Raw genomic sequence first — 57671 nt, 5'->3', positions numbered from 1 at the left:
GGTGGAAAGCACGCTGGCCTAAAGATGGCTCTGATCTTTCGTCAAAGTTAATTGAGATCTATCTGCCTTCTGCAACAAGCGGATACCCTGGATACTTTCCGTATTGGCTAGAAGTTCAAGGTATGGTTGGAAGTGCTAAGGTTAGAATTATCGATTCTGGAAGCGGATTGAGAAGTCCTAGACCCCCCCTGTAGTTATAAACAATTTTTCCTTTATGTATGGCATTTGCCCCCTTCTAAGCGGTATTACTTAAGATATTTAAAATAAACAACTTATGCTACTAAGCTTACTAGTGCCATATATTTATATCCTTAAGCTCTAAGGTTTTTCGACAAAATATCAACAGATGTTCCACCCTCTTTCCCCCTTTCATCACATTTAGGCGAACAAAATACGTACATCTTTTTTATTTGCCTTTTCTTTCCTAGAGGTTTATCTTAACTAATCCAATGTAAGGAAAATATTTATGCCGGAATGAAACATTTTCGTGTAAATAAGGCTCGTCAACTTCTGCAATCACTAGTGGACTGGTATCAAAAAAATAAAAAAACTCTTCCGGAATCGCGCCGAGAAACTCTCGCTCAGGACCTCAAATCCCTTGATACAGCAATCTTAGAAAAAGATCGTCCGAAAATAGACGAAGTAGCCAGCCGTTTGGACGAGTTCCAGAATGTACATGTAAAAAAACCTGCTTGGAAATATATCTTAGAATTGGTAGGTGCATTGATATTTGCACTATTCATAGCCACTATAGTCCGACAGGTATGGTTCGAATTTCATGAGATCCCTACTGGATCCATGCGGCCTACATACAAAGAACAAGACAAACTCATCGTTTCTAAAACAGCCTACGGAATTAACGTTCCCTTTTCCACCGCACATTTCCAATTTGATCCCTCATTGATCACTCGTACGGGAGTTTTCACATTCTCCGCCGATAATATCCCTATGTATGATTCTGATGGCTCTTATTTTGGCATATTTCCCTACAAAAAACGTCTAATTAAACGTGTGATGGGACTGCCTGGAGACACATTGTATTTCTATGGCGGTAAGGTTTATGGCATCGATCGAAATGGAATCAAAATAAATGAATACCATGATGCCCCCTGGATGCAAGGCTTAGAGTACATTCCTTTTATCACTTTCCTTGGTGAATTAGCCCCTTCAGGACAAAATACTGTGGTAGTTAAACAAATGAACACAGTACTCGGAAAAATCAGCTTTACACTAGGTAAGCCTGCACAAGGTCAAGTTTATGTAGATGGAAAATTCCTTCCTGACGATCCGGCTGCAGCTGAAAAACCTCACGACAAGATCACCACCTACAGCGATTTCTGGGGTATTGGCAACTACGCCATGGTGCAACTTTTGACCAAAGATCAAGTCGCTTCCAATGGAGATGTCGATGTAAACAGCTTGAAGGATGCAGAAGCCTACCTGGAAGTCAGACATAACCCCAGCTTATCTTACCCTTCTCCTTACGTGGCATCCACACCTTTCGGCATGGGAGTTGTCATCCCTGGGTACCGCTCCTACATTCCTTTGAAAAGCCGCCATCTTAATGCTCTTATGGATACACTTTATACCGCCAGGTTTGTAGTAGAGGGTGGCAAAGTGCGCAGGTACGATGCAGAAGGTAGATCAAGCCATGCTGCAGAAGTTACGCTTGAAGGCATTGAAGACGGCACTTATGAATTCTACCACGGTAAAGCCTATCAAATCGCCTGGGGTGGCGTCACAACTGAACTTCCTCCTGAACATCCATTATACGATCGTTCCCTAAAGAACATCCAAAATTTATTCAATTACGGCATCGATTTCTCCTCTTTACAAACTCCTAGAGGAAAAAATCAGTATAGCTTCCCCCACCGTTATGCCTATTTTAGAGATGGGGATTTCTATATTATGGGCGGTGTCATCATGCAGAAGAATGATACTGTTCTGAAGAAATTTATCGCGGATGAAAAAGTCCGAGAAGAAGCTTCCAAACCTAACGCACCTTATATCGCCTTCCTAGACCGCGGCCCGCCTGCAAATGACGAGATCATCAAAAAATTCGGCCTACATATCCCAGAAAAACATTACCTAGCTCTAGGTGACAACCATGCAATGAGTGGAGATAGCCGTGTTTGGGGTTATGTCCCGGAAGATAATATTCAAGGAGCGCCTAGCTATTTAATGTGGCCGGCCGGCTCTCGCTATGGATGGGCAAAAAACGAACCTGATCGTCCTTGGATCACTATTCCAAATCTTATTGTTTGGTCACTAGCTGCATTGGCCATAGGTACACTTTCAATTTGGACATATAAGAAACGCAGAGGATCTCAACTGCCCAGCGATTTCGACATCTAATTGATTTTTCCCCATTGAAACGTTTCCCTAGTATAAGGTTCAGCGACTTGTCGCAAAACCTTATACTAGGGAAAGTTAGCATGACAAAGGTTTTATTTATGTTTCACAACAGAAATAACCGTCTTCTCATCGTTAATCTCCCAACTTGTCCCCTCGGACGCTGAACCAAATTTCACTTCGGTAGCTAGAACTTCGTTGGTGATATATTCTTTGTATTTTTCAAAGCTTACCTGAATTTTAGGCGTTGTATCCATAACCACTTGAATGCGGTCTGTGACATCAAAACCTGCTTCACGGCGCATTGTATTGATTTTGTTTACGATTTCACGCGCAATCCCTTCTTGGATCAGCTCTTCTGTCAAGTGGGTATCCAATGCAACCGTAACAATACCATTTGTACTCGCGATCAGGCCTTCATGAACTTTGCGGGTAATCTCTGCATCTTCAGGTGTAACTTCGATCGTTTCACCTTCAATATGCAGTTGAATGCTCTTCCCTTCTAAAATTGTTTCTAGTGCGTGCTGATCCAATTTCTCAATCGCTTGCTGCACCTGACGCATCAACTTACCCACTTTTTTCCCTAGTACGCGGAAGTTAGGTTTGATGGAAAGTTCAACGAGTTTGCTGTCATCACCAATCAAATGTACCGCTTTCACGTTCAATTCATCAGCGATCAAACTTGTGTGATGCTCTAAGGCTGCCAACAAGTCTGCGTGGTGCGTTGCAATGTGAACTCCAGGCAACGGCTGTCGGACTTTAAGTTTATGCTCCTTACGCAAGGAATGTCCTAGATTGACCGCACTTTGCACTGCATCCATCGTTTTCACTAGCTCTTCATCATCAAATGTAGCATCCGGTGTGGGGTAGTCGCACAAATGCACAGATTCGGACATCGCATCAGTACGCAAGCTATTGAAGATTGCCTCTGCTATGAAAGGTGTAAATGGTGCTGCAACTTTAGAAAGCTGGACTAATACGTAGTAAAGTGTAGCAAAAGCTTCTGCCCTGTCGGGGGTATCCTCAGCTTCCCAAAAACGGCGTCTACTGCGACGGATATACCAGTTGGTCAATGAGTCAATAAAACCTACTAAGGGCTCGACTGCATCGCTCAGGACATAGTTATCCATGCCTTCACGCACTTGGCGAATCAGCAGGTTTAGTTTTGCTAGTATCCATCTGTCTATAACAGCAGCGGGTTTCGGAGGTGACCTATCCCCAGTCGAAGGCACCCACTTATTGATACGGGCATATGTAGAGAGGAAGCTATAAGCATTCCACCAAGGAATAAGCATTTGACGAAGCGTCAGTTCAACACCCGATTCCACAAAGCAAAGATTCTCTGCACGTACTGCCGGGCTGTGCATCATATATAGCCTGACCGAATCAGCGCCGTACTTTGAGATGACTTCTAATGGATCAGGATAGTTACGCAATCTTTTTGACATTTTGGCGCCATCTTCAGCCAAGATGATCCCGTTGACGATAATGTTTTTAAAAGCAGGTTTATTGTACAAAGCTGCTGCAAGTATCGTCAGAGTATAGAACCATCCCCGCGTTTGATCTAAGCCTTCCGCAATAAAGTCAGCCGGGAAATTCTGATCAAAAGATTCCTTATTCTCAAAAGGATAATGGCCTTGTCCATAGGGCATCGAACCTGATTCGAACCAGCAATCAAAAACTTCAGGGATGCGTCTATAGGTTTTTCCATCTTTCTGGATCGTCAGGTCATCGATGAAGTGGCGGTGCAGGTCATCTGCCTTATGTCCCGTCAATTTTTCCAGTTCTTCCAAACTGCCTATAGCAATAATATCACCCTCTTCACTTCTCCATAAAGGGATAGGAGTTCCCCAGTAACGGTTGCGGCTGATATTCCAATCTCTTGCACTTTCAAGCCACTTGCCGAAACGCCCTTCTTTTAGATGAGAGGGAACCCAATAGATTTGTTCATTCGCAGCAAGTAATTTGTCTTTGATTTTTTCTACTGCCACAAACCATGTCGCCATCGCCTTATAGATAAGTGGGGTATCGGACCTCCAGCAAAATGGATAACGGTGGTGTATGGTAGCTTGACGGAACAAGGAGCCTTGTTGTTTTAGGCGTTTGATCACATCCTTGTCTGCATCCTTCACAAAAAGTCCTTGGTGCTCTGGAATCTCATTTGTAAACTGACCGTTGGCATCTACAGGACAGACTAACTCGATCTTTTCCCTTTGGCATGCATAAAAGTCAACTTCGCCAAAGGCAGGTGCACATTGGACTAATCCTGTACCATCGTCCAATGTGACAGTAGGTTCAAGGATGACACGGAAAGCCCCCAATTTAGCTCTGTCTGCAAAATAGGAAAATGCAGGTTTATAGCGTTTACCGGCTAATTCGGAACCTTTATATTGGCCGACAATCTTATAATCTTCATGGCCGTGGAATGTATCTGCAACTCTCGATACAGCTACGATATAATGGTGGTCTGCTTTCGGGTCGTATACTTTGACGTAATCGATATCAGGACCCACCATAACGGCTAAATTGGAGATCATTGTCCAGGGAGTCGTCGTCCATACCAACAAAGATGTTTGTGGGTCTTCTTCTAAAACCAGCGCCACAGTGATCGCAGGATCATCGACATCCTTATAGTTCTCGCCTGCCTCGAAATTAGAAAGTGGTGTGCCGAGTTTTGCGGAATAAGGCATGACACGGTAGCCTTCATACACTAAACCTTGGTCATACAACTGCTTGAATACCCACCATACAGATTCCATAAAGGGCAGGTCCATCGTATGCCATGTTTGGGTAAAGTCAACCCAACGCCCTGTTCTTTCGACAGTGTATTTCCATTCCTGGGTATAGCGTTTAACTATGCTTCTGCATGCTTCATTAAAATTTGCGATACCAAACGCTTCGATAGAGGCTGCGCCTGATAAATTATGGGATTTCTCGACTTCGTTTTCAATGGGCAAACCATGACAGTCCCAACCAAAACGCCTTGGGACGTAATACCCTTCCATCGTTTTAAAACGGAGCACGACATCTTTAATCGTACCGGCTAATAAATGGCCATAATGGGGCAGGCCTGTCGCAAACGGGGGCCCGTCATAGGTGGAAAATAAGGGTTTTCGCTCTCTATCAGCAACGCTCCGTTCGAATATCTTATTCTCACGCCAGAACTGCAACATTCGCCTTTCGCGGGCATCAAACGTTTCATTAGGGATGATTTCAAACATTATTTCACTTTTGGTTTCGTATTTTGCGGTTATTTTACATATATTTTCTTATTGTGAATAGCGCTAAAATAACTCAGTTGTTATAATTAAAGTGTATCTAAGGGGGGTGTACTGGTTTCGACTAGGGAACAAAGCCTTAGACGCATGCGGAGGACGTCGGTTGGCCTCCTTAATCATCCGATACAAAATTAAGTGCCGAAAAAACCGTCACTGCTGACTTCTCACCAGTAATGGCTGAAGCAGCTGTTGCAGCTTAATCCTAACAGAGAAAGTTGCCCAGTAACCTGACGTTGGACCGAGGAGGTCAGGAGCTACTGTAACAATCTTGGTAAGGAGCAAAACCTCTGACAACTAGGGTCTGCTCCAAGATTATAGATGTCATTCTGCCACAGAGGCGCACTCTGCAGCGTGGCAGAAAATTTTCAGAGTGCTAAGCATGTAGTGTCTATTGTAGAGTTTGCTTAGGACGAGAGTTCGATTCTCTCCACCTCCAAAAGTAAAACTCTGAACTTTGAGTGATGAACTCTAAGTTCAGAGTTTTTTTATGCCTGTTATATCCGAATGTCAAGCATGCCCCATGACAGCCTTTTTATAGATAAGGACCCGAATGTCAGATAATCAGATCGAAAAGACACGCGAATATGCTGCAAAATATAACAAAAAAATGCGTCTCGCATTAGAGGCAAAATATACTAGACTTCAGTTCCCTCCGCAAGGAATCGAACTAATTCTAGCACAAACAGATCACTCTTTAGAATTTATCGATCTATATTTGAAATCTGAATATCCGAAGGATAGACTCTCTAAACTCACTGACGGGTTTCTCGACATTCAATTCCAGATCACCATGCTGAAGGAGTGCCACGTTGGATTGTACAATTCCCTCGTCCACCTTCCTCAAGGAGAAAGTCAAATAGCTAAGACTTGTCCCTACCTATTTCTTCGACAACTCAGTCTAGACCAAGGGTCTATATTTCAGAGTAGGGCATTGTGGGAAAAACTAATGAATTTTATCTATTTTCTAGAAGAAGGTCTAGAACTAGAAACTAAAAAGTCCAAAAAAACTAAATTTTTTGATTGGGTCTCTGAAAACCCAAAATGGAATTTTCTCAATCGCTATGAACATTGGATACAAAAGCTTGATAACATTTATCGAACTCCCGAGGCACATAAAAACTCTAGGCTACGAAAACACTTCATTGAAGGCTCCTCTCCATTCCCTGAAGATATGCTTCATACGTTGAATATTATCATGAATACCTTCTGGCCTAATCTTAAAAATATGTTACAAAGAGTCGTATCTCCTATCGTTTATGTCGAGAATCAGAGGTGACACTCGGACATTTCGAAATCAGTTCGCTGAGCATTGAAATGAAGTTCAGCGATGAACATTCAATCAATCTCCCTTCAAATAACTAGCAAACGCGCGATCGAAATCAGACAAATATTCACGATTCTGAAACACTCTGTATTTTTCATATTCCTCACTCAGAAGGGTCAGGCTTGGCCTGACCCTCGGCAGAATTTCAGGCATGACCCCCGCGCTATCGCCACCTATTCTACTTTTACGACTCAATCTTATAGCTCATCAACTAAAACGAGTTGAATGAGTCGTATTTTACATATTATTTGACTCAATCGACTCAAAATGCAATAATGAACTAAAAGTGAGTCATATATGAAATACCCGGAATCAGAATCCTCTACAATCGAATGGAAAGGCTCTTTTCCTGAAAAGGAACAAATCGTAAAAACTATTGTTGGCTTTTGCAATCGGTTTGGGGGAAAGCTCATAATTGGTGTGAGTAATAATGGGGACATTGTTGGGATTGATGAAAGCATGGCCGAGGAACAGATGGAACACCTCGACAAAATGATCTATGAATCCACTGCACCTCCCATCATTCCTCTAGTTCATACCCAAAGAATTGGGGATAAAGTAGTCCTACTTATTGAAGTCTCCTCTGGCATGAATAAACCTTATTACATCAAATCAATGGGAATGGAAAAAGGAGTTTTTGTCCGGCTGGGCAGAAGTACAATGAAAGCCAATGTGGATATGATAGAAGAATTAAAATGGAGTTCGAGGGGACTACACTTTGACTTATCTAGCCTATATCACTCCTCAGCAAATGATCTAGATATGGACGCTATCGAAAATTTTTTCTCGCTTCGTAAAGGTAAGAAAAAAAGTTTTATAGACACTATCCTTGTCTCCTTCAATATCATCAACGAAGAACATAAAAGTAAGTACCCAACTGTTACAGGAGTTCTTGTATTTGGTAAGCGACCTGAGAAGCACCTTCCTGAAGCATTTATCATATGCTCGCGATTCTCCGGTGTTTCAGGCAGAAATGCCATTGCCTCTCAGGACTGCGTAGGAACTCTTTTTGAACAATTTGAAATGGCCTTTGCTTTTATCTTAAAGCATCTTCATCACTCTTTTGTCATTAGAGAAAAAAAACGGGAAGAAAAACTTGAAATTCCAGAAGTTGCCATTCGAGAAACTCTCTTAAACGCAATTGTTCATCGAAATTATCATATTCGAGCCCCCATTAAAATTGCTATTTATGATAATCGTATAGAAATCTTCAGTCCTGGTGATTTTCCGGGTCCTATTAACACATCCAATCTACTCTCGGGACTAACTTATATTCGCAATCCGGGTATTAGCAAAATTTTTAGACAGGCAAAATATATTGAAAAATTAGGCTCCGGGTTTCATAACCTCTTCGACTCCTATGAAAATTGGGGACTCGTACCGCCCGAAGTTATCGAAGGTGAAAACTACATAAAATGCATTTTACCAAGAGAAAAACAGAAGGCCTTACACGGAAAAGATAGTATCAATGAAGAGGAAAAGATTCTTAACCTATTTAATCAAACTGAAGAAATCACCATCTCAGATGTGATTTCTTCACTAGGAATAGCAAGAGCGACTGCGGGAAGACGTCTTAACGGCTTAGTAAAGGCTTTCAAGCTAAAACAAATAGGATCTGGAAAATCGACGAGCTACAGAAAAGTAAATAAATAACTTGGATTAAAAGTTCTGAATGCATCTCTCCACCTCCAATCAAACAAAAGGCTTCAGTCCTGAAACTGAAGCCTTTTGTTTTTAGTGACATACAACAAAAACTTCACACCGAAAAATTCAGCTGCGTAAAATTCAATTACGCAGTATTTACGCACTAGACTGGATGAAACTAGATCAAAACGGATCCTTTTTCACTTTTTTTCTCTGAAGAAAAGTATTTCATTGAAAACTCAGTGTACCAATTTTCGAGTTCTTGTTTGATTTTCTCCATGATTGCATGGGTAAGAATAATTTGTTGACCGGGAGCAAAATCCGTTATCAACTTCGCCTTTTTAAGTTTATCGGTCCCCTTTGAATCACGGTGAGTAATAGATTGTCGAATCCACCCTAGCTCCCCCCAAATTTCGCTTTGAATCTCCTCCTCCACTAACTTCTGCAGTCTTGGTCTGTAAGTCGACTCCCAACTGTCATAAACAATTTTAACTGTATTCTTCGCTTGGAGATTCTCAAAAGAGCCAGGTTCCAAAATCTCTCTAATATTTTTTGTGGTTGTTTGAACACGGAACTCCTCAACAAAAAAGACATGATCCTGTTCGCCAAGACGTCTTTCTATTTCAATCTCCCCACGCCCTTCTTTCTTCAGATCATTTCTATAATTTTTCTCAAAATTTGCTAGATGCGGCCTCCAAGCACGAGGAGCAGCTAGAGAAATAAAATAGACAAGAAATGTTTCATCAATCATTTGATACAGTTCATGTATAACTTCATAAGCTTCCGTACTTTTATCTTTAACCTCAGCTTCAACTTTTGTAGTCATTTTTTCCTCCTTTTTAATATTCCGTATGATACGCGCAATGGACATGATCACTTTGTCGACCATAGACAAAAAATTGCGAAAATTATTAATTTGACTTATTCAACAATAGTCATCAAAAGTGTCGCCTCCTGTCCATTCTAATCCACGTGCAAGGCAGAATTGTTTTTCTGCGCCCTCCTTGGTAAAAAAGGTACCCAGGTTAGCATGTACATATAAGCCATCTTCAAAGGTAACTCTCGCAAGTGACACTGGCTTCATACCATCCCGTTCGCACAACACACAGATCGACTGGCCATCATTAGCCACCGCAGCTTCTAGAACCTTCGATGTAGATAAGTTGTTCCGACAGAATATAGCACCTACAGCTAATTTTGCCGCATAGGCTGTGATTGGATCTTCCTCCATTTTTTGTGGACAACAAGGAAATTCAGTTGGAGTACGCCATTCACGCTGCGCTGCGCCTGGCGTTTTTGCCATTACCAAGTTTAGTGCTTTCAATGGTATGTTTAGAGATGGTTTTTTGGTCAAAGAAGGTTTAAACACCCATTCTCCAAGAGAGCCACCACCAGAGGACGACTTATCGCTTTTTGCCCATTGATGCATACGTTCTCGACAAGCTTGAGCTTCTTGAGGAGTGACTTTTCGCATCCATTCGAAGTTGGGATCAAGCCTGCGGTGGCGTAATTTGGAAGGATCTTCAAGAAAAGCCTCAATGCTACCACACACTAATTCGATACGTTTCTTGGTGATAGGATTAAGAAGTGCGTTTTCCAGCCGCGTCAGCCACCGGAGGTTTTCGGGTCGGTTATTTCGGCGGTTCGTGTCGATATGGTCAACGATGTATTCTGGAGTAAGCGGTTCGCCATGGAACGCCGTTGCGACAATCCTGTGGATACGAACCGAACCTATGTATGCATAACCATTCTGGCTATTTGGCTTACCAAAAGTCCATTGATCGTCGGCTGAGCGCGAACGTTTGCCTATACGGGAGTAGCGCAATACTGAACCGTTATCTCGAACCGAATATCGCTCCTCGTCATAAATACAATTCACCTCACGATGAAAATCATCTAAGCCAGCTTCTGTCATGGCGTGTCCTTATGATTTATTGCTCAAGTAAGTGACGCCCCACTTGATGGGCAACGTTTTTATCAATCTGTTTGCCAAGTGTGTTGGCGAGTTCCTCTGCAAACCAGTCAGGTCGACCATAATGAGGGTTTATAATTGCTAAACAAATGGTAATAGCTTGAGAGCGCGGATAGATGGTAGTTTGAGAACGTGGAATATCATGATTATTCGCCAATGATCGTCCTACAAAGCGCAGCGCTTCCATTAAGGCTGCGGCCTGATCGGCTTCGTTACAAATTGATAGCCTTAATGCAGAGATTAAATGAGCTGCTAAAGCTTGTGCATTCTCGATTGCTGCTTTACTATCGCCAATATACTTAACAGGGTCAGACGCTGTCATAAGAGAGCTCCAGCCAGCATCCACGTCATTTTTAAGCTGATCAGCAGCAAAAAAAAGATCTGTGTGAAGTTGTTGAAGCGCTTGCTCTGCACGTTCATAATCTTTATCTGTCCAGCCAGAAGGAAGCTCAATAGCTTTGTCGAGAGAATGTTGAACGTCCTGAGGTGTTATTGATTTCCATTTACATGTCGATATTTTAAGTTGCCATTCACGAAAGATATTATTGCCACAGCGTTTAAGCTGTTCCTTTTTGCGAAAGCGAATCTGCTTCGCTGCATTTGATATTTGCGTCATAACGGAATCCTTATGGTTAAGTAACTTTATAAAAAAGAAACGTAACCAAAAAGACCGAAATTGTCAAGCTTCCGATGTCGCTGGAATATCAAAAACTTTGCAGACTCGTTTTTTTGGTTGTTTACAAGGGCTTATACCTGAAAAGTTGGAACGCTCAATAACCATGTATCTATAATGAAGCAGTATAAAGTTATTTGGTTTTTTCCCTTTCCCTGTCATATTCTTGTGGCATCTGTGACGCCTGTGGCTCATAGGGTTCATAGAGAAAGAGCGTCACATTTTGTCACAAACTATATATTTTTCCGAAAATACTACTAAGGCTGAGAAGATTTTTGAATGGTGGGCGGGTTTTGAGGTGGGATTGTAAGCTTACTTTTATCATCAATTGTGTCCTTGTAAAGGGCATTAATTGCGTGCATCTCAAGATTATACCTTTCACTCTGCAAACGTGAAGGATCAAGAATTGCAAAATATATAACCAATCCGCAATAAAAGACTAATAGAACGACTATGAGTGCCGCGCTAAAGATCTGAATCCAATGACTGGGACCTGCTACAACGCCGGTTCCAAACAAGGTCAGACAAAAGCTGACGACCCAATTTACTGAAACCATTACATTGCTTTTGCAAACGTCCCCAGCAACCTTTTTTCCTGTAAGTGTTGAAAAAAAGTTAGACATTTTTTTGACCTTTAAATACTGAAATTGTCAGACACAGACAGTCTGACCCCGAAGCTGCTCCATAAAATTGTAAAAAAAATTTATCGTCTCCAATACAAAATTCTAAAGGTTTTGACAGTGAAGCCCCTAGAGAGCTGAGAAAATTGGTCAGAGTGATGATTAACACCTCTCCTTCTTGAGAGGTTGCGCAGCCTTTTTTAGAGGGATCAGAATCTGATTCAAATCTAAAATGAAATTGAGCTATTTTTTCTGAAGTAACAGGAATGTGAACTTGGAGACCGTATTTTGGATTACAGCATACCGTTTCCGAAAGCACGAGCTCTAAGCTCCCATTAAATATCTCGGGTGTAATCTTATTCATGACAAGGAATCTAACTAAGTACCTGTATAAAGTCAATGTATTTCACAAAAACTACTATATTTTTGTGAAATACATACCTTTTCTATTGCGTTTTTCACAAAAACATGCTACTTTTTGTGAAAAGAGAGTGAGATAGTTATATGCGCGAAAGCATGGAAAACAAAATAAAAAATAGAATCATCAAGCAAGGCCCTGGTTGGTGTTTTACTCCTATGCATTTTGCAGATTTAGGTAGCGATGCTTCTATTAGAAAAGCCCTCTCTCAACTTCAGAAACAAAGCTTTATTAGAAGACTTGCGCAGGGTCTATATGACTATCCAAAAAAACATGATCTATTGGGCATTATCCCTCCAGATGTCAACGAGGTAGCTAAAGCAATTGCGGAAAAAGATAGTATATTAATTCAACCTGCAGGCGCTCATGCGGCAAATTTAGTAGGCTTTTCCACGCAAGTTCCAGGCCGAGTAATATTTCTTACCGAAGGAGCATCTAAGAAGGTAAAAGTTGGCAATCAAGAAATCATTTTCAAAAAAACCACAAGAAAAAACATGCTTTCTGCTGGAACTAGAGAGGGTCTTATAATACAGGCTCTAAAAAATATTGGAAAAGATCATATCGACAAAAAAATGCACATGCAAATTGCAAAACTACTCAAAGATTCGACTGAAGAAGAAATTAGAAAAAACATGAAGTTCGCTCCAGCCTGGATTAGAGTTCTTGTTTTTGAAGTCATAGGAATTAAACCATGACTGAGATTCATCTTTTACCTCAAAACGAACGAGAACTTTTTTTTAGAGCTGCCATTGATACAAAGGACATGCCTTTTGAAGTTATTGAAAAAGACTATTGGGTTGTATGGGTTTTGAAGAGGTTGTTTTCTCTAGAGAAGATGAAGCCTTATCTCACCTTTAAAGGAGGTACATCTCTTTCAAAAGTATATGGCTTGATTGATCGTTTTTCGGAAGATATCGATCTTTCAATCGAAAGAGAATTTTTTGGCTTTGGTGAACCTCATAATCCTGAAAATGCCCCTTCAAAGAAAAAACAAAATGCTATCATCGATAACCTTTCAAAAGCTTGCTCCAATTATGTACAAACTGAAATGTTAGCCAGCCTTAAAGAAACTTTTGCTGCAGAGCTCAGAACAACCGATGGGTGGCAGATTTTTTCTGATCCAGAAGATCCTGACGCCCAATCATTACTCTTTGAATATCCAACTAACAGCTCAAAAACAGGGTATATTCGTCCACTTGTAAAAATCGAAGTTGGAGCAAGGTCCGAACATTGGCCTGTCAGTGAACACAAAATAGAGAGCTATGTTAAAGAAGCGTTAAAAGAAAAAATTTATGAACCTGATACAGTTATTCGCGTACTGAATGCTGAGCGAACTTTTTGGGAAAAAGCAACTATTCTTCATCAATACACGCACCTGCCTGAAGATAAAAAGCTTCCACCATGCATCTCCAGACATTTTTATGATTTTTTTCGATTAATAAACTCTTCAATAAAGAAAAAAGCTCTTAAAGAAGTAGCTTTACTTGAAAGAGTAGCCAATCATAAAAGCATTTATTTTGCCTCAGGCTGGGCAAGCTATGGCACTGCCAGAAAAGGAAGCTTAAAGCTCGTTCCCCCATCTCGTGTCTTAAAAGAACTTCAAAAGGACTATGGTCTAATGAGATCTATGTTTTTTAGAGAGGTTCCTGCCTGGGAATTGATCTTAAAAACCGTTAGTGAATTTGAAAACGAGTTTAACAAAGAATAGCTTGTATAGGAAAACTAATGAAATTCCAAACACCTTTGCCATTAAAACCAGGCGATAAAGTCGCTATCGTATCTCCGTCTTCTGGAATGCCTTTTCTTTTTCCATGGGTATACAAACAAGGATTAAATCGAATTAAGGAAATTTTTAAGCTCATACCTGTAGAATTTCCTACTGCCCCTGCCAAAGTCCAGAATATCTCTCTCAAAATCCTGAAGCTCGCGCAAAAGACATTAACGAAGCTTTTTCAGACCCCTCTATTAAAGGCATCATTGCGACAATAGGTGGAATCGACCAAATCAGGATACTTCCTTACTTAGACAAAGAGCTTATTTCACGTAATCCCAAAATTTTTATGGGTTACAGCGACTGCACCAATCTACATCTGTTTTTATGGAATTTAGGAATTGTTTCTTATTACGGGGGTGCCGTGATGACCCAATTTGCAATGGGCGGTGGGATGCAAGATTATACAATTGACTCGATCAAAAAATCTCTTTTTCATCCTCCAATTGGTCATGTAAGCGCAGCCTCTGAATACAGTGATGCTGATCTAGATTGGGCAGATGAAAACAATTTAAATAAAAAACGCCCCATGTATCCAGCTGAAGGGTGGTATTGACATAATACCCAAGAACAAATAATAGAAGGAAGACTATGGGGAGGCTGCCTAGAAGTCCTCGATTTGCATTTGTCAGTTAGACGGTACTTACCAGCTTTTGAGAAATTGGATGGCACTATACTTTTCCTAGAGACTTCAGAAGAGATGCCTTCTGAAGGTTTGGTGTATTGCTTTATTGCTGCCCTTGCTGAAATAGGCTTGCTGCAAAGGTTTAAAGCTATCTTAGTTGCTTATCCAAAAGCACAGTTTTGCGAAAGACAACCTCCAGAGGGTCGTGATGCCTTTATCTTAAATCAACAAAATGCAGTAAAAAATGCTTTCAAGGATTACAACATCGCTCTTCCGGTTATCTTCAATATGAACTTTGGGCATACTGATCCGCAAATAATCATTCCAAATGGTGGTAATGTAAAGATTAATTGTGCCGCAAAGACGATCAAATTTAATTAAGTTCTTGTCAATTTCTCGTGCCTAAAATCAAGCTAAAAACGTCAAAATAATCCCCAATTGCGTTAAAATTGCGTAATTCACTCAAAATAGTCTCATTTTCCATTGATTTTAGGGGGGATTAATGTTTTTAGTGGGGAGACTAGTCGTCGCGACGACGGCAAACCTTTCGGTTTGCCTAGAAGCGGGAAGCAAAAAGATGGAAATTTTGGAAAGGTTTTTGTTTGTAAAAAAGAAACGCTGAGCTGGAAACCTCCATTTAGGAGGCTCTGCCCCCTAATTTAAGTCCATCAAACCTATCCCAATCAAAAATTGCAAGAAACGTTAAAAGTAATTACAATGTAATTACATAAGGAGGGTATATGGTTCATATTATTCACATAGGGAATTCATTTGGCGTACGAATTCCTAAAACAATCATTCAAGAATTAGGGTTCAAAGAAAATATGGATCTTGTTTTCAAAGTCACTGAAGATGGATTGTTGATCTCACCCGAAAAGAAAGCTAGGGAAGGCTGGGAACAAGAATTTAAATCCTCTAAGAAAAAGATCAAAAAACCTTCTTTATTAAGCGAGTTTCCCAATGAATTCGATAAGGACGAATGGAAATGGTAAAGCAGTTCGAAGTTTATCTGATAAACCTTGATCCAACAACCGGAAGCGAGATTAAAAAAACACGTCCCTGCGTAGTTATATCCCCAAATGAAATGCAAGGATTAAATACTGTTATCATAGCGCCTATGACTTCAACATGTAAGATATACCCAACGCGTATTCCTGTATTTTTTGAGAAAAAAGAAGGATATATTGTTTTGGATCAAATTCGAACAGTTGATAAATCGCGACTTGTAAAACTGCTCGGAAAAATTGAAAAAGAAACTGCTCACAATGTTCTCGCGACATTGCAAGAGATGTTTACCTGAAGATAGAGCTTAAAAAGAAGCACTTTTTTGGAGTCAAAAGTTCCCTTTGTACCATTCACGACGAACTTCTCTTAATGCTCAAGAGTTCGTGCCAATATATAAATCTAAAACGATATTTCTTTTTGCATCTTGCCTCTTTTTTGATTCATTTGGTACTTGAGGATCACAAACAGTGAGTCGAAAAAATGTAATTTTAATGATTTTCTATCGTTTTTATGGCTTTCTTTAATGCCATCTCATAGGCAATTTGAAGGGCCTTTTCTTTGGCAACGGAAACGTCCGGTTCAATGCCTAAACCATCCCAATTTGTCTGTGTTATCGGATTAATTGCTCGACCCGTGGGTAAAAATGCAGTAAAATGATTACCTAAATTAATTACTTGTCCAGGATTAGCCCCCCCATGGGTGACCTCACCAATGATCTTTGCTCGCTTCAGATTTTTTAGATTATAACAAAATTCTTCAGCTGCAGAAAAAGTATAGGAGCTTGTTAGAACATAAACATCTTTTTTATATTTTTTTCTCGCCACGGCAGGTTTTGTCCAAAACTCGTCAGTTTTATCTTCTTTTCGAAAATAAAGACTATTCAAATGAATAGGCTTATTTCCAAATAAATAAGAGGAAATCAATGCTACCATGCCTGGATTGCCACCTCCATTTTGTCTTAGATCGAAAATTAACGCCTCTGTATTCATAATGAATGTCATAGCGGCTCCAACAATCTTAGCTCCCGCCTCCGGATCATAAAATCCTCTCAAATTGATATAGCCAATATTCCCTGTTAGGCATTCAATTTTTTCAAAACCATAATTTATTTTCTCCATAAGTCTTATATCGTCAGCTTTATCATCCGAAACCTCAGATTTTTTCTTCGAGTTTAATCGCAATGAATACCTCACGCGTAGATGTTTGTCTTTGCTAATCCGTTGCAAATCTTTCGTTAGTTTTTCCGCAAACTTATTGCCATTAGTAAAACCATCGTACTCTTTGTTCTTGAGACGTTTACAAATATCTTTTTGCATTAAGTGTGCTTTTTCAACATATACATAGGAATCATTAAGCTCATTAATCAACTTTTTTATGACACTTGAATGCATTGTGGTTGTTATTATTAAATCGGAATTTCTGTCCATAACTCTACTTAACCTTGGCTGCGCTTTGCTGCATATTATGGATTTTGAAAAGATTTGAAAAGATTCAATTTAGACAAGTCAAAAGTTCTGAATGCGTCTCTCCACCTCCAATTCAAATTAAGGCTTCAGTTTCACGACTGAAGCTTTATTTTTACAACGCTAAATTCACACCGAAAAATTCAGCTGTGCAAACCTCAATTACGCAGTATTTACGCACTAGACTAAACAAAACTGCCGTAAAAACTACTTCGAAATGCTCAGAGTTGTACTGCGGTTGATAGAATTTCTTTAAACTTGTAAGCTTGGAAATTTCGATATCCTTTAGAAAAGCTTCTTTATCCAAAGCTCTCTTCAGAGGAAATAATAAAATTGGACGTTGCATCTTCTTATGTTTAATTGTACTGTGTTTCTTCTTTTCGTATTTCTGTTCACAGGGAACCATCCTTTACTATGTCAAGAATACCCTTCTTCAATCTTTGAACCTCAAAGGGTTAATGATAAACTTAGCATAAGCATAGAGGAGAATAATATGCCGTTTTCAGAAAAAGAAGCTTTGATTAAGGCTGCGAATCATTATATTGAAACACTTAACCGAATTGGAACATCGCAAACTGATTATCAGTCGAACGACATAGAACCTCTCTGTTCGATCAACTGCAAGAAAATACGTAATGGAAAAGTACTTTTTGAAGGGAAAGATCTTTTTGCAGCTCAGCTTGATGCTGGCAAAGAATGGCTCGGGACTTGGGCGATTGATGTGCAAGAAGTACTCACCTCAACAGACAATCGAACTGCGGTCATTCGTTATGAGCTTGCTACAGAAAAAGAAGACCATTTGGTAATCATTGCTATTCTTCGCTTTGATTCAAATTATCTAATTAGCGAGATAAACGAGGTTCATAACAAACTAGAAGAATAGAATTAATTTAAATGATTTCCCGTCTTTATTGATTCTTTCATAAATACTGTATGAAATACGCTTTGAGATGTTTACTTGAAGATAGAGTTTGAAAAGAGGCAATTTGTTGGAATCAAAAGTTCCCTTTGTGCCATTTCACGACGAACTTCTCCTAGTGCTCTAGCTTTTTATGACTAATTGTTTTGGCATCTTTCCTCTTCTTAGATTCATTTGATTTACTTTCTTATTTCGTAATCGCCTGGCATAACAGCCACCAACCGACCGTTCTTCCAAAGATCTATCAAAGTTTTATTGTTGAAGCGCCCCAAGGCTCTACAACCTATTGCAAACAAGTTCAATTCAACGTAAAAGAACAGAAAAAATCTTAGTAACCAGCCTGGAAATAGTTTTCCAAAAATAACAAACACAGGAATGCTATAGAAGGCCAATCCAATAATCAAAGCAGCCAAAATAGTAAAAAGACATATTGCTAAAGGCAGCTTAATGTTTTTTGATACCAGTTCTATAATTCGATGGAGAGGGCTTAGTATTTGTGATCCAAATTTTTCAACAAAACTTTTCTCATATGCATTATCGTAGCCTTCAGCTGAAAGTAATTTTCCTGCAAATGCAAAAACGATTCCCTCTCTCCAAGACAAGCTGTTCATTATACAACCAGCTTCTGATCATTATAGTGTTTCAATAGTTTTTGATTTGTGAAACGTCCAAATGCTCTGATCCCAATACCAAAAATTGTTACTTCAGAGATAAGCCACAAACAAAAGCGAACATGATCCCAATTGGTATAGTCATTAATCCATTGGAAGACTGTTGAAAGAATATGCCAAGTATTCACTGGATAGAATAGTAGTGAAGTGAGAATCATAAAAAATGCAGTAAGCCAAACTGTGACTACGCGAGGATCAAAAAGCATTTTAAAGAAAAATTCTTTGAAATCGTAAGCAAACCAACTGAGTGTGTCCCCTATTTTCTCAATTAAATTTGGAGGAGATAGTTCTCTTATTTCGGAAGTTTCCTTACGAAGAGCAAAGCGTAAATTATTTCGAAAATGGGATGCCATAGTTTAATTCTTGGAGGATTTAGTGCTAAAATAGCTGTTTCTATTTGAAGTCAAAATACTTTAGCATTCTTGTGAATGAATGAAAAGTTTATTTTTCCAGTTGAAGGATATGATATTGAAGACGATAAAGACCTTGAGAGGCGGTTAAAAAGGCGGTTTGAAAAATATAGTAGTGGGGGTCGGGCATTGCTTAATTATATGTACAAATATTTTCTTAATAAGGATGGTAAATAAATTAACACAACTAAGAAGAAACATGCTTAGTACGATTTTACTCATTATCCTTGATTTTGTTGCTCGTTGAAGCATTGCCCCGATGGAAGCATAGCTCCAAATGAGGATATACCCCTAGCGGTATCTTAGGTACACTATTAATCATTATTCTTATCTTATTGCTGTTAGGAAGGATTTAACTTACGCCACATAAGAAAAGAAACGCAGCTGATCCTAAGCCATTTAATTTTGATCAACCAAAAAATAATCAGAGGTAGATGATGGATATACTGATGGTGATAACTTCCCACGATCAACTAGGCAATACAGGCCATAAGACTGGCCTCTGGTTGGAAGAATTCGCAGCGCCATATTTTGTTTTTCGAGACGCGGGGGCCAACATTACTTTAGCATCGCCTAAAGGAGGACAACCTCCAATAGATCCAAAGAGTGATCTACCAGAAAATCAAACGCCTGCCATGACACGCTTTAAAAAAGATGAAGAAGCAAAAAAAGCATTTTCTAATACTGTTAAATTGGCTGACATACGTGCGGAAGATTTCGATACGGTGTTCTATCCAGGCGGCCATGGCCCCATGTGGGATCTTGCAGAAAGTCCTACATCCATCGCACTTTTAGAGTCTTTCTACAACTCAAGTAAATTTATTGCACTTGTTTGTCATGCGCCAGGAGTCCTCCATCGGGTTACATTTGAAGGAAAGCCCCTAGTAAAAGGTCAACGCGTGACAGGTTTCACTAATGCTGAAGAAGAGGAAGTGCATCTTACAAAAGTAGTCCCATTCCTTGTCGAAGATGAGCTAAAACGTTTGGGCGGAAAATTTGAAAAAGGACCGAACTGGCAAAGTTTTGTCGTTGTTGATGGTCACTTAATCACGGGTCAAAATCCTGCATCGTCTACAGAAGCAGCGCAAACACTACTCAAGTCACTCTCTGGAGCCGTAAAAAAATAGAAACGGTTCATTATTAGGCAAAAACGAAATGGTAGAGAATGCGACTCTCCACCTCCAATCAGGCCCGGTCACTAGATCGGGCTGTTTTCTTCCCTAGTAGAGATATCCATAATATAAAAAGCCACATCATGGTTTTGCATTTGCATTGAGCCATCTGATTGGAGAGTAGGCCATGAGAGGTTGGGCATGACAACACCCGAATGTCTAAATCCTGGAATAATCGTTCCATATGGCTCAGGGGATTCTTTCATTTGCAATTCATCGCAAAGGACTTGAATATAACAAATTTGCTTTTTGCCCCATTTTTTAGCTGCTGCTATAAATTGATCAAAAATTTCTAAAACAGCTCTCGCATTTTCTTTATGACTTTCTGCCATGAGAAAATATCCAATATACAAGACCTCGTTTGGCTGAAAGCCTTTTTCCTTGAACTGTTCAATCAATTCGGGAGAAAAAACATTACCCACGTTGTAGTCGAGGTAAAACGAAACAAGACATACTCCAGAAGCAATCCCTATCACTTTATTGCTCTGTTTCGCAATGACAACAAGCGCTTCTTTTTCATTGACGTAGACAGTATCAAAGGGGTGAATGAGTTGCTCTTTTGGAGGGGCATAGTAATAAGGAAATCCAAGAAGGTGTTTTGCACACCACTCATGAAGCAGAGGCAAAAGAGGAAGAACTTCTTCTCTGGAAAATGTTTGGACTTGCATAAACTCCTTATCGCCATTGATTTCGTAGTTTGCTGAAAACAATGGAAGACAATAAACCTGAAAAATTAATGCTAGCACAGTTAGCGGTCTAAACATAGATATCTTTTCCTTTGTAACCTTCACTAGCAAAGCCATATTGAACAAAAATGTGACAGCCGTGACTTACTGAGAAACAGCGTCACATCTAGAACACAGCAGCGATCATCGGCGAAATACTTCCCTCTTCTCCATTAATATATAGGTCGCCATCTATAGCAGAAAGAGCCCCATGCTGCACTTCACAAATCTTCAGGCCATATTCTTGACTATACTTAAGGTCAGATACCAAATAAGAAACATCCGCAGGATATTTTGAGTCGGCATAGAGGAACACCCTATTCAAAATGAAAAATGTATGAAAGTAAAAGCTTATGCATACTTAAAATTGGTTAAAATTTGACAAATTCGAAGAATTAACAATACGGTGGTTATATGATTGTTCAAAAGACTTTATCTCTATGTATTTTTCTCTTATTTGCTTTTCAATCTACTTGTGCAATACCTTTGGAAGAACAATTCAAGCGAAAAGGTTATTTAGAAATTTGCGATAAGACGCATGGAACGACAGCGTTTGATTCTCTTTATGCATATTTTGATGAGCTCATTGAATTTCTTCAAACAAATCCTATTTGGGCACAAAAATTATACAGCGCTAAAGAACGATTTATTCGCACAAATGATAGAAATTTTTACTCTACGGATTTTTTTGGTTTTTACGATGAGTCGCAAAGAGATGGAAGAAACCAGATCTCCTTCTATTATTCGACCCATTTTCATGAATTTATTTGCTGTCACTACCCAGAATTCAATAAGGTTCCCGAATTTATTCATTTTTTTGAAGTTTGTTTCGAAATTCAAAACTCATATGGAAATCTATTTGATGAAGCCGCAACTGAGTTAGGTTTAGAAGCGATTTTCTCTTCAAAATATGGTCATCCGCCTACCCTTTTTAAGGTAATCAAATATCTCCCCTCTTACACTGCATCAAAGCCACATTACGATGGCTCTGCGTTTTCCCTTTTTCTGGATAGCACTGACAACCAATCTCTTCTGCTTTCTCCTTATAAATCCTCCTTAACGGCCGATGAATTTTTCTCCCCTCTAAGAGAATTTTCTCGAGGGTACAATCAAAACTCTATCCTACTCATTCCCGGAACACTTCTAACAGAATTTTCCATCTACCCAACCCCTCACATTGTCGCCCAAAGTGGCAAAACTCGATATGCAACTATAGCATTTGCTATGAGGCCAAACTACACTCCTCAAAAAAATAAATTTTCTCTTCTTCCAAACTTTAAATATTGAAGAATTCTTTTTTGTCTCAATATGATGTCAAAAAAATAATTACAGGTTTCTGCATGTTCAAGTTCACGTATTGGCTTTTTCTTTTTACTTCACATTCTTTGTACGCCGTAACAATACTCAATGTTACTCTTAGCTCAGATAATAATCCGGGTGGCATTGGTGAGGTAGGCGATCTGAGATATTGCTTGAATTCAATGAACCAGGATTTAAACACGACACCCGATGATTATGAGATTATATTTGACTCCCCAATGACAATTCAACTCAATGGCATTCTTCCGATAATTAATAATTCCTCAAACCCTGTGAATATTACAATTGGAAACCCAGGCCCTACTCCTACAGTCACAATTGACGGTAACAGTGGTGCTTATAGCGGATTTTTCATCCCTATAGGAAATGTGACGATCCAAAACATGATCTTTCAAAATCTAATTACAAAAGGAGGCAATGGTGGCGACGGAATTTCGGGCGGCGGCGGCGGCATGGGCGCCGGAGGAGCCATTTACGCCCCTCAATCCTTTTTAAATGGTTCAAACCCTTCTATCACTTTGATGAATGTATCAATAAACAATTGCACTGCTGTGGGTGGAAATGGTGGAAGTTATTTAGGCCTCTCTTCTTCTGGCAATGAGGGGGGCGGCGGCGGTGGTGGTTTTAGCGGAAATGGAGGCTCTATTACTGCCATTGGAAGCACTGGAGGGGCTGGAGGAGGTGGTTTTGGTGGAAATGGTGGAGATGTCACTCTTTCGACTGATGACTTATTAGGCGGTGGCGGCGGTGGTGGTGGAGGCCTGGGATCTCGCGCCACAATAGGCATACTCACGAATCTGGGTAATGGAGGTTCAGATCAGGATTTTGGACTAGATGGAAATGGTTATGGCCTCACGATTACCGCTGGTTCCGGTGGAGGAGGTAATAGCGGCGGAAGCAATGCGGGAGGCGGCGGCGGTGGAGCTGCTACATTATCTGGAGGTGGTGGCGGCGGAAGCTCAGGGTCGAATGGAACACAGCCTCAAGGTGCTATAGCACCAGGAGGTAGCGCTGTACCTTCCGGAGGTAATGGAGGAGATGGTGGCGGAGGCGGAGGAGGCGGTGTCGTCACAACGTCTACTACAAATGAAGTTGACGGACAAGCTGGGAGCGGTGGCTACGGCGGTGGCGGGGGTGGTGGCGCCGGCACCGGTGCTTATGATACTGGTTATACAGTACAGGGTGGATCGGGCGGAGTTGGCGGTGGAGGCGGAGGTGGAGGAGCCAATCAATCCGGTATAACACCTGCTGAAGGTGGCAATTCTCTTGGCGGAGGTGGTGGAGGTGGAGGTGGACCCTCTAATGGCAGCAATGCCTCGGGTGGATCGGATATAGGGAATCTCGGTGGAGGATCTGGAGGAAGTGGCGCCAACACCTTCGGATCTGGCTTTGGAGGTGGCGGCGGAGGCGGAGGGAGCGGCCTCGGAGGCGCTATCTTTGTGGATAGCAATTTGAATTTCACTATACAAGCTCTCCCGGGGATCCCAACTGCTTTCAACACTACAAACAATACAACTCAAGCAGGAACTCATGGAACTGGCGGCCCTGAAGGCTCAGATGGCACTGATGGGTCAGCCTTGGGAAATAGTATTTTTCTTCGCACAGGTTCTTCACTCACACTAAGGGCTCAAAATACTGATGATCTCTTGACACTAGGCGAGCAAGTCGCATTTACTGATGATACCATTTTCGGCGCAAGTGGAACAAATGTCTTTGTCAGAGGAAATGGAACTGTTGTTTATGATGGGACAACCAATTATCAAGGAACCGTCATGGTCAGCAATGCGAATTTTAAAGTGAATGGACAGATCGATAACGCATCCATTTTTGTCTGTAGAAACATTGGCTTTAGTTCGCAAAGAGGTACGTTGAGTGGAAGTGGGATCTTGACTGGAAGTGTTTTTGTTAATTCCGGAATAATCTCTCCAGACACGGGAGGAATGCTCACACTTGGTAGTTTGGTCCTAAATCCTGCAGATCTAAATAACGGCACACTTGGGAGTCTTGTACATATTGAAATTGATTCAAGCAGCACCTCTTCCGTTGTTACTGTTACCGGGCCTGCATCGTTAGCAGGTACTTTGGAGATCAATCTAGATCCAAACGCACAACCTGGAACTTACATAGTTCTCACTTCGTCTGACATTACAGGTACCTTTGATTTCGTTACATTTACCGGAAAAACTCCAAATTATTCGCTTACCTATAGTCCTACGTTTGTGCAACTGAATTTTTTAGGCTACCCAAGCGATTTGGAACCGCCATCAAATCTTCTAGGTAAGCAAAAGAAAAATGAATTCTTAATGCAATATGAACTATATAACCAACTGAAATGGACGCCTAGTCCATCCCCCGAAGTCATCGGCTATTTTATTTATCGTAATGGAAAGAAAATCGCAACAGTAGATGCATCTACAGACACTTATAAAGATCATAATAGGAAAAAAGGAGTTTCTTATGGCTATGCCATTACAGCATTTAATCCAGCAGGCGTTGAAAGCTCACCTATTAATATCGTCATCACACCATAAAAAAGAACAAATGATAATTGAGGTGGTTTTGGAAGCTCTTGAGTGAGAGGACAACAAGAAGGTAATCAGGCCGAGACGGCCTGATTACCTGTCTTATCAAGATTATCAGCTACCGAATTTTCATTAGTCCATTTTTTTGACAACCGCATAATTGAATTTTGCTTGCTTCCTTCTTGTGAACCATTTATGTATAAACTATTTATTTAACAATGTGCCACAATACCGTGATAATAAAATAATGAAACGTTTTGTTTTGTCTTTCATTTTTTTAGCTTTTGCTGCTGCCGGAGTTGCTTATTATCTGTATCGCAGCCCACCGCCTGCAGCAGCACAAGCCATTCCCACAGTTACTGTCAAAACAATTCAACAGCAAAAAGTGCGCATGTGGTCCGAGTTTTCTGGGCGCTTGGAAGCTGTCGATATCGCAGAAATCCGTCCTCAAGTAAGTGGAAGAATCACTGAAGTACATTTTGAGGATGGGGAGCTTGTCAAGGCGGGGGATGTGCTATTTGTCATTGACCCGCGGCCGTATGAGGCGGCTGTTGCTAGAGCCGAAGCTAGGATTGCTACTGCACAAGCAAATGCTGAATATGCCAAGCTTGAAATGGATCGCGCTGCAAATATGATCAAAACACAAGCTGTCGCTCAGCGTATTTACGACGAAAGGTTTAATGCGAATAAAGTGGCTGAAGCTTCTATTAAGTCGGCTGAAGCTGATCTTAAACAAGCCAAAGTGGACCTAGAGCACGCTTATGTACAAGCTCCGATTTCTGGCCGTGCAGGACGTGTGGAGCTGACAGTCGGAAACTTAGTTCAACCTGGAGTTAATGCTCCTTTAATGACTCGTATTGTGGCAAATGATCCTATTTATGCAGATTTTGAAGTGGACGAACAAACATATTTGGACAGTGTTAGGAGTGTGGCGCAGAATCGCAATTTAGAGCGGGAAATCCCTGTAAAACTTTATATCATGGGGAACAAGGAAGATTCTTTTAACGGTACAATATACAGCTTTGATAATCGGCTTGATGTAAGTACAGGAACAATTCGAGCTCGCGCAAAATTGGGCAATAAAGAAGGGGTGTTATTACCTGGCATGTTTGTCACAGTAGCCTTAGGCCAAAGTGAAGATGAAGTAGTTCTATTGATTCCTCAACAATCCATCAGTACAGATCAAAATAAAAAATACGTTTTCATTGTTGATAAGAACAATAAAGCTATCTATCGGGAAGTCACCTTGGGAAAAGAATACTTCAATCAACGTGTTGTACTTCAAGGGGTAAAACAGGGAGATCGAGTTGTTGTAAATGGGATGCAGCACATCAAAGCCGGTGAAATAGTAAAACCTATGGAAGCGAAAGCAAAATGACAGACGGTTTGGCAGAAGCTTCTTCATTAAATATTTCTCGCTTTTTTATTGACCGTCCCATTTTCGCTGGGGTCATTTCATTTATCATTTTCCTCTCCGGCTTGTTGACTATTTTCATTTTGCCCGTTGCAGAATACCCAGAAGTCGTCCCTCCCACAGTGGTGGTAAAGGCTCAATTCCCTGGAACCAATCCAAAAACAATTGCAGAAACCGTCGCAACGCCGATTGAAGAACAGGTCAATGGTGTCGAAAACATGCTGTATATGTTTTCACAATCGAGTAGCGATGGATTGATGACTTTAACGATCACTTTTAGACTTGGAATGGATCCTGATCTTGCTACGCAGCTTGTGCAAAACCGCGTTAACCAAGCATTGCCACGATTGCCGGAAGTGACAAGGCAATTGGGGGTTTCTACTGTAAAGAGTTCCCCTGATTTGACTATGGTTGTTCACTTAACCTCACCAAACAATCGTTACGACAAACTTTATCTTCGCAATTACGCCCTTTTGAATATCAGAGATCGTTTAAATAAGATTCAAGGTGTTGGCAATGTGGGGCTTTTTGGATCCGGAGATTATGCTATGCGGATTTGGTTAAATCCGCAAAAAGTGGCTGAACGAGGGCTAATAGCACAAGAAGTAGTGGATGCCATCAGAAGGCAAAACGTGCAAGTTTCTGCAGGAACAATTGGCGGCCCTCCCTATGCCGATGGGGTAGAGTTACAACGCTCGATCAATGTGTTAGGAAGGCTGCAAAACCCTGAACAATTTGGGGATATTGTCATTAAGCAGGAAAATGGGGTTGTGACTAAACTAAAAGATGTGGCTCAAGTGGAGTTGGCTGCCTCTGAATATGCTTTAAGATCTCTTTTAAATAATGAAGATGCTGTTGCGATCCCGATATTTCAAACGCCCGGCTCGAATGCGATTGAGATTTCCAATCAAGTGCGTAGTACAATGGAGGAGTTGAAACAGAGTTTTCCGGAGGGTCTTGATTATACCATTGTATATGACCCTACAATCTTTGTTAGAGATTCCATCAAAGCAGTGATCCATACATTATTGGAAGCGTTAGCTTTAGTGGTCTTAGTGGTGATTATCTTTTTACAGACCTGGCGTGCTTCGATTATCCCTTTGTTATCTATCCCAGTGTCTATTGTCGGCACCTTTGCTATTATGTATCTCTTTGGGTTTTCCATTAATGTTCTTTCGTTATTCGGCCTTGTACTTGCTATTGGTATTGTAGTGGATGACGCTATTGTTGTTGTGGAGAATGTGGAACGCAACATTGAAAATGGCCTAAAGCCGAGAGCTGCTACGATTCAGGCCATGAACGAGGTAACAAGCCCTATCATTGCGATTACGTTGGTGTTATGCGCAGTTTTTGTTCCTATTGCGTTTATCAGCGGATTGACAGGCTTGTTTTATCGGCAGTTTGCCCTTACAATAGCTTTTTCCACTGTTATTTCTGCATTTAATTCGTTAACACTAAGCCCTGCTTTAGCAGTCCTTATCCTGCAGGAAAAGGATGCTCCCCCTGACGGCTTATCTCGTTTTATTGACAGAATATTCGGTCGCTTTTTTGATTTGTTTAATAAGCTATTCAAAGGAAGTTCTAGACTTTACAGCAAGGGTGTTATTAAGGCGATCAGATATAATAAAGCTGCTTTTCTCATTTATATATTGCTGCTCTTTGGAACCTACGAGACATTTCAACTTGTGCCTCCTGGATTTGTCCCTACTCAAGATAAACAGTATTTGGTCAGTTTTGCACAGCTTCCAGAAGGAGCTACTTTAGATAGGACTGAAAAAGTCATTCGTGAAATGTCTGAGATTGCTCTTAACGAACCGGGCGTTGAAAGCGCGGTTGCTTTCCCTGGTTTGTCTATTAATGGATTCATCAACAATCCCAGTTCAGGCATTGTTTTTGTCTCTTTAAAACCTTTCGATGAACGCACTTCTAGCCAACTTTCAGGTCCTTCTATTACTCAAAAACTGCAGGAAAAGTATTCCCAAATTCAAGACGCTACGGTTGTTATCTTTCCCCCGCCTCCTGTCCAGGGATTAGGTACGGTAGGTGGCTTTAAGTTAGAAATTGAAGATCGCAATGACCTAGGATACAATGCCCTGGATAATACTGTCAGGGAAGTGTTACAACAAGCCAGGCAAAGTCCTGAGCTGATGGGTATGTTTTCCAGTTTCAAAAATAATGCTCCTCAGCTATTCGTTGACATTGATCGTACGAAGGCAATTCAGCTTGGCATTGATATTCAGCAGATTTTTGATACCCTTCAAATCTATTTGGGATCTCTTTATATAAATGACTTTAATAAATTCGGGCGGGTTTATGAGGTCATTGTGCAAGCAGATAAGGAGTTCCGCTCCAAACCGGATGACATTCTACGGCTTCAGATCCGCAATCGGGAAGGGAAAATGGTTCCTCTTGGGTCGATTCTTCGAATTAAAGATGATGTCGGCCCTGAAACTGCGATGCGCTATAATGCATTCCGTTCAGCAGATATTAATGGCAACCCAGCAGCCGGCTATTCGATAGGACAAGCGCAAGAAGCGATTACTCAGATCCTTAAAAATGTGCTTCCATCTGGAATGACTTTTGAATGGACCGAACTCACCTATCAGCAAGTTTTAGCCGGTAACACTGCAGTCTATGTATTTCCTTTATGCATATTGCTCATCTACTTGGTGCTTTCTGCAAAGTATGAGAGTTTATTTCTCCCTTTAGTGGTGATCCTCATTGTTCCTTTATGCATATTATTTGCCGTTGCTGGAATATTGTTTTCAAAAGGAGATATCAATATTTTCACACAGGTTGCATTCTTTGTATTAGCCGCCTTAGCTTGCAAAAATGCGATTTTAATTGTTGAATTTGCTCGCGAGCTTGAATTTCATGGAAAAAGCACTGTGGAGGCTGCCATTGAGGCGGCTCGTTTGCGTTTAAGACCTATTTTGATGACATCATTTGCATTTATTATGGGAGTCATTCCCTTGGTCCTTTCACAGGGTGCCGGGGCTGAAATGCGCCATATCATGGGTATTGCTGTATTTTCAGGTATGCTAGGAGTCACATTTTTTGGGCTTCTCTTAACACCTGTTTTTTATGTGGTTCTGCGCGAGATAGAGAAAAAAATGACCCGGACAGAAAAGGTGCATCATCATGAATGTGAGTAAGGCTTTTTTAGTTTTCCTGACATTATTAGGGTGTACATCTTGTGTCCAACCTGTTGGTTTTCAATCGTCTGGAATCGAAACACCTGAAGCTTGGCATACGTTTGAAAGACTGCCTGGCGATCCTATGCTCTGGGATAATCCCTTAGTTGTCGACGATTGCGCAGAAGTGGAACAAAGATGGTGGCATCATTTCGACGACTGTGTTTTAGATACCCTTATCACGAGAGCGCTACTGAATAATAAGACGCTTGGCATAGCGAGCACCCGCATTGAAGAAGCCCGTGCTGCGCGTCTAGGAGCTTTTTCTGTCTTGATGCCACAAATTAATTTGAATACTGATGCTCAACGGGGAAACCAGGGTCTTTTTACCGGGGATAGGCCACTTGCTTATGAAGATGTCAATATTCAAGCCAACTGGGAGCTTGATCTTTTTGGAAAGAATCAGGCCCGTATGGCTGCTACCATAGCGTTGGTGCAAAATGAAGAGATTTTAAGACAAGGCGTAATTGTTAGTTTATTAGCTGAAGTGGCACGTGGCTACTATGATTTTCGCAATTATCAGGATCAGATTACGATTTCAGAAAAAAATCTCGAAACGCAGAAACGTACTTTAGAGCTAACTATAGCTCAGTTTCAAGAAGCATATGCAAGCGATTTTGATGTTCAACGGGCAGCTGCGCAGGTTGCCTCTACAGAGGCTAGAATACCGACACTAAAGATTGCATTGGAAACGACCCGCAATCGCCTAGATGTTCTTTTGGGTAGCACTCCGGGAGAAAACGATGACCTTTTTGCTACCTATGAACCATTAATGCCGCTTGATCCCCAGATTATCATTGCTGCGCCAGCTACAGTGTTGGGTACAAGACCTGATGTGCGCGCAGCTGAAAGAGAATTAGCTGCCAGTATTTCTACATTTGAAGCAGCAAAAAAAGAATGGTTTCCAACAATTAGTTTAGCTGCATTTTTTGGTTTTCAGGCTCTTCAAGGCTTTAATCAAGAAACAACTGGATTACAACATTTAATTCGTACTTGGAATGTGGCGGGCACTCTTGTTCAGCCGCTGATTGATTTTGGGCGGATTGAGGCTGATATAGAAACGGCAGACGCTCGCCAGCAACGTGCTTTCTTAGAATATCAAGAAACTGTCCTTGAGGCATTTGAAAATATGGAGAATGCTCTGGCTAATTATCTATATGAGACCATACGTAACGTTTCTTTAACAAGTGCTGCTACGCATAACCATAAAGCTTTAGAATTGGCCAATCAGCAGTACACAAATGGATATACAAATCTTTTGGATGTTTTAGTGGTACAGCGTAATGCCCTTGAAGCTGAGTCTGCTGCAGCCGAATCGACTTATAAGCTTCGCAAGGACTTGGTGAATATCTACACAGCAGCTGGGGGTGGCTGGGCTTTGTAAGAACTAGGGAGAAGAGATATTAAGGAGTACTCTTTTCCCGTTCGATCCCTGTAATACAACCTTATATGCCTCTGATATATCTTTGAGAGAGAAAATCATCCCCGACTCTAAAGGAACTAAAGCCCCCGACTCAAATCCTTCTCTCATTTCATTGAGAAGTGTGGCATTAAAAGCAGAATCGAGATCAAGAGTATTGATGCCTATGATCTCTTGATTTTTTCGATAGATTTCAAATAGATTTATACTTGTTTCTCTTTGGTTTGGAAGGGCTGCAATGACAATCATCCGGCCTTGTGAATTCAAACTGTGGATTTGCTGATCCCAGTGAAGACTTCCAATGGAATTTAAAATGAGATCCACTGATAAGTTATTTGGAATTTCAGAATAAGCTTCCCATCCTAACTGATTCGCTGCTAGGACATCTTCTTGCGTTCTAACAAGCGCAATGGGCCTAGCTTTTTTCCATGAACAAATAGTCATGGCGGCCCTTCCTACCTGACCCATAGCCCCAATAACAAGAACTTTTTCTTCAGGTTTAATTCGAGCACGGCTGACAAGCCCATAATAGGCAGTAATAAAGGGAAGAGGCTGCGCACCAGCCTGCAAAAGAGACAACGAGCTGGGGATCTCAGCTAACCCTGCCTCAGAAATGATAGCATATTCCGCGTGCGTTCCATCTGATTGGATGCCCACTGCACCTCCTGTGCCCCAAACATGCTTTCCCTTCCATGTTTTACTTCCATCCATGACGATTCCTGAAAAATCACGACCTGGTACTCTTGGCAATTGAGCATTTGGAAAATATCCCATGGTTGCCCGGACATCACTTGGGTTGATCCCAGAAGAGACAATTTGTATAAGAACTTCACCCTGCTTTGGTGCCGGTGTAGGGCGCTCTATACAAGGGATATCTATTTCCTGTGCATTTTTGAAAAGTGTGGTTAAATAAGCGGCTTTCATAGGTTTATCTCTTACTTCAATTGTTAAAAAGGACTTAACAAAATAGCGAGATCTTTCCAACAGAAAGTTCTAAATGTGTCTCTCCTCCTCCATGTTATTTTTCTACTCGATAAAAAGAAACGTGGAGGTGGAACCTCCATTTAAAAACTCTAAAATGTCAGGCCTGACCCCGACATTAATGCTGCTATAGCTATTTCTAACCTATAAATATGTCATGTACTCAATTTATGCCCATGATTGTGATATATTAGATTGTATCATTTTTTCTGTTCTATCTGCTATCCTTCACGCAACATTTTGGAATATCTTTTTATTATGATGGTAGATGCAAACTATAAATACGCCCTACTCTGGCTTGATGTCCTAGAAGAGCATTTTGATGGCGCATCCTTCATTAATTTATTTGAGGAGTCCATTCCTAACTTAAATCCAAAAAGAATTTGCATAAAGGGATCTTGTATTGAAAATAGGCCTGTTGATGATGGGTGGGCTCCTATCCCCAGGAGCAGGATTATAGGGATCACAAGCAAGTTCTTGCCCCTCTACACAAATCGAGACGACCTTATTTCTTTAAAGACTTGCCTAGACTGGATTTTCACCCCCATCTTGAACTTAAGTTCCCAGCATAGGGCTATTAACAACCTTATGGAAGAAATTCAGCGGCATCTAGATAAGGTGCCTACCACAGCCACGGAAAGCAAAGTCGTCAGCGACCATCCCGCAACACCACTACGTCAGCAACTCCAACAAATTATGAAGAAAAAAGATCAGCTAACCACCTTCATAGAATTAAAAAAAGAATATAGGGAGTGGCTGCGAGTAGCGCATCCAGACAAACAAAGCAATCACAATGAAAAAATTGACGAATCCGTCGTTAAAAATGCTACCGCCTTATGGTACGAGCTCTTGCAGATCGCACCGCGAACTATGGATCGTTTTTAGAGCATTTACTCCAATTATTAAATTATCAAATCGGCATCAGGAGATAAATGCTATATTTGTCTATAAACCGCTACCTCTGTTTCAAATAATCAAAGTTTTAAATGGAATAATTCCATCAATTCTTTGGGATAGCGACCACCTTTAACGGGATTCTCACTTCTAGCCCTCTCAATAAGTTCTAAGTCTTCATTTGAAAGGCTTACATTCAAAGACGCAATATTTTCCTCCAAATACTCCAGCTTCTTCGTCCCAGGGAAATTTGTTATTTCAATTGAGTGGAAATCTACCATAAGATTATTTTTCATTTTATTCCAGCGAATAGTCCTGATAAGTCTTTCTTACACTAGTCAGGGGCATGTTTTCAGATCCATAATCTATAAAATAGATAATTATTGTACATTTTTGGCATTGTCAAGAAATAAGGTCTAATAAAGGAGAAGCTAATGAAAAAGATGAATCCGGTCGTTCACTTCGAAATGCCCTATGAAGATAGTAAGCGCATAGCCAAATTCTACTCCTCGGCCTTCGGCTGGCAAACGCATGCACTAGGTGCTGAGATGGGCAATTACGTGTTAGCGACTACCACAGAATCAGAAACCACTGAAAAAGCATCGATCCGTCCAAAAACACCAGGCACCATCAATGGCGGTTTCTACCAGAAGACTGAAGATATGCCAGCGCAATTTCCTTCGGTCGTCATAGCAGTCGATGATATCCAAGAAGCAATGGCAAAAGTACAAGCGGCAGGCGGAAAAGTACTGGGCGAACCCATGGAAATCCCAGGAGTGGGCACTTACGTGTCATTCTTTGATACCGAAGGCAACCGAGTTAGCATGATGCAGCCATTAATGAAATAGTGGTTGAATTAACAATGTGCTTCTTCATCTACATTTAGGATCATTTCGCGACAGAAGTTGGGAAAATCTGAGTGCAAAACAGCTTAGCAAACGAGTCCGGCTTGATACAGCAGCATATCCTGCCAAAGCTTGAAAAGAGGCCGGAAAATCAACACTTAAGAATGAAAACTGAAATTAACATTTGTCGATTTTTTGGATTATTTTTCGATTCAAAACTTGACGAGAAATATAGGCAGGGGTTCACACAAAAAAAATTGACAAGTTAGTTTGTTTGAAGGGGGATTTATAGATATTTCCACTTGTTTTTTTCCCGCAAGAGAACTCAGCGGCTCGCTTACGCTGAATTTGGCGATCGGCAGGAGCTTTTTTCGATGCTGAGACGAAAAGGCTTGGTTTTCGCTTTATTGTGTTAGATCGTCCTAGAATGGGGTTCTCAGATTTTAATCTCGAACAGACCATGCTGGATTATCCTTTAGATGTAAAAGCTCTGGCAGACCATCTTTCCTTAAAGCGTTTTGGGGTTATGGGCTGGTCTGGCGGCGGCGCTCCGACAATGACCTGTGGTTATGTTATCCCCGATCTAATTGATCTCTGTATCATATTGGCCGGGTATACATCGAGGGGCATGAGGGCTTTGCCACCATCGGATAGCTTTTCCCAGAACGAAATGGAAGGGTTAAATCTAAAAAAAGGCCCTGCAGAGATAGACATGAATTGGTATCCCGACAGCTGGAAAGCAACAATATCACAGTCGCCTGAAGGGGTATTCTTTATCACCGTCTTGAAATTGACTTTCGAGTCTGGAAATAGGGACGTGTAGAATACTGCTGCTTCGACTGCCTCCTTATCGAACCAAAGATGGGGGATAATTTTCTGCATAAAATCACCTTTATTTTCATCGGAGCCAGTTTTAGCATAACACCCTGTTGCACGGTATGTTCTACCTATTCTTGGAATCATAACTGCTCACCCCATATTTTTCCTTAGGGTTTCTTCATAAAACATATGTAAAAATTATTTTTTGTATTATGGGTTAAATAAGAAGCTCAAAATAATGGATGAATATGTGTTGGGTTAGCTTGCTAGTCAGAATTAGCGTGATCATCGCAACCTGTTGGATAACAGATGTTTATTCCTCAGCTGTGATGGAAATGCCTGTAAAAGAAGCTAAAATAAAACAAGAAACGTTGATTTATTTTCAGCCCAACACCACGCCTCTTTTTAATGAATTGTACGAGCACTATGGGTTGCGCAATCCGCCAGCAATAACTGTTTTTGATGATTCGATCTATCTAGACCAGTCCACTCCCCTCACTATCTTACCCATGCAACCTTCAAACATCGATGTTTTTGATCATGCAGATGAGGTTTTGTCTGCATTTCATAAGAATGTGGGTGATTATGAGCTTTATGTGGACCCTCTTAAGCCTACTCCTTTTTTTTATACGGCTTCAGGATCTAAACACCTGATTGTGGCATTGGTGTACGCTATAGTCATGTCTGAACCTAATAAAAAGTTTCTTTTCGTTGAACAGGCTCCTTTTTACTCGGGGCATCCCAATGCTATCTCTGGCATTTTTCAGTATCCGAATGCACGTTTTCTCCCCTTTCACGATCCTGCTGAGATTAAATTAGAACCCGGCGAAGAGCTGGTAGAGTTTGTCACTTCCCCGAATAATCCTGACGGTAAATTCCGGAAGCCATTGACCGAAGCGCGTATCATCCTTGCAGACTTCGTATTTGCTTCTTCGGCGTTTGGCAGTGATGGAACAGGTTATCGCAAGGATAACATTGCCTGGATACAGGAAGCGCGTGCGGCAGGTAAGCATGTTTTCAGTTTCAACTCCGCTTCAAAGCAATTTGGTAAAACGGGGGCACGCTGCGGCTATATTTGGTATCCGTTATACGATCCTTATGCAAAGTCGATCTTTAATAAGTTTTTTGGCTTTATCTCCGCTTCAACGGTAGCAGGTGGGACAGTGGGACTAGCCAGTTTCCTTGATCTGATCAAGGCTTTTTTAGATGCGCCAGAGAAGGGTGAATCTTTACGTCATGATGCTAAAATAAGCTTATTTCAAAGGCACACCTTGGTGGAGAAGGAGTTTTTAAAGCATTATCCCGGATCCCTCATTTTAAGCATACCTACTAGCCCTACTTTTTTTGTCAAACTGCAGGATAAAAGAATTCCTAATAAAAAAGCTTCCGAGGTGCTTTTGGAGGACTTCAATATTTCCGTTAACAGTGGAGACACTATGGGAGAAACGAGTGCATTTATTCGCTTAAATCTTTGTGGCCAAAGTCAACTTTTGGCAGATTTCCTGAACCGTTTAGCCGGTACAAAAAAATACACTGTAAAGGATGTTTTAATATCATCTGCAACAAAAAACGCTCCTACGCCATAATGTACAAAAGCAAAACTCTGGTAATTGCACCCTGTTTTGAGATTTGGGGATTCCTTGTAGTCTACACAAGGCTCAATGACTGTTATACTTCCATATACAAGTTCTGAAGTGTTTAGGTTAGTGATAGGTCTCTTATAAAATCTCTTTTAGCCATAAGAGAAAGTGAACATCGAGGGTTATGAATCTTATAATATACAAACTGTACCTGAGCGCGCTTGACCACTTGTAGAATTCTATTTTCAGGAAATTTGACAACTTCATTTAGGATATCAGCAGCAGAGATCTGAGAATCGCAAGGCAAACCTGATTTTTTAAGATGAGGTCCAAGTCTCTTGATAACCTCTGATCTAAATGCAGAACCTATCCGTTTAATTGCCCGAATTATTTCTAACACATCCCTTCGCTCTTCTGCCAATGTACTGGTCCATTCAAGGATCTTTTTGCCTTGAGTTTTTTTGAAAAGAAGTTTCGCTGTTTCCTCAATAATGCGCGAAACTACACTATCACAGCATTCTGTCTCCTGTGTCTGCCTAAGTCGAAGAAATGGAAGCGCTTGCTTTAAAACTATTAGACATTGATCCTTCAGTTTGCTAAGGGCTCTAAATGTATTTTCATATCCAAACTTATCTGGGAGTAGGTAAGGTTGAAGGGTTTTCACAATAACTTTCATGTCCTCGGGAGGCAGAGTTGCAATTCCAGTAACAATCGCTAAATTGTACGTTGCGTATTTGCCGTTGTTAAACATAGGGTGGGCTTCCAAAAGGATCGCTCCGGCTTGACCTTTTGGCATTTTATCAATAGCGCCTCGCCATAATTCTTGCATAACTTTTCGATCCAGTTTTTTAGATTCGAAAGGACAAACAGTTGCGATCAAGAAATATTTAGTGATTTTACGCGACCATTTATGCGGATCTTCATAAGGCATCTTAGATTTTAAGGAGAGGATTGATACAATCCTTTGACTTTGTTGATAATTATCGCATAGTCATCATCAGTAAGGCGTTGAATAATTTCGTTGGTGGGATCTAATAAGCTAGGCCGCTCTTCGTCCGGATTTTGCTGTAAAATTTGAGAAAAAAAAGTTGAGATACTTTCGACGGTCATGATGTTATTCTCCTAGGAAAAGAAGACATCTTATGAGGGTGAATATTTACATGTCGAGCGTCAAACATGCCCCTCAGCATTTCAGTACATAATTCCGTTCACTGAGCAAAAAAGGCCCTCTAGAATCGATTCATAATACAAAATTTGTATATGTCGAAACATGTTATGGTGTATAAACCCAAAAAGTTTAATCCTTAAATATTGAAATTGTATGAAGATTATTTCTTGGAATGTTAACGGAATACGTTCAGTCCTCAAAAAGGGATTTCTAGATTTTATAGACAAATATGACCCTGATATATTGTGTTTACAGGAAACCAAAGCAAGCAAAGAAGATATCCAAATAGATTTGAAACAGTATCATCAATACTGGAACTCAGCGCAGAAAAAAGGATACAGCGGCACTTGCGTCTTTACTAAAGAAAAACCGCTCAATGATCAAAATGGCATTTTACATGATCATCATGATAAGGAAGGAAGGACAATCACCCTGGAATACCCCACATTTTATCTTGTGAATGTGTACGTACCAAATTCTAAAAGAGATCTTTCACGGCTTGAGTACCGCAGTAAGCAATGGGATGTCGATTTTCTAAACTATTTGAAAAATTTAGAACGCAAAAAACCGGTTATCTTCTGCGGAGACTTGAATGTTGCTCATACTGAAATCGATTTAACTTATCCAAAAGCCAATGTAAAAAGCCATGGATTTACGAATGAAGAACGTGCAGGCTTCACACGTATCCTAGAGTCTGGATTCATCGATACCTTTCGTGAATTTGAAAAAGGCCCTGGCCATTATACTTGGTGGAGTCAGTTCAATAAATGCAGAGAAAGGAACATTGGATGGCGCATCGACTATTTTTTAATTTCTTCCCAATTACGGCCTCAATTAAAAAAGTCCTACATTTTAAGTGAATTGATGGGATCAGATCATTGTCCTATAGCTCTCGAATTATCAATTAAATAAGAATCTACTTTGCTTTAGTAGCCTTTGAAAGAAGTAAAATGCTATTTTGTGAAATTAAAAATGAAACCTCCAATAGCTTTAAAAAACAACTTAATATAATTAATTTAAGGTAACTATGTTCTCTCAAGATAACTATGCTCATGCAAAATTTGGTATCGATGAAATTTATGTACACGATGGATTTACATACGACCTGCTGGAAAAATTACATCAGAGATCCGTGTACTGCTTAGATGCTGAAGATAAAATCGTTCAAAAATACACCTCACACGATATGGTATTAGTTTTTAATAACCGAGTCCCTAGCCAAAGTCTAATTTATCGATTTCTTGAAGCACTTGACAAGGACGTAGCTAAAGATATTTTTATAAAATCCAACACTTTACTCAATGAAGAAGAACTATTCCCTACGATCAGATCAAAACAATTCGTTTTAGTCACTCACAGAATTCTTTTGAAAGAAACTTATAGCCCTACTTTATAAATAATTTTGAAGTAGTCTTTGGAACACAACATACATTTATTTTACAGGCGCCTTATTTGTATTTTGTCGCCACTTTGTGGCTCTTTTTTTTTGGTAAACATCCTCTCATGCGTTCATTCGCTTTGCTCATTCACACATGTTGCTAGCCATGTGTGAATGAGCAAAGCGAATGAACGCATGAGCTACAGAAATTCACTCAAATAGATATTTTTCATCGTATTTAGCGTCATGCAAAGTAAGAAAGGTATTATATTCTGGGAATTCACCTTTAAGCCAGCCTGAAGAGCCGGCCTTAGCATTTCTAATTGTAGCTGTATAGTTATCTAAATTAGAAATTTCAAGAAGAAGATGCACATGATCCAGCATTCCACCGATTACTAATATACTACCGTTACATTTTTTGATTATTCCATTTAAATAAGGGTAAAGCTGATCCCTGACTTTAGGTAAGATACTTTTTGATCTTCCTTTTGTAGACCAAATGACATAAAAAAAATGAACTCGATGCGATGACATAGTATGTGTTGTGTCGCCACTTTGTGGCTCTTTTTTTGGGTAACATCCCTCCATGCGTTCATTCGCTTCGCTCATTCACACATGGCTAGCAACATGTAGCCACTTCGTGGCAAAATACTGCTTCGCAGTCTTGTTTTAGCAAACTTTCTCTGACAAAAAACGCATGGTCTAGAAAGCTTATAAGAAGATCATTTTCAGATCAAATAGATACTGCGAAGCAGTCCCTTGCCACGAAGTGGCTACATGTTGCTAGCCATGTGTGAATGAGCAAAGCGAATGAACGCATGGTAGTGATGCCACCCTGAAGTATGAGCCACGAAGTGGCGACAGAAATTCACTCAAATATATATTTTTCATCGTATTTAGCATCATGCAAAGTAAGAAGGGTTTTATATTCTTCTTCAAAAGTGACTTTCGCATGACGCTCTTCTTGAGTATTAATGTATTTTTTTACAGCAGCAAGCTGCGAATAACTCACTGAAAAGGATCCATAACCGCTTTGCCAAGCAAACTCTCTACATTCTGGGAATTCACCTTTAAGCCAGCCTGAAGAGCCGGCCTTAGCATTTCTAATTGTAGCTGTATAGTTATCTAAATTAGAAATTTCAAGAAGAAGATGCACATGATCCGGCATTCCACCGATTGCTAATATACTACCGTTACATTTTTTGATTATTCCATTTAAATAAGGGTAAAGCTGATCCCTGACTTTAGGTAAGATACTTTTTGATCTTCCTTTTGTGGACCAAATGACATGAAAAAAATGAACTCGATGTGATGACATAGTATGTGTTGTGTCGCCACTTTGTGGCTCTTTTTTTGGGTAACATCCCCACCATGCGTTCTTCGCTTCGCTCATTCACACATGGCTAGCAACATGTAGCCACTTCGTGGCAAAACACTGCTTCGCAGTCTTGTTTTAGCAAACTTTCTCTGACAAAAAGCGCATGGTCTAAAAGCTTATATGAAGGTCATTTTCAGATCAAATAGATATTGCGAAACAGTCTTTGTTTTAGCAAACTCACATATGCAAAAACACATAGTCTAGAAGGGCAAAAGCAATCGGTTTAGTATAACTGCGAAGCAGTATCTTGCCACGAAGTGGCTACATGTTGCTAGCCATGTGTGAATGAGCAAAGCGAATGAACGCATGGTAGTTGCGCTACCCAGAATTGAGAGCCACAAAGTGGCGACAGAAATTCACTCAAAGAGATACTGCGAAGCAGTATCTTGCCACGAAGTGGCTACATGTTGCTAGCCATGTGTGAATGAGCAAAGCGAATGAACGCATGGGCGACAGAAATTCACTCAAAGAGATACTGCGAAGCAGTGTTTTGCCACGAAGTGGCTACATGTTGCTAGCCATGTGTGAATGAGCGAAGCGAATGAACGCATGGGCGACAGAAATTCACTCAAAGAGATACTGCGAAGCAGTATCTTGCCACGAAGTGGCTACATGTTGCTAGCCATGTGTGAATGAGCGAAGCGAATGAACGCATGGGCGACAGAAATTCACTCAAAGAGATACTGCGAAGCAGTATTTTGCCACGAAGTGGCTACATGTTGCTAGCCATGTGTGAATGAGCGAAGCGAATGAACGCATGGTAGTTGCGCTACCCTGAATTGAGAGCCACAAAGTGGCGACAGAAACCTTCACATGACGTTCTTCTTGAGTATTAATGTATTTTTTTACAGCAGAACTCGATGTGATGACATAGTATGTGTTGTGTCGCCACTTTGTGGCTCTTTTTTTGGGTAACATCCCCACCATGCGTGAATGAGCGCATGGGTTTTAGAATAACCAGTGAGACAAATAACAAATCAATAAAATTATTAATAAATTAATTAATATAAAATAACTTTTTAATAACGCATCGAATGCAATAATTCATAACAAACAATACATCTATAATAGATTATCGCTTCAATCGTAGAATGGTGTAATAACCACATCGCGACTGAATTCTTCAAACCACGGCAGCTCAGATAGGTCCTCTGGAACCAAACAAAAAGAAGAAATATCTGTGTTTAGCGAAAGACCCTGCTCAATCATCTCTTGAGTGGGCTTAGACTGAAAATTCCTTGCTAATCCTTCAAAATGAAAGCCGCATTTCTCAATCACTTTAAAACTTGCTGTGTTTTCAGGGTTACAGCCTACTGAAAGCCTATCAGCACCATAATAACGAAAAGCCAGCACAGTTAATATCTTTGTTGCAATAGTGCCCATCCCTTGATTCTGGTGCTTGGATGCCACCCAATATCCAATCTCATAAGCAAGAGGATTTAACCTGCTGCCGGACGATAACGAAGCACAAAACAGAAACTCTCCTGTAGTAATATTAAAACCTGCAAAGTTAGCTTCTTCTCCCTTAAGTGATTTAGCCTCAAAATCCGCATAGACAGTACATGCTTTAGCAAGTTCAATATCATAGTGGGCCCAATGCATGAATTTTTTTAGTGAAGGCAGGCTTTCTTTTACCGCTTCGAAAATCGCAGGCCCGTCTCGGGGAGAAAGGAGTCGTAATTCTATCCAATCCTTGTAGAGGACTATTTTAGGGGGCAAACTCATGAAACTACCTCATTGCTATAGGAAACGTAGTATATGGATGCCTTAATCCTTTTCCAAGTTGAAAATACGGATATTCGCCTACCTGAAATCACATGAGCTCAGATTTTTCTGAGCTTCCCACTAAAAACTGTTTAATTCGCTCTAAACGAGAGACATAAAGTCTTTCAGTTATGGTTAACGGGTCATGGAAAATTTACGATGTCCTAAGTTAGAAAGGGAAAATTTCAGCTTAAATAGCATGCCTTTTCTTTGAAAAAGATTTACAAGCTATATCGAAAATACCTTTTATGTTAGGATAAAGAAATATCTTATGAGTAAGAACAGATTATTGCTGTAAGATTTTTTTAAATTGTACTAAGGAGAATATTTTGGCTAAGTCAAGAGGTAAAGTTAAGTTTTTTAATACACAAAAAGGCTTCGGTTTCATTACACCAGACAACGGTGGAAAAGACCTTTTTGTACATGCTAACAACATCAACGGCGATCCAGAGTCAATACGCGAAGGTCAAACTGTTGAGTACGTTGAAGGCCAAGGACGCAAAGGTCCTGAAGCTACGGATGTAACACTTCTTTAGTTCTTAAAGAGGATTAATTAATAATCCTCCTTAGAGATATAGATAAAAACATTTTAAGCCTATATCAGTGGGCTCATTGTGTTTTACACCCTACGTTGGGGGATTTTCCCCCTTTTCTGATTACCAAAGGGCCCTCGGCCCTCTGGACTTTCTTATAGGACTAGATCCCCCCTTCTCAAGTTCATCTGCATATTCAAAGCTATGTACACAGTACATCCCTGCTTTAGATGTTTTTAAGTCATTATTAATGATTGACTTTACAACAACAGCCTAGCTATAAATTTTTTATTATCATGCTTTTGCAAGGGATCTTCATGAAGAAAAACAAAGGGTGTTATACAAAATTTAGAGCCCTGCATCCATTCCCCCATTACATGATATTACTCCTAGTCATGCTGACAGCCTACTTAGGACAGGGATTTGCAAATTCAGCTTACGTAATAAATAGTAATGATAATACCGTTACAGTGATCGACACAGAAAGCAACCTTGTTCTCACCACTATTACAGTAGGCAATACTCCAAATGGAATTGCCATCACCCCCGATGGGCGGTATGCCTATGTAACTAACTACGGCGGTAATAGTATCTCAGTGATTGACACTACCAATTACGCTATTGCCACGACGATCAGCGTGGGTTTTTCAGGGCCTCTTGGCGTAGCCTTCACACCTGATGGCCTCTATGCTTATGTTGCAAACAATGGCATCGATACAGTGTCTGTGGTGGATACTACAAGCAATACAGTCATCTCAACGATCACTGTAGGGGTCTGGCCTGTGGGAATAGTACTGACCCCTGACGGAAGGTACGCATATGTTACCAACAATAATCAAAACACGACTTCGGTCATTGATACGACAAATAATACTGTCGTAGCGACCATTCCGGTCGACAATGGTCCTTTTGGGATCGCCATGGCTTCTAATGGAAGTTTTGTGTATTTGACCAATCTATTTAGCGATAATATCTCCGAGATCAATACGGCGACAAACAATGTAGAGACTTCAATTCCTGTGGGTTCAACCCCCAGATACCTTGCTATCACTCCGGACGGAAATTACATTTACGTGGCAAACAGCAACAATAACAACGTTTCTGTCATAGCCACAGGAAGTAATACGCTTATTATGACCATTCTTGTCGGAAATGCTCCCTTCGGAGTAGCCATTACACCCAATGGAGAATTTGCCTATGTTAACAATAATGCAGATAACACTGTTTCAGTCATCCACACGAGTACTAACACCGTTATTGCCACAGTTCCGGTCGGGAGCCAACCACAAAGCATTGCGATTACACCCCCGCCACGTCCTAGTCCGCCACAAAACCTAGCCGGTACACAAGTAAAAAACAGATTTTTAACACAAACTGACCTAGTCAATCTCCTGAGTTGGTCGCAAAGCCCGGGTATTGCAGTCGTAAACTATAATATCTTTCGTGATGGTGTACTGATAAGTAATATATTATCGACAGCTCCTTTAGTGTATCAGGATCACCATCGCAAAAAGGGCAAGCGCTATACCTATAAGATTAAGGCTGTAGATGTGGATGGATTACAAAGCGATCCTGTCACTATTATTCTGCCATAAACTCAGAATGGTTTATTGAAAAAGAATTGAGAAAATATCTAACTCTGCTCACCATCTATTAAATCAATTATAGATTCATTTTATTATTTATAAAATATATGGTTATACGCTATAGTTGATGTAATTATTTTTATAAAGTTGGATATAATTAAATGTTTTGGACGCTAAACGATACGACAAATCATAAGTTAGTTCAAGATGGAGCTAGGATTAAATTTGCAGACCTACCTATCGAAGAAGCGCGCCCTGAAAAACCCGGTTTTAAATCCTATAGTTTCGTTGTGGGATTCTTCTTTTGGATATTCTGTTATTCTACACGTTTGGAATCAAAACCCACCAACGGCGAAACAGTTATATACTATGTTAAGAGCCTAAGTTATCAACGTTGGCTTGCAAGAGAAAATTCACGCTATAATATCCATCCTCCCGTCTTCTCTATTGAGGCTCTTATCGAAAATGTAAAAAAAGATATCGAAGATCGAAGTCAAAAAGAAACTTCTAGTTTTTCTGAACAAGAATCAGCTGAAAGACCCGGCAAGAACGAAGTTGAAGTTCAAGAGAAAGATTCTGACACAAATACAAGCTCTGATATTGATTCAGATACTGATTCAGATGAAGAAAGTGAAGCCGAAGATAAAAGCCTCCTTAAGCCTACAACAACAAATAATACTCCCAAAGAGGAAAAAACTGCTGAACTGGATCTTGATGCATATTTTGGTTTAGATAATGCCAGATGGAAGAAAGACACTGAAACGGCAGTGAAATACATCTTTCACCAAAATAATATCTCACGTGATACTAAGAAACTAGATATCGAATATAATTTTTCTTGGAATAAAGTTCCTGCTACTGAACCCGAAGCGATCGCCTTTGCAAAAGAGTTTACCAATTTAGAAAAAATAATTCTTCCTTCAAAATTCACCTCAAGAACATCCTATGGCGACCTTTCTCCCTCCCGTCTTATTGAGCTTTTGGTTGAATATATCCACCCTAAGCCCACACTCGTTATTGAAAAAATTCCCGATCAAGCTTGTTTAGATGCGATTTTACTCCTTTGTGAAAATGAAAATATCTTTCCACATTTAACCTTTAAAGGAGGCTTCTACTCCTATGAGCAAAGCCTTTTGGCAGAAATTATTGCTTTGTGGTTAAAAGTGGGACCTTTTGAAGAAAGCTTCACTTCAACTATTTGTGATTTGTTAAATAAGAATGGTCTCCCTGACCCTGCCTTTGAAGCGAAACTTACCACTGCATTGGGAACTATAGGAATAAAAAAACTCATTACTCTTACTCAGCAAAATTATAATTTTACTCATTCTATACTCCCAAATGCACCCCCATGGTTTCTTAAAATCGCTCTTCCCGAATTATCTAAATCTGAAATGGAAGACTTCATCAACTATAAGGATTACTCCACCTCCTCCTATGGAAATCTTCGTCTGGAAAAATTGCGAGAGGCTTTTATTCTATTATTTGATCTAGGTAAAGAATGCGGAGGGTTCGATAGATTTGTTCACTGTCTGAGCCACTATTATCATATTGAAAAGCTCATAGCAATACTTGATCCGTCCCATCGTAAGATATTCTTACCGATATTCGTTGATGATGGAAGAATCAACTACGATCGCTTTAGAAAACTATTTGAATCAGACGACATTCTAGAATTGGAAAGTCAAAAAGAGGCAAGATATATTCAAAAAGTACATGAAGAGCTAAATTCTACACTCAATGAAAACGACTCCCTCACCATTACCCAAGGACTTGAAACACTTAGAAAAGCAAAAAACTGGTATAGCAACATTGGCGCTGTTTTTTTAGAAAAAAATATCTATCTTACCTTTACAGAAAGTGAAAATTTCCAAAGATCAACCTTCTCAAACACCCGAGATCTTGTTGCTTTGGACGCTTTCAAGCTTATTTTTAAGAAAGATGGTATATCAAATTATATACGGACAATAGCACTACTAAGTGAAGCACTAAAAATCTGCTATGAAGAGAACCAACCGGGCAATCTTCTGGTCATTGGAATCTCAAATGGTATAAAAAATAGGCATATTTCCTTACTCGTCTCTCTTTTTGCTGAGATAGCAGAGCCTTTAGTGGTGAAATTTATTGAACAACTATTAGCAAATAATCACCCTAAACAAGTCCAATTAGCTTTCAGAACAATTTTTTCTCTTCCAAAAATAGAGCAAAGAAACTCCCTTTTGCTCTTAACTCTTCCTTTGATTCACTCCAAGGAGCAGCTAGAATGGGTAATCGCGGTTTGTCCTAAGGATGCATTCGATAATAAAGATATGAAAGAGCTCTTATTAAAAGGAATAACTTCCGAATCATTACCTATGGATGTTGTTGAATCTATTGTTAACGCAACTGACATGCCCCCTAGTGTTTTGACTAGCAAAGCAGAGAAATTAAAAAGGTCGTTTGAATTAGAAGTTGCATTTTTGCAAGAAGCCGCTAGTCTATCGGACAAAAAATATCAAAAAATGCTTACAAATATCATCCTTGATAAACATGATATTATCAAGAAAGTTCAAAAGGCACTTTTCTATGACTTGTCTAATCCGTTGCTTATCGAATTACTCAAAAACCTAAATGACCTTTCCTCAGAAATTGAACGTCTCAGAATTGAGCGTTTTCTCTCGGTATGTCAAAAAGAATTGGAAGAAATCTCGAATAAAGTCAAAGAGTATGAACAAGACTGCTCACTAAATTTCGGTGCAGTTTTTGATTCATTAGTCTCTATGAACTCTACACTGAATGATTTCTGGATGCGGCTTCCAGAAAAATCTCAAGATGAAAATGTTCAAATGTTCTTCATGGATGTTGCTGACATGAAAACCCGCTTAGATGAGGTTATTTTTCAGCGAGGTTATGACTATGCAGAGAAGGCTAAAGAAAAGATTTCTAAAATTGCTGCCGATGCAAAAGGCGCTTTGAAAAAATTTGCTGGGGATGCTAAACAGCCGAGGAATGTCAAGGTCGCTGAAATTGAAGGCAACGATCAAGCCCTTGTGAGTATGGATAAAGGAAACATCTATAAACAGGCCTATTTTCAACTTTCATTAATGGATAGCATACTTGAACAAGCGGAATGCTTTTTAGAATATCGAACACCTATACAGCTGAAGTTATTATTCACTGCTTTTAGAAATGCCAGATCTCTGCTCTATAAAACTGATCAAGCTTTAAGAAAGCTGTTCTTTAAGAATGGCATTGTGAAGGAATCGGAGGTGTTTAACAATGGTACTAATGGCTGGATTGACGCCTTCCTACTAAAAGAGAACTTCGATTTCAAACGATTTAAAGCGGCTCCCGGTAGCGACAACCTTGCTGAAATTTGCAAACGTCTTGAAAATGCAAAGGAAAGTAGTAATATTGCTCTATTGTTTAATATGGAAAAGTTGCCTGACCAGAAATCAGATTTTATAAAAGGAACCAAACAAACAATATGTTTGGCACACCCTGACAAGAATTCGGAATGTGAATGGGCAGAACCTGTATTTAAGCTCTTAATGGATTTTAAAACTGCTATTATTGATTCCGTTTATGATATTCATGAGGCAGCAAACAAATAAAATGTGTATAATGCCCTCGTCTAGTCGAGGGATGGGAAATCGGCGACAAGTCGCCGCATTCCTATACTAGGGCAAGGTTAGCATATCATAGCCATATCTAGGAGGCTTTTTTAGCATTGAGAAGTATTGAGGACTTAAAAGTAAAGGTGTGCTGAGTACCCAGAAGATCATTCCAAGTTTTAGCTATTTTCTGGATTTCTTTATTTGCATTATTAATACTTTCTTCAACAGTACGAAATTTTTCGTATCTTTTTTTAAGTTCATCTACAAAAGTTTGCGCATCGTCAGTACTCAATAAATACTGCTGTAAATAATTTAATTGTCCATATTGAGGGATAAAGGAAAAAGCATCGAACTCTGTATCAATAATATATAATCCATCCCATCCTATGATAATGTTTTGACCAAGCTTTTTACCAATAGTTAAATCCTTATATCCAGTAGCTTCAAGTAAAATACTCAATTCTAGAATCTCTTCTAAAGAGGGGCATCGGTTAACTGCAATAACGGTTTTAGCATATACAGTTATATGGGGAGCGCCAACATGACCATTGGAAAATGCTTTAATTTCTATATCACTAGAGTTGTCAAGAACAGCAAATTTATTAGGGACTTTAACTTTTGTTAAGCCCAGGGCTTTAATTGTTCTCTCCAAATAATCCCTTCCCAAAATACGGCCGAGATTTCTTCCCTTATCAAAACAGTTTAAGGAAAGGGCTTTGAACTCCTTTTTAGTTAATAATCTACCCTGCTCTCTTAGGGTTTGCAGAAATTGCAGAGTGACTTCTTTTCTTTTTGCAACGCTCATTGTAGGCAAAATAAGCATAGGCCTGCTTTGTATGGGATTCCCTTCCACAACCGCGGGGAGTTCGACAGCCTGTTCCCAAACTCTATTTTCAATACCTTCAATCATTTCTATGAACGATAAGAGCTGATATCTATTTGCCATTTTAATAACGGAAATTTGTTCTTTGGGAGCAAGGGTGCAAAACCGATCGAGCATTTCTTCTGCAAAGTCTTGTGTATGAAGGAGGTCATACATTAATTTCGCTTTCGGCGAAAAAGCAGTAGTATTAAATTCAAAAGAAGTCGAAGCAGGGCTTTTATTTTTTACCAGTATTCGGAAAATGACTTCTTCTTGGTTGATCAGGAAGTCCGGGTTCATTTCAAAAAGCTGTTTTAATCCGGAAATACAATAGGTTTTATTTTCACTCCAATATTGGACTAAGGCGAGTTCTCTAACCCAATAATGAAAAAACGGCTCTTCCTTTCTTTTTTCTATTTTACCTCTGACAGTAAAGTCAGGAGTAATTGCAAGCTTTTGCGATTTATTCAAAATAAATATAGTTTCTTGAACAGAATAATTAAAAATAGGAGGCACTGGATTACGTGCAGAAGTTTGGAAAAGTAATGGTATAAGCGTTTTTAAATCTTCATCTAGAATTAACTTTTCGGGATAGAGTGTTTCTCTTAAAAGCCTACCTTGATCCAAGTGCTCCATAAAAAGGTTTTTTATTGTATAAGAGGTATCCTCAACACATTCAATGGTAAAGTTTCCCGGTTTACTTAATATCTTCAATATAAGCCGTTTTTTTGTGCCATCTTCCTGAAGCACGGGGGCTATGGTAACATCACTATCCTTAAATTGAATTTCTGCTTCACTTAAAACAAATAAGGTTTTTCCCTGCACGGTTTTTGTACCATACCAAAATTGGAGGGCGCCATAACTTCTAAACTCACCTTTTTCTATATCACCGTTAGGAAACGTTCGAATGCCGTTCCAACTATTATCCTCTCTTTTTGTAAATTCAATAGTTACTCCATTTTCATATATCCATGTATTATTATAAGCGGATCCAGGCACATTCATGAGTTTCTCTTTTACTTTTGGACTAAGGCATAGCTGTCTATTATAGCCTGTTGCAACATCGAAATCTTTCTCTAGAAGTTTTCTAAATCTACTGTTCCATTGATAATTATCCGTGTATCGGATTTTTTCCCCATTTACAACCTTCTCTGCAATTCTGATATTCACTGATGTATGAGGTGTATGAACGCGTCCTTTAAGATATTGGATAAACTTTTCTTGTTGTTCTAAATTTTCGACTTTCCAAATGGGATTTTCTTTATCATAGTGTTCCATATCTATTTCATAGGATTCAAAAGGATGTGGGGTCTTCTCTGCTACGCATTCCATCGTTTTGCTTGAGCGTTCTAAAACTCGGTAGGATATTACACCGTCTTTTTCCGTTGTTTTTTGTGTTAGATACTCATTCTCATTTGAAAAGGTTGTGGGTAGGTAAAGGGGAAAAACATGAACGATTCTTCCATCAGCATGCGTTCTAGTCCCCTTGCCAAAACTCCAATAATCAATTTCGTAACTTTTAGTAAAGTAACCTACTTCAATCGTCCCATCAGAATATTTTCTTTCGGCCGCTGTAAAACTGTGGTCATCTCGAGTAGTGGATAAGACTGTGCCATCTATAAAAGTGAGAGTTTTTTTATCTTCTTCCTCTTTAATTTCTGCAACTTTTGGAAAAACCTCGAAAGTTGAAAACCTTTTATTTAAATCAAAAAATTCCTTAAAAACACTTGCTATCTCTTCTGTGACTGTATAAGAGAATTTAACCTCTATTTTAGTGTGTTTTGTGTAAACCAGTGCTCTTAGTCGTTCTATGAGTTCATTTTGCTTTTCTTTAGTATCGATAGAGTATTTTTCGTTCTCAATGGTGGCTACGTAAGAATTAAAAGAGTTTTTTTCAGTAGTCGATAGAGTGAAGGTTTGTGAAGATGCCTTTACTACCGGAGAATGTGCTGTTGCGGACGACTTATTACTATTTTTTTCTAAATTATCCTGAGAATCTGTTTTTGCTGAGTTTGAAATCCCAAGAATATCCATAGCTTTAATGTGGGTGATTTCTGCGATGGGGCAAACAACATCAACTGTAAACTGTCTTTGAAATAGATTACACACAAGGGGTTTTGCAAAATACCAGGCCAGTCCAAATGTACCGATAATAGCAAGCGTGGCTAAAAATCCTCTTATTAGAAATGCGCTGTTTGAATATGAATACTTCATTCTTGAGATGAAGTTATAGGAATTGCCGGCATATGTAACTATTTTGCCTGATTCTAAATACGGATTATCCTCGGTATCCTCTGTGTATCCCTCGTTGCGTAAATCCTGTAATGTTTCATCAACTTTATTTGGATCAGCAATTTTAAACATACTAACTCACTTGCGAAATTAAAATTAAGTAACAATATAACTTAAATTAAATTTAAAGACAGTTAATATTAAACATAAAAAACTATCACATAAATAAATAAATAATAGGTGCTATATTCATCAAAGTCTATGTTAGCAAGTAAAACGCGCTTTGATGGCTTCCAGATTCATTTCATTCAGATTGTTAAAATCAAAGAAATAGCCTAACTGCCAAGCCTGTGTTTTTCTGGCCTTGTTATTATCTGCAAAATCCCAGGAGGGATAAACGCGCATTGCTCTTTTCCCGCCTACACCATTTGTGGATAGAATTCCTTTTTCCACAAGAACGGTTTTAGGAAAGATAAATTGGCCAAAATGCTGCTCTGTACGTACGGTGATGATGAATAAGTCGACAGGATCGGAAAGATCAAATGGCATTATAGGACCTGTCCCTTCACGTTTCCATAATGTAACAAACTGACCTACCTTTATAGGGGTGATTTTTGCTTTTCGGTATTTGATCTGTTTACTGTCTATCTCAAACTCAGCGGCGCCATATTCTTGGCTCTCAAATTCGCACCGATAATGCTTAATATGTAAACCAAGGGGTTCATAAACAGCTTTTTGGGCTTCTAGTAGGTCCTTGTCTTTATTCATAACTATTTTCCCCTATCAAATTCCTTGTGATTATACCTTAAATTAATAAAAAGAGAAATGTGAGGAAACACGCCATTAAATTCATATTTTGGATGATTTTTAAAGCCTATCGAATTTTATTGAATACTTAAGGAATATATATAAAGGCTTAATAACATAATAAGAGGCTAAAACAATGTCTAAGAATAATTTTAAAGCCCCTTTTAACTTGCCCTTATACTTAAGTAATCCTATCATGAGCTTACAGACATGCGAAAGTGGTGGGATAGATTAAGTGAAACGAAGACCACACTTTAAGAATGATCTTCAGCAAGCTTATCCAATTCATCACACTTTACAGTCTGTCTTAAACAAACAAAAGGAGCTATTATGCGGAAACATTTTTTATCACAAGTTAAAAATGCAGTATGGGGCTCTCTTTTATTAGCTTCTTTGTGCACCCTTCCATTACAGGCAGCTGATTCCCCTAAGGAGAAGCTGACTGAATGGATTAGTTCCTATCCATGGATCGGATTGGTAGCTAAAGACGTATCTTACGGCCCCATTACCCTAAGAGATCTTAACCTTGCCAACAAAGGCCGTCTGGTCATTGTGAAGCCGGGTGAACATATTCATGGTACAGTAAAATATAAAATTGACTCTGATCGATTAGAGTCATGGAATATGTACCATGTGATTTTAGGGATCAAAGGGCAGGAAGCACAAAGTTGTATCACTCACTCCGTAGGGGTATGGGATAAAAAAGGTAAGGCAAATTTCACTTTGGTAGCGCCTATGGAAAAAGGTGTATATGAAGTTAGATTTGATCTAGAAGAGGCAATAGTGTGCAGTGATGCTATGAAGGAATGGAGAGATGATAATCCCTCTTCCAGAGCCACTGTAGGGGTTATTATTGTTGAATAACCATTACTACTAATGTCTAAATGCTAGGAGCTGAAGAACAGCTCCTAGCGGTAATATCCAAAGTCTTCTCTCTTTTCATATTCCCAATCTTTCATACAAAAGCTGTTGCTTGTCATTAGTGGACGGTAATATCATATTCTAAATGTTTAAAGGTACATAGAATATGAAGTATCCACGATCCCTCCTGGGCAATTGCGAGACGCAACTCATACGATTTTTCACTATCTTCCTATTGTTTTTCGTTTCTACGTCTTATGCAAGCAATGATCAAAAGCCTGCGATCATCTATTTTAAAGGGACTTGCAGCGCAGGAAAATCTACTCTCATAGATTCTCTTAGTCTGCAGTGGAAGGATCTGGAAATTGTAGATGAAGATGTTATCGTCATTAGAGAATTTCCAAGAGCTGTGGAAAAACGATTTCCTGAGGAATACGCCTGCCTAGTAAAGGCTATTGCTAAAGATAACCTTTATCATGCCTTGCGCACAAAACATGTTCTTTTTAAGAAGACAGCAACACTAGAAGAATGCGAAAAAGCTCAAGCTGTCTTAAAAACGATAAAAGATGAGTTAAACCAAACTGAAAACATCCAATGGAAGAATGAAGTCAATGAGGGTATACGATGCGAAATGGTGGAGCTAATTCAAAAAGCACTAGGAGAAGGGAATTTTGTGCTTCTAGACTCATGGTACTATTCAGCGGAACAGGTTCAAGAGATCTTTCCTGACGTTTCTGTCATCAAAGTAATGTTGTACTGTGATTTTCCTGTTGCCTACCAGAGACTGCTTAAAAGAAACCGTGATGCTTTCATCCATGAAAATCTTAGAGAAAAGCGCTTCGTCAGCAATTTAATAATCAGTTTTTGTTCTATCTATAAAATTGATGATAGTTCTTGTGATCCAATACAAGAAGTTAGCATAGCTGCATTAGAAGAATCTTTTAGCATGGCTGCAAATACTCTAAGTATGCTTCCAGATTATAAAACTCAGATATTCAATTATGGTGAACTTTCACGCCCTCAATTTGAAGAATACCAAGACCGGTTATTGCAAGATTGTAGGGACAAAACAAAAACCTACTATATTTCCCCTAGAATCCCGCAAGACCTTATTATTGATAATACCTCAGGCGATACGCAAAAGGCGATTGGAGCTTTGGACGAGATGTTCCACTTTATGGAATCGACAAAATAACACTTAGTTTTTGTTTGAATTTTCCAATATTCCAACAAGCGCACTTGGGCTTTGAATACCTAACGACTGTCTAATTCTTAAGGCAGCTTTATTACAAGCTGCCTTTGCGTCTTCCCCTCCTTGATTACATGCGACAAGAATGGCTACATCCTTCTTTGGCGCTATCCATGCGATTGCAAACCAATACGTATTGCTGCCTGCATGTGTGAGGACTTTCCCTTGTGCCCAGCGTGGATGGCTTACACCCCATCCCATAGCATAGGCTGGAGGTGGATTAGACACCGGCTGCTGCAACTTGTCAAACAGCGCTTGAGTTATTAGGCTAGGATTGCCCCGAGCTGCACGTAAATGGAGCATTGCATATTTAGCCCAATCTAATATGGATACATGCACTGTTCCTGCTGGCCCCATCATCTCCGGATTATCAGAAAGGCCCACCGGTTTGCCTTCAGCAGTGTGGCCGACAGGTTGTGTAAACAATCCATTGCCTGGAGCTTGAAATCCTGCGCTTTGCATCCCTAACGGGAAGAAAAGCTGAGTTCGCATAATTTGTTCCCAGGGCTCTCCTGTGACTTTTTCAGCCATATGTCCGGCGATAACATATCCCATGTTAGAATAATGGTATTCACCTGGATTTCCGACAGGAGCCTTATTTAAGGCTTGTTTCATCCCCATTTGACGGGCTTTGACCAGATTATTGCCTGCCTCAGTTTGTATTTGACGGAAGGGAAGATTTGGAACAATGCCCCCTCGGTGTGTTAAAAGCTGCTGCAAATCCAGATTGTTATAGCGGGGGTCTATGTTCCCCTGCAGAGCAGGAAAAAGATCAACGACCTTTGTATTCCAATTTATAAGCCCTCTCTCTACTAATCTTGCAATGACTGTAGCTGTCATAGATTTAGTATCGGAACCAAGGTGGAACTGATCTTCAATGGTAACTTTATTGGGATAATTGCGGGAGCGAACACCTGCGACTCCTGCGGCGATCAGCTTATCACTAGAGACTACAGCTGCTGCCATTCCGGGAATTTTATATTCCTCGATAAGGGATTGAAGAATAGGAGAGATATTTTTTACATTTGGAGAGAGGAGTAACGGAGGAAGAGCATAAAGGGAAAGCAGATTGACTAGACTCAAACAGCCAAAAACAAAAATAGTCCGTAAAAGTTGACTCATCCAAGCACCCCTTCCTAACAATAGATGTATTTTTCAGCCTAACAGTTCACTATTAAAATAATAATTAATTATAGTGATCCTAATAATACAATACATAGTCCTATGTATTTTTTAGGAGCAGGAATGACGAAAGGGACTTTAAACAAATTATTGCTCGTTGATGATGATGAAGACATTCAAGAAATTGCAAAACTCTCGTTAGAATCGATCGGAGGGTTTTATGGTCTTGATTAAACTCAAGAATTGCCTCAAATCTCTCATTGCTGGATTTAGCATAACCAAGCGATGCCTCGAGCTGCGCAAGTTGAATCTGCAGATCTACTTTACAGGCAAGCACACTGATTTTTTCCAAAAAGCATAGGGTCACCTCACTAGGACAAAGTTAAGCACCATGGCCGTTAGCGGGTAAAGGGACATCGAAGGAAGTGATTATTCCTGCGATCATTCTATAGAAACCTACAAGGACAACCAATTCTAATAAGCCCTTCACACCTACAAGAGTAATAATCTTATTTTGTATGGCTTCGGGAATATTCTCCAACTTAGCAGTATGCAATACCGCCAAAGATAGCGTTAGATAGGGCTCCGGCAATTCTTTATCGTTCTTTATCGCATCAATAATAGCAGTATCTAAACCTGCTTGTACAGCCGGTTCCAAGTGTTTGATCCACTCATATCCTATTTTCAGGTGATGTGCTGAAAATAATATGATGAATTCTCGATATTTCCCCTCTAAAGTGGAATTAAACCGAAGGTAAGTCCCCAGATCCGATACATGCTTTGTTAGTTCCGGATGATTTAACAGGGTACGGTACATTCCATCAAGGCTTCCTCTTTTAGCTAGAAGCTCATTAAATAATGCAAGGTCATCCCCCTGCAATTGAGATACTGGATCTGGTAAGCGGCTCATCAGTCTTGGTAACTCCATGTTTTTGCTGCTTCAGTAAAAGGCTCTACAGGAGTAGAAAATCCTTTTCCGCATTTTATATCTAAAAGATAAGTAGCGTTGGATGAAAAAGCACGTTTAAAAGCATCTTTCAAGGTATTGGGATCTTTCACTGTTTCGCTTTGAGCACCTAAGGCTCTCGCAAAGCCTGCCCAGTCATGGTCGGGTAAAGAGGTAAGCTCCATCGCTGTTTTTCCTTCCTTCTCCGCACGTAGATAAACATTTCCTAATGCGCTGTTATTTATAACCACATACACTAATGGAATTTTATATCTTGCTGCTGTTTGAATCTCCATTCCATGCATAAGCATACAGCCATCTCCTGTCACTACACAGCAAGGTTTTTGAGGGACGGCTAATTTTACACCAATTCCTGCAGGTATTGCCCAGCCCATTGGTCCTAAATTAGTTGCAGAAATATATTCTCCGGCATGGTACGCCTCCCAATAATGCCCGCAAAAAGCCCTATGCGCGCCACTATCCACCAATAGAACTGTGTCTTTCGGCGCTACTTGGCGCAAGTCATGGACAACCCTAGCAGGGTGTATAGGCGCTGCCATAGAAAACTGGTTTTCACTATCATATAATCGTGGAGCCGATTTAATCTTTTCAACCCACTCTTTTCGTGCAGGGACAGGCTTTAGATTTTTTGAGCTGACATACTCCAGGAATGTTTGGCAATCGCCCTGAACATTTAAGTTATGGGCATATTGGCTAGAACTCGCTTCTAAATTCAGGTTTACTTGGATAAAACGTATTGAAGGGCTCAATTGCTTGGTCCAATCCATTGAATCGCGTTGATTTAAGCCGGATCCCAATACAATCAAAACCTCAAGGTTCTCGTGCATCAATGCTTGGGTTGCATGTGCCGTTCCGGCATATCCAAAAACACCTAAAGATAGAGGGTGGTCTTCAGGCAAGACTCCCTTGGCGCGCAATGTGGTTGCAACCGGGATTTCCAAAGCTTCGCTTAATCGGCGTAATGCTAAAGCGCCTTCGGGAGTATCTACCCCATTTCCTGCTAAGATAACTACTTTAGTATTTTTAAAATCTTCCAAACAAGTCTCAGCAGCTGATGCATCTAGAACTTTAGAGCTATAGTATGCAGGCCCTAAAGGCTTTAATTCTATATTACCTATATCGGTCTCTTGGATATCTTTCGGTATGCAAATGTGTACAGGCGAACGTATAGGGGTCAGCATTGTCTGTAAGCTATGCTGAAAATGATGATGAAATAGGTTGGCGTGTGCAATGATGACAGAAGATTTGGTACTTGATTTCAATATATCAAAATCATCCAAAGAGATAAGACTGGCATCCTGGAACATCCCTAGGCCTTCAGCAAAAGTAGGGACTTCACCGCTAAGTATTAAGAGGGGGCTTTCATCGCTTTTAGCGGCGAGTATGGGGGTCATCGTGTTGGTTACCCCTGGACCGCCAATACAGAGACATACACCAAACTTATTACTTGCCCTAGCATACCCATCCGCCATATACGCTGCACCCCCTTCTTGCGCTGCTACGATAGGGGTAATGTCGATCCCGCTATCAAACGCTGTAAGGAAAGGGTCTATTAGCCCTCCCGGTACCATGAAAATGTGTCTAATACCTTCCAGGCTCAACATATTAAGGAGTACTTCTTTGATTTTCATTCCATCCTCCCAATTACGTTGAATAAGTTATTTATACTGCGCTTTGGCTCGATTCCAATAGTTGATTAGAACTTCAAACGGCTGATCTTGTAAATTATCATAGCCGTCATCTTTTGCAAGCTTTAGTACAGTCCGGAAACGGTCTTGGAATTTATCTGCACTTTTAAGCAAGGTCTCTTGAAGGTCAAGGCCACAAAAAATGGCCACACTCATCGAAGCTAGAAGCAAATCACCGATTTCTGATTTTAGGCTTTCCTTATCATTATTATTCCAAGCTTCTTGTACTTCACGGCATTCACTTTGGACTTGCGAGAGGATCTGGTTGATATTTTTCCAATAAAAGCCATACTCTTTAGCTTCGTTTTCATCCTTCTCAAGACGCTTAAATACATCTTCTTGACTTACAAAGTTTCCATCATTGCCGCTCATACCGTACCTTCTTATTTTTACCCTTATGAGACGAAAATATCATATAAGGATGAATTCTCAAATTCAAAATCACTTTCTCG

54 protein-coding genes and 1 other RNA gene (1 of these 55 running past the window's edge) are annotated in these 57671 nt (G+C 40.0%); 30 read left to right on the top strand and 25 right to left on the bottom strand.

Annotated elements, in window-relative coordinates; all coding sequences use genetic code 11:
• Both WC222_01560 and lepB read left to right on the top strand, forming a co-directional pair.
• Positions 1–194, top strand: the end of a protein-coding gene (locus WC222_01560) for a hypothetical protein (GenBank protein ID MFA6915059.1). Its footprint begins 529 nt before the window's first position; the window shows 194 of its 723 coding nt (coding positions 530–723); its start codon lies beyond the left edge, outside the window; it ends in the stop codon at positions 192–194.
• A 280-nt stretch (positions 195–474) separates the two neighbouring features.
• Positions 475–2355 carry a signal peptidase I gene (gene lepB / locus WC222_01555; GenBank protein MFA6915058.1) on the top strand — a complete coding sequence of 627 codons (1881 nt, stop codon included), beginning with the start codon at positions 475–477 and terminating at the stop codon, positions 2353–2355.
• A 92-nt stretch (positions 2356–2447) separates the two neighbouring features.
• Here the strand turns inward: lepB and ileS are convergent, their stop codons facing one another.
• Entirely contained in the window at positions 2448–5573 is a 3126-nt protein-coding gene (gene ileS / locus WC222_01550) for an isoleucine--tRNA ligase (protein ID MFA6915057.1), read from the bottom strand.
• Between the two features lie 102 nt (positions 5574–5675).
• Between ileS and ssrA the strand changes: the two genes are divergently transcribed.
• From ssrA to WC222_01535, 3 genes are all read left to right on the top strand, one after another.
• Positions 5676–6069, top strand: a transfer-messenger RNA (tmRNA) gene (ssrA, locus tag WC222_01545).
• 111 nt (positions 6070–6180) lie between these two features.
• Entirely contained in the window at positions 6181–6906 is a 726-nt protein-coding gene (locus WC222_01540; GenBank protein MFA6915056.1) for a hypothetical protein, read from the top strand.
• A gap of 345 nt (positions 6907–7251) precedes the next feature.
• Positions 7252–8607, top strand: coding sequence for an RNA-binding domain-containing protein (locus WC222_01535; GenBank protein ID MFA6915055.1), 1356 nt, complete (start codon positions 7252–7254; stop codon positions 8605–8607).
• Positions 8608–8776: 169 nt separating this feature from the next.
• On the opposite strand, the gene WC222_01530 is transcribed toward WC222_01535, so the two are convergent.
• The 5 genes from WC222_01530 to WC222_01510 all read right to left on the bottom strand — a co-directional run bounded on the left by WC222_01530 (position 8777) and on the right by WC222_01510 (position 12227).
• Positions 8777–9424, bottom strand: a complete 648-nt coding sequence (locus WC222_01530) for a hypothetical protein (GenBank protein MFA6915054.1) — start codon at positions 9422–9424, stop codon at positions 8777–8779.
• A 99-nt stretch (positions 9425–9523) separates the two neighbouring features.
• Complete coding sequence (locus WC222_01525; protein MFA6915053.1) at positions 9524–10513, bottom strand: HNH endonuclease signature motif containing protein; 990 nt, start codon at positions 10511–10513, stop codon at positions 9524–9526.
• Positions 10514–10529: 16 nt separating this feature from the next.
• Positions 10530–11186 carry a hypothetical protein gene (locus WC222_01520; protein ID MFA6915052.1) on the bottom strand — a complete coding sequence of 219 codons (657 nt, stop codon included), beginning with the start codon at positions 11184–11186 and terminating at the stop codon, positions 10530–10532.
• A gap of 314 nt (positions 11187–11500) precedes the next feature.
• Positions 11501–11866, bottom strand: a complete 366-nt coding sequence (locus tag WC222_01515; GenBank protein MFA6915051.1) for a hypothetical protein — start codon at positions 11864–11866, stop codon at positions 11501–11503.
• On the bottom strand, positions 11859–12227 hold the full coding sequence (locus WC222_01510; protein MFA6915050.1) for a DUF6864 domain-containing function: 369 nt from the start codon (positions 12225–12227) through the stop codon (positions 11859–11861). Before WC222_01510 ends, WC222_01515 begins: the two co-directional genes overlap by 8 nt.
• A gap of 152 nt (positions 12228–12379) precedes the next feature.
• Here WC222_01510 and WC222_01505 point away from each other — a divergent pair, with 152 nt between their 5' ends.
• The 7 genes from WC222_01505 (at position 12380) to WC222_01475 (ending at position 15977) form a co-directional block, all read left to right on the top strand.
• Complete coding sequence (locus WC222_01505) at positions 12380–12976, top strand: DUF6088 family protein (GenBank protein MFA6915049.1); 597 nt, start codon at positions 12380–12382, stop codon at positions 12974–12976.
• On the top strand, positions 12973–13989 hold the full coding sequence (locus WC222_01500; GenBank protein ID MFA6915048.1) for a nucleotidyl transferase AbiEii/AbiGii toxin family protein: 1017 nt from the start codon (positions 12973–12975) through the stop codon (positions 13987–13989). The genes WC222_01505 and WC222_01500 overlap by 4 nt, the downstream gene beginning before the upstream one ends.
• Before the next feature lie 17 nt (positions 13990–14006).
• Positions 14007–14270 carry a hypothetical protein gene (locus WC222_01495; protein ID MFA6915047.1) on the top strand — a complete coding sequence of 88 codons (264 nt, stop codon included), beginning with the start codon at positions 14007–14009 and terminating at the stop codon, positions 14268–14270.
• Positions 14153–14608 (top strand): LD-carboxypeptidase, encoded by a 456-nt coding sequence (locus WC222_01490; GenBank protein MFA6915046.1) that lies wholly within the window; start codon positions 14153–14155, stop codon positions 14606–14608. The genes WC222_01495 and WC222_01490 overlap by 118 nt, the downstream gene beginning before the upstream one ends.
• An 18-nt stretch (positions 14609–14626) precedes the next feature.
• Positions 14627–15058: a hypothetical protein gene (locus tag WC222_01485; protein ID MFA6915045.1), complete on the top strand. Its 432-nt coding sequence runs from the start codon at positions 14627–14629 to the stop codon at positions 15056–15058.
• 359 nt (positions 15059–15417) lie between these two features.
• On the top strand, positions 15418–15669 hold the full coding sequence (locus WC222_01480) for an AbrB/MazE/SpoVT family DNA-binding domain-containing protein (GenBank protein MFA6915044.1): 252 nt from the start codon (positions 15418–15420) through the stop codon (positions 15667–15669).
• Entirely contained in the window at positions 15657–15977 is a 321-nt protein-coding gene (locus WC222_01475) for a type II toxin-antitoxin system PemK/MazF family toxin (GenBank protein ID MFA6915043.1), read from the top strand. Before WC222_01480 ends, WC222_01475 begins: the two co-directional genes overlap by 13 nt.
• A gap of 193 nt (positions 15978–16170) precedes the next feature.
• Here WC222_01475 and WC222_01470 read toward each other — a convergent pair whose 3' ends face one another.
• Entirely contained in the window at positions 16171–17109 is a 939-nt protein-coding gene (locus WC222_01470) for a S41 family peptidase (protein ID MFA6915042.1), read from the bottom strand.
• A gap of 151 nt (positions 17110–17260) precedes the next feature.
• Positions 17261–17491, bottom strand: a complete 231-nt coding sequence (locus tag WC222_01465) for a hypothetical protein (protein MFA6915041.1) — start codon at positions 17489–17491, stop codon at positions 17261–17263.
• Between the two features lie 147 nt (positions 17492–17638).
• On the opposite strand from WC222_01465, the gene WC222_01460 reads away from it, so the two are divergent.
• The gene (locus WC222_01460; GenBank protein ID MFA6915040.1) at positions 17639–18028 is read left to right on the top strand and encodes a hypothetical protein; all 390 of its coding nucleotides are present in this window, start codon (positions 17639–17641) and stop codon (positions 18026–18028) included.
• 215 nt (positions 18029–18243) lie between these two features.
• Here the strand turns inward: WC222_01460 and WC222_01455 are convergent, their stop codons facing one another.
• Complete coding sequence (locus tag WC222_01455; GenBank protein ID MFA6915039.1) at positions 18244–18675, bottom strand: hypothetical protein; 432 nt, start codon at positions 18673–18675, stop codon at positions 18244–18246.
• Positions 18675–19088: a hypothetical protein gene (locus WC222_01450; protein ID MFA6915038.1), complete on the bottom strand. Its 414-nt coding sequence runs from the start codon at positions 19086–19088 to the stop codon at positions 18675–18677. Before WC222_01450 ends, WC222_01455 begins: the two co-directional genes overlap by 1 nt.
• Before the next feature lie 506 nt (positions 19089–19594).
• Between WC222_01450 and WC222_01445 the strand changes: the two genes are divergently transcribed.
• Positions 19595–20272 carry a type 1 glutamine amidotransferase domain-containing protein gene (locus tag WC222_01445; protein ID MFA6915037.1) on the top strand — a complete coding sequence of 226 codons (678 nt, stop codon included), beginning with the start codon at positions 19595–19597 and terminating at the stop codon, positions 20270–20272.
• A 71-nt stretch (positions 20273–20343) separates the two neighbouring features.
• Here WC222_01445 and WC222_01440 read toward each other — a convergent pair whose 3' ends face one another.
• A complete protein-coding gene (locus WC222_01440; protein ID MFA6915036.1) occupies positions 20344–21081 on the bottom strand; it encodes a hypothetical protein in 738 nt (245 codons plus the stop codon).
• Positions 21082–21169: 88 nt separating this feature from the next.
• Complete coding sequence (locus WC222_01435; GenBank protein ID MFA6915035.1) at positions 21170–21367, bottom strand: hypothetical protein; 198 nt, start codon at positions 21365–21367, stop codon at positions 21170–21172.
• A gap of 89 nt (positions 21368–21456) precedes the next feature.
• Here WC222_01435 and WC222_01430 point away from each other — a divergent pair, with 89 nt between their 5' ends.
• The 5 genes from WC222_01430 to WC222_01410 all read left to right on the top strand — a co-directional run bounded on the left by WC222_01430 (position 21457) and on the right by WC222_01410 (position 30876).
• Entirely contained in the window at positions 21457–22329 is an 873-nt protein-coding gene (locus WC222_01430) for a hypothetical protein (protein ID MFA6915034.1), read from the top strand.
• A 53-nt stretch (positions 22330–22382) separates the two neighbouring features.
• The gene (locus WC222_01425) at positions 22383–24893 is read left to right on the top strand and encodes a hypothetical protein (protein MFA6915033.1); all 2511 of its coding nucleotides are present in this window, start codon (positions 22383–22385) and stop codon (positions 24891–24893) included.
• Positions 24894–25131: 238 nt separating this feature from the next.
• Positions 25132–26262 (top strand): efflux RND transporter periplasmic adaptor subunit, encoded by a 1131-nt coding sequence (locus WC222_01420; protein MFA6915032.1) that lies wholly within the window; start codon positions 25132–25134, stop codon positions 26260–26262.
• A complete protein-coding gene (locus WC222_01415; protein ID MFA6915031.1) occupies positions 26259–29453 on the top strand; it encodes a multidrug efflux RND transporter permease subunit in 3195 nt (1064 codons plus the stop codon). Before WC222_01420 ends, WC222_01415 begins: the two co-directional genes overlap by 4 nt.
• Complete coding sequence (locus WC222_01410; GenBank protein ID MFA6915030.1) at positions 29440–30876, top strand: TolC family protein; 1437 nt, start codon at positions 29440–29442, stop codon at positions 30874–30876. Before WC222_01415 ends, WC222_01410 begins: the two co-directional genes overlap by 14 nt.
• 3 nt (positions 30877–30879) lie before the next feature.
• Here the strand turns inward: WC222_01410 and WC222_01405 are convergent, their stop codons facing one another.
• On the bottom strand, positions 30880–31836 hold the full coding sequence (locus WC222_01405) for a zinc-binding alcohol dehydrogenase family protein (protein ID MFA6915029.1): 957 nt from the start codon (positions 31834–31836) through the stop codon (positions 30880–30882).
• A gap of 315 nt (positions 31837–32151) precedes the next feature.
• Here WC222_01405 and WC222_01400 point away from each other — a divergent pair, with 315 nt between their 5' ends.
• On the top strand, positions 32152–32778 hold the full coding sequence (locus tag WC222_01400; GenBank protein MFA6915028.1) for a hypothetical protein: 627 nt from the start codon (positions 32152–32154) through the stop codon (positions 32776–32778).
• Between the two features lie 89 nt (positions 32779–32867).
• Here WC222_01400 and WC222_01395 read toward each other — a convergent pair whose 3' ends face one another.
• Positions 32868–33083, bottom strand: coding sequence for a hypothetical protein (locus WC222_01395; GenBank protein ID MFA6915027.1), 216 nt, complete (start codon positions 33081–33083; stop codon positions 32868–32870).
• Between the two features lie 138 nt (positions 33084–33221).
• On the opposite strand from WC222_01395, the gene WC222_01390 reads away from it, so the two are divergent.
• The 3 genes from WC222_01390 to WC222_01380 all read left to right on the top strand — a co-directional run bounded on the left by WC222_01390 (position 33222) and on the right by WC222_01380 (position 36037).
• A complete protein-coding gene (locus WC222_01390) occupies positions 33222–33635 on the top strand; it encodes a VOC family protein (GenBank protein ID MFA6915026.1) in 414 nt (137 codons plus the stop codon).
• Positions 33636–33978: 343 nt separating this feature from the next.
• The gene (locus WC222_01385) at positions 33979–34455 is read left to right on the top strand and encodes an alpha/beta hydrolase (protein ID MFA6915025.1); all 477 of its coding nucleotides are present in this window, start codon (positions 33979–33981) and stop codon (positions 34453–34455) included.
• A 244-nt stretch (positions 34456–34699) separates the two neighbouring features.
• Complete coding sequence (locus tag WC222_01380; protein ID MFA6915024.1) at positions 34700–36037, top strand: aminotransferase class I/II-fold pyridoxal phosphate-dependent enzyme; 1338 nt, start codon at positions 34700–34702, stop codon at positions 36035–36037.
• A 112-nt stretch (positions 36038–36149) separates the two neighbouring features.
• Here WC222_01380 and WC222_01375 read toward each other — a convergent pair whose 3' ends face one another.
• Both WC222_01375 and WC222_01370 read right to left on the bottom strand, forming a co-directional pair.
• Positions 36150–36962 carry a hypothetical protein gene (locus tag WC222_01375; GenBank protein ID MFA6915023.1) on the bottom strand — a complete coding sequence of 271 codons (813 nt, stop codon included), beginning with the start codon at positions 36960–36962 and terminating at the stop codon, positions 36150–36152.
• A gap of 8 nt (positions 36963–36970) precedes the next feature.
• Entirely contained in the window at positions 36971–37141 is a 171-nt protein-coding gene (locus WC222_01370) for a hypothetical protein (protein ID MFA6915022.1), read from the bottom strand.
• A 211-nt stretch (positions 37142–37352) separates the two neighbouring features.
• Here WC222_01370 and WC222_01365 point away from each other — a divergent pair, with 211 nt between their 5' ends.
• Positions 37353–38111 (top strand): exodeoxyribonuclease III, encoded by a 759-nt coding sequence (locus tag WC222_01365; GenBank protein ID MFA6915021.1) that lies wholly within the window; start codon positions 37353–37355, stop codon positions 38109–38111.
• A 115-nt stretch (positions 38112–38226) separates the two neighbouring features.
• Positions 38227–38595, top strand: coding sequence for a hypothetical protein (locus WC222_01360; GenBank protein ID MFA6915020.1), 369 nt, complete (start codon positions 38227–38229; stop codon positions 38593–38595).
• Positions 38596–38787: 192 nt separating this feature from the next.
• Here the strand turns inward: WC222_01360 and WC222_01355 are convergent, their stop codons facing one another.
• From WC222_01355 to WC222_01345, 3 genes are all read right to left on the bottom strand, one after another.
• Entirely contained in the window at positions 38788–39186 is a 399-nt protein-coding gene (locus WC222_01355) for a transposase (GenBank protein MFA6915019.1), read from the bottom strand.
• A 259-nt stretch (positions 39187–39445) separates the two neighbouring features.
• Entirely contained in the window at positions 39446–39970 is a 525-nt protein-coding gene (tnpA, locus tag WC222_01350; GenBank protein ID MFA6915018.1) for an IS200/IS605 family transposase, read from the bottom strand.
• A gap of 1065 nt (positions 39971–41035) precedes the next feature.
• The gene (locus WC222_01345; protein MFA6915017.1) at positions 41036–41680 is read right to left on the bottom strand and encodes a GNAT family N-acetyltransferase; all 645 of its coding nucleotides are present in this window, start codon (positions 41678–41680) and stop codon (positions 41036–41038) included.
• 368 nt (positions 41681–42048) lie between these two features.
• Here WC222_01345 and WC222_01340 point away from each other — a divergent pair, with 368 nt between their 5' ends.
• The 3 genes from WC222_01340 to WC222_01330 all read left to right on the top strand — a co-directional run bounded on the left by WC222_01340 (position 42049) and on the right by WC222_01330 (position 47428).
• Positions 42049–42255, top strand: a complete 207-nt coding sequence (locus tag WC222_01340; protein ID MFA6915016.1) for a cold shock domain-containing protein — start codon at positions 42049–42051, stop codon at positions 42253–42255.
• Positions 42256–42569: 314 nt separating this feature from the next.
• A complete protein-coding gene (locus WC222_01335; protein ID MFA6915015.1) occupies positions 42570–43847 on the top strand; it encodes a beta-propeller fold lactonase family protein in 1278 nt (425 codons plus the stop codon).
• A 152-nt stretch (positions 43848–43999) separates the two neighbouring features.
• Positions 44000–47428 carry a hypothetical protein gene (locus WC222_01330; protein ID MFA6915014.1) on the top strand — a complete coding sequence of 1143 codons (3429 nt, stop codon included), beginning with the start codon at positions 44000–44002 and terminating at the stop codon, positions 47426–47428.
• 97 nt (positions 47429–47525) lie between these two features.
• Here the strand turns inward: WC222_01330 and WC222_01325 are convergent, their stop codons facing one another.
• Both WC222_01325 and WC222_01320 read right to left on the bottom strand, forming a co-directional pair.
• A complete protein-coding gene (locus tag WC222_01325) occupies positions 47526–50657 on the bottom strand; it encodes a hypothetical protein (protein MFA6915013.1) in 3132 nt (1043 codons plus the stop codon).
• A 132-nt stretch (positions 50658–50789) separates the two neighbouring features.
• Positions 50790–51293, bottom strand: coding sequence for a MepB family protein (locus WC222_01320; protein ID MFA6915012.1), 504 nt, complete (start codon positions 51291–51293; stop codon positions 50790–50792).
• 369 nt (positions 51294–51662) lie between these two features.
• On the opposite strand from WC222_01320, the gene WC222_01315 reads away from it, so the two are divergent.
• Together WC222_01315 and WC222_01310 are read left to right on the top strand one after the other, a co-directional pair.
• Entirely contained in the window at positions 51663–52196 is a 534-nt protein-coding gene (locus tag WC222_01315; protein MFA6915011.1) for a hypothetical protein, read from the top strand.
• A 163-nt stretch (positions 52197–52359) separates the two neighbouring features.
• Positions 52360–53388, top strand: coding sequence for a hypothetical protein (locus WC222_01310; GenBank protein ID MFA6915010.1), 1029 nt, complete (start codon positions 52360–52362; stop codon positions 53386–53388).
• 3 nt (positions 53389–53391) lie between these two features.
• Here the strand turns inward: WC222_01310 and WC222_01305 are convergent, their stop codons facing one another.
• From WC222_01305 to WC222_01290, 4 genes are all read right to left on the bottom strand, one after another.
• The gene (locus WC222_01305) at positions 53392–54564 is read right to left on the bottom strand and encodes a serine hydrolase domain-containing protein (protein ID MFA6915009.1); all 1173 of its coding nucleotides are present in this window, start codon (positions 54562–54564) and stop codon (positions 53392–53394) included.
• 382 nt (positions 54565–54946) lie between these two features.
• A complete protein-coding gene (locus tag WC222_01300; protein MFA6915008.1) occupies positions 54947–55474 on the bottom strand; it encodes a hypothetical protein in 528 nt (175 codons plus the stop codon).
• On the bottom strand, positions 55474–57162 hold the full coding sequence (locus WC222_01295) for a thiamine pyrophosphate-binding protein (GenBank protein MFA6915007.1): 1689 nt from the start codon (positions 57160–57162) through the stop codon (positions 55474–55476). The genes WC222_01300 and WC222_01295 overlap by 1 nt, the downstream gene beginning before the upstream one ends.
• A gap of 27 nt (positions 57163–57189) precedes the next feature.
• Complete coding sequence (locus WC222_01290) at positions 57190–57591, bottom strand: MazG nucleotide pyrophosphohydrolase domain-containing protein (protein ID MFA6915006.1); 402 nt, start codon at positions 57589–57591, stop codon at positions 57190–57192.
• Between the last annotated feature and the right edge of the window lie 80 nt (positions 57592–57671).

This window comes from Parachlamydiales bacterium, assembly GCA_041671045.1.
Lineage (GTDB): Bacteria > Chlamydiota > Chlamydiia > Chlamydiales > JABDDJ01 > JABDDJ01.
Note: the sequence above shows the minus strand (reverse complement) of the source record. Positions and strands in the feature narration are given on the sequence as shown.

Bases quoted from the DNA above. Each gene is read 5' to 3' on its own strand.
- ileS (MFA6915057.1), bottom strand. From the start codon at position 5,573: ATGTTTGAAATCATCCCTAATGAAACGTTTGATGCCCGCGAAAGGCGA.
- tnpA (MFA6915018.1), bottom strand. From the start codon at position 39,970: ATGAGCGAAGCGAAGAACGCATGGTGGGGATGTTACCCAAAAAAAGAG.
- WC222_01365 (MFA6915021.1), top strand. From the start codon at position 37,353: ATGAAGATTATTTCTTGGAATGTTAACGGAATACGTTCAGTCCTCAAA.
- WC222_01375 (MFA6915023.1), bottom strand. From the start codon at position 36,962: ATGCCTTATGAAGATCCGCATAAATGGTCGCGTAAAATCACTAAATAT.
- WC222_01390 (MFA6915026.1), top strand. From the start codon at position 33,222: ATGAAAAAGATGAATCCGGTCGTTCACTTCGAAATGCCCTATGAAGAT.
- WC222_01420 (MFA6915032.1), top strand. From the start codon at position 25,132: ATGAAACGTTTTGTTTTGTCTTTCATTTTTTTAGCTTTTGCTGCTGCC.
- WC222_01360 (MFA6915020.1), top strand. From the start codon at position 38,227: ATGTTCTCTCAAGATAACTATGCTCATGCAAAATTTGGTATCGATGAA.
- WC222_01300 (MFA6915008.1), bottom strand. From the start codon at position 55,474: ATGAGCCGCTTACCAGATCCAGTATCTCAATTGCAGGGGGATGACCTT.
- WC222_01495 (MFA6915047.1), top strand. From the start codon at position 14,007: ATGAAATTCCAAACACCTTTGCCATTAAAACCAGGCGATAAAGTCGCT.
- WC222_01425 (MFA6915033.1), top strand. From the start codon at position 22,383: ATGTTCAAGTTCACGTATTGGCTTTTTCTTTTTACTTCACATTCTTTG.
- lepB (MFA6915058.1), top strand. From the start codon at position 475: ATGAAACATTTTCGTGTAAATAAGGCTCGTCAACTTCTGCAATCACTA.
- WC222_01460 (MFA6915040.1), top strand. From the start codon at position 17,639: ATGCCGTTTTCAGAAAAAGAAGCTTTGATTAAGGCTGCGAATCATTAT.
- WC222_01530 (MFA6915054.1), bottom strand. From the start codon at position 9,424: ATGACTACAAAAGTTGAAGCTGAGGTTAAAGATAAAAGTACGGAAGCT.
- WC222_01355 (MFA6915019.1), bottom strand. From the start codon at position 39,186: ATGAGCGAAGCGAATGAACGCATGGAGGGATGTTACCCAAAAAAAGAG.
- WC222_01310 (MFA6915010.1), top strand. From the start codon at position 52,360: ATGAAGTATCCACGATCCCTCCTGGGCAATTGCGAGACGCAACTCATA.
- WC222_01335 (MFA6915015.1), top strand. From the start codon at position 42,570: ATGAAGAAAAACAAAGGGTGTTATACAAAATTTAGAGCCCTGCATCCA.
- WC222_01445 (MFA6915037.1), top strand. From the start codon at position 19,595: ATGGTGATAACTTCCCACGATCAACTAGGCAATACAGGCCATAAGACT.
- WC222_01450 (MFA6915038.1), bottom strand. From the start codon at position 19,088: ATGGCATCCCATTTTCGAAATAATTTACGCTTTGCTCTTCGTAAGGAA.
- WC222_01410 (MFA6915030.1), top strand. From the start codon at position 29,440: ATGAATGTGAGTAAGGCTTTTTTAGTTTTCCTGACATTATTAGGGTGT.
- WC222_01430 (MFA6915034.1), top strand. From the start codon at position 21,457: ATGATTGTTCAAAAGACTTTATCTCTATGTATTTTTCTCTTATTTGCT.
- WC222_01295 (MFA6915007.1), bottom strand. From the start codon at position 57,162: ATGAAAATCAAAGAAGTACTCCTTAATATGTTGAGCCTGGAAGGTATT.
- WC222_01515 (MFA6915051.1), bottom strand. From the start codon at position 11,866: ATGTCTAACTTTTTTTCAACACTTACAGGAAAAAAGGTTGCTGGGGAC.
- WC222_01320 (MFA6915012.1), bottom strand. From the start codon at position 51,293: ATGAATAAAGACAAGGACCTACTAGAAGCCCAAAAAGCTGTTTATGAA.
- WC222_01415 (MFA6915031.1), top strand. From the start codon at position 26,259: ATGACAGACGGTTTGGCAGAAGCTTCTTCATTAAATATTTCTCGCTTT.
- WC222_01535 (MFA6915055.1), top strand. From the start codon at position 7,252: ATGAAATACCCGGAATCAGAATCCTCTACAATCGAATGGAAAGGCTCT.
- WC222_01290 (MFA6915006.1), bottom strand. From the start codon at position 57,591: ATGAGCGGCAATGATGGAAACTTTGTAAGTCAAGAAGATGTATTTAAG.
- WC222_01510 (MFA6915050.1), bottom strand. From the start codon at position 12,227: ATGAATAAGATTACACCCGAGATATTTAATGGGAGCTTAGAGCTCGTG.
- WC222_01465 (MFA6915041.1), bottom strand. From the start codon at position 17,491: ATGCAACGTCCAATTTTATTATTTCCTCTGAAGAGAGCTTTGGATAAA.
- WC222_01345 (MFA6915017.1), bottom strand. From the start codon at position 41,680: ATGAGTTTGCCCCCTAAAATAGTCCTCTACAAGGATTGGATAGAATTA.
- WC222_01500 (MFA6915048.1), top strand. From the start codon at position 12,973: ATGACTGAGATTCATCTTTTACCTCAAAACGAACGAGAACTTTTTTTT.
- WC222_01380 (MFA6915024.1), top strand. From the start codon at position 34,700: ATGTGTTGGGTTAGCTTGCTAGTCAGAATTAGCGTGATCATCGCAACC.
- WC222_01305 (MFA6915009.1), bottom strand. From the start codon at position 54,564: ATGAGTCAACTTTTACGGACTATTTTTGTTTTTGGCTGTTTGAGTCTA.
- WC222_01525 (MFA6915053.1), bottom strand. From the start codon at position 10,513: ATGACAGAAGCTGGCTTAGATGATTTTCATCGTGAGGTGAATTGTATT.
- WC222_01470 (MFA6915042.1), bottom strand. From the start codon at position 17,109: ATGGACAGAAATTCCGATTTAATAATAACAACCACAATGCATTCAAGT.
- WC222_01475 (MFA6915043.1), top strand. From the start codon at position 15,657: ATGGAAATGGTAAAGCAGTTCGAAGTTTATCTGATAAACCTTGATCCA.
- WC222_01315 (MFA6915011.1), top strand. From the start codon at position 51,663: ATGCGGAAACATTTTTTATCACAAGTTAAAAATGCAGTATGGGGCTCT.
- WC222_01480 (MFA6915044.1), top strand. From the start codon at position 15,418: ATGGTTCATATTATTCACATAGGGAATTCATTTGGCGTACGAATTCCT.
- WC222_01405 (MFA6915029.1), bottom strand. From the start codon at position 31,836: ATGAAAGCCGCTTATTTAACCACACTTTTCAAAAATGCACAGGAAATA.
- WC222_01330 (MFA6915014.1), top strand. From the start codon at position 44,000: ATGTTTTGGACGCTAAACGATACGACAAATCATAAGTTAGTTCAAGAT.
- WC222_01400 (MFA6915028.1), top strand. From the start codon at position 32,152: ATGATGGTAGATGCAAACTATAAATACGCCCTACTCTGGCTTGATGTC.
- WC222_01370 (MFA6915022.1), bottom strand. From the start codon at position 37,141: ATGACCGTCGAAAGTATCTCAACTTTTTTTTCTCAAATTTTACAGCAA.
- WC222_01325 (MFA6915013.1), bottom strand. From the start codon at position 50,657: ATGTTTAAAATTGCTGATCCAAATAAAGTTGATGAAACATTACAGGAT.
- WC222_01440 (MFA6915036.1), bottom strand. From the start codon at position 21,081: ATGTTTAGACCGCTAACTGTGCTAGCATTAATTTTTCAGGTTTATTGT.
- WC222_01395 (MFA6915027.1), bottom strand. From the start codon at position 33,083: ATGAAAAATAATCTTATGGTAGATTTCCACTCAATTGAAATAACAAAT.
- WC222_01455 (MFA6915039.1), bottom strand. From the start codon at position 18,675: ATGAACAGCTTGTCTTGGAGAGAGGGAATCGTTTTTGCATTTGCAGGA.
- WC222_01520 (MFA6915052.1), bottom strand. From the start codon at position 11,186: ATGACGCAAATATCAAATGCAGCGAAGCAGATTCGCTTTCGCAAAAAG.
- WC222_01540 (MFA6915056.1), top strand. From the start codon at position 6,181: ATGTCAGATAATCAGATCGAAAAGACACGCGAATATGCTGCAAAATAT.
- WC222_01505 (MFA6915049.1), top strand. From the start codon at position 12,380: ATGGAAAACAAAATAAAAAATAGAATCATCAAGCAAGGCCCTGGTTGG.